Annotated in this window: 46 protein-coding genes and 1 rRNA gene; 29 read left to right on the plus strand and 18 right to left on the minus strand. The window is 35.8% G+C overall.

Annotation, left to right across the window (positions count from 1 at the left end; translation table 11 throughout):
- Window position 1: 1 nt before the first annotated feature.
- The 3 genes from rrf (at window position 2) to VB248_RS13710 (ending at window position 5463) form a co-directional block, all read left to right on the plus strand.
- Window positions 2–113 (plus strand): 5S ribosomal RNA (rrf, locus tag VB248_RS13700).
- A gap of 164 nt (window positions 114–277) precedes the next feature.
- Window positions 278–3184, plus strand: coding sequence for a response regulator (locus VB248_RS13705; protein WP_323297355.1), 2907 nt, complete (start codon window positions 278–280; stop codon window positions 3182–3184).
- 92 nt (window positions 3185–3276) lie between these two features.
- Complete coding sequence (locus tag VB248_RS13710; protein WP_323297356.1) at window positions 3277–5463, plus strand: TonB-dependent receptor family protein; 2187 nt, start codon at window positions 3277–3279, stop codon at window positions 5461–5463.
- Between the two features lie 63 nt (window positions 5464–5526).
- On the opposite strand, the gene namA is transcribed toward VB248_RS13710, so the two are convergent.
- Entirely contained in the window at window positions 5527–6597 is a 1071-nt protein-coding gene (gene namA, locus VB248_RS13715; RefSeq protein ID WP_323297357.1) for an NADPH dehydrogenase NamA, read from the minus strand.
- Between the two features lie 456 nt (window positions 6598–7053).
- Here namA and VB248_RS13720 point away from each other — a divergent pair, with 456 nt between their 5' ends.
- Window positions 7054–8442 carry a PAS domain-containing protein gene (locus VB248_RS13720; RefSeq protein WP_323297358.1) on the plus strand — a complete coding sequence of 463 codons (1389 nt, stop codon included), beginning with the start codon at window positions 7054–7056 and terminating at the stop codon, window positions 8440–8442.
- 6 nt (window positions 8443–8448) lie between these two features.
- Here VB248_RS13720 and VB248_RS13725 read toward each other — a convergent pair whose 3' ends face one another.
- Both VB248_RS13725 and VB248_RS13730 read right to left on the minus strand, forming a co-directional pair.
- Window positions 8449–9333: a DMT family transporter gene (locus VB248_RS13725; RefSeq protein WP_323297359.1), complete on the minus strand. Its 885-nt coding sequence runs from the start codon at window positions 9331–9333 to the stop codon at window positions 8449–8451.
- Window positions 9334–9492: 159 nt separating this feature from the next.
- On the minus strand, window positions 9493–10218 hold the full coding sequence (locus tag VB248_RS13730) for a GIN domain-containing protein (protein ID WP_323297360.1): 726 nt from the start codon (window positions 10216–10218) through the stop codon (window positions 9493–9495).
- 212 nt (window positions 10219–10430) lie between these two features.
- On the opposite strand from VB248_RS13730, the gene VB248_RS13735 reads away from it, so the two are divergent.
- Window positions 10431–11927, plus strand: a complete 1497-nt coding sequence (locus VB248_RS13735) for a sigma-54 interaction domain-containing protein (protein ID WP_323297361.1) — start codon at window positions 10431–10433, stop codon at window positions 11925–11927.
- 61 nt (window positions 11928–11988) lie between these two features.
- Window positions 11989–12330 (plus strand): hypothetical protein, encoded by a 342-nt coding sequence (locus tag VB248_RS13740; RefSeq protein ID WP_323297362.1) that lies wholly within the window; start codon window positions 11989–11991, stop codon window positions 12328–12330.
- A 144-nt stretch (window positions 12331–12474) separates the two neighbouring features.
- Here VB248_RS13740 and typA read toward each other — a convergent pair whose 3' ends face one another.
- From typA to VB248_RS13765, 5 genes are all read right to left on the minus strand, one after another.
- A complete protein-coding gene (typA, locus tag VB248_RS13745; protein WP_323297363.1) occupies window positions 12475–14283 on the minus strand; it encodes a translational GTPase TypA in 1809 nt (602 codons plus the stop codon).
- Between the two features lie 336 nt (window positions 14284–14619).
- Window positions 14620–16464: a sensor histidine kinase gene (locus VB248_RS13750; protein WP_323297364.1), complete on the minus strand. Its 1845-nt coding sequence runs from the start codon at window positions 16462–16464 to the stop codon at window positions 14620–14622.
- 212 nt (window positions 16465–16676) lie between these two features.
- The gene (locus tag VB248_RS13755) at window positions 16677–17519 is read right to left on the minus strand and encodes a phytoene/squalene synthase family protein (protein ID WP_323297365.1); all 843 of its coding nucleotides are present in this window, start codon (window positions 17517–17519) and stop codon (window positions 16677–16679) included.
- Between the two features lie 36 nt (window positions 17520–17555).
- Window positions 17556–19028: a phytoene desaturase family protein gene (locus VB248_RS13760; RefSeq protein WP_407652910.1), complete on the minus strand. Its 1473-nt coding sequence runs from the start codon at window positions 19026–19028 to the stop codon at window positions 17556–17558.
- 318 nt (window positions 19029–19346) lie between these two features.
- On the minus strand, window positions 19347–19853 hold the full coding sequence (locus VB248_RS13765; RefSeq protein ID WP_323297367.1) for an RNA polymerase sigma factor: 507 nt from the start codon (window positions 19851–19853) through the stop codon (window positions 19347–19349).
- A 360-nt stretch (window positions 19854–20213) separates the two neighbouring features.
- On the opposite strand from VB248_RS13765, the gene VB248_RS13770 reads away from it, so the two are divergent.
- From VB248_RS13770 to VB248_RS13790, 5 genes are all read left to right on the plus strand, one after another.
- On the plus strand, window positions 20214–22538 hold the full coding sequence (locus tag VB248_RS13770; protein WP_323297368.1) for a TonB-dependent receptor: 2325 nt from the start codon (window positions 20214–20216) through the stop codon (window positions 22536–22538).
- 45 nt (window positions 22539–22583) lie between these two features.
- On the plus strand, window positions 22584–22751 hold the full coding sequence (locus tag VB248_RS13775) for a hypothetical protein (RefSeq protein ID WP_323297369.1): 168 nt from the start codon (window positions 22584–22586) through the stop codon (window positions 22749–22751).
- 158 nt (window positions 22752–22909) lie between these two features.
- Window positions 22910–25039: an AAA family ATPase gene (locus VB248_RS13780; protein WP_323297370.1), complete on the plus strand. Its 2130-nt coding sequence runs from the start codon at window positions 22910–22912 to the stop codon at window positions 25037–25039.
- Window positions 25036–25851 carry a DUF3226 domain-containing protein gene (locus VB248_RS13785; RefSeq protein WP_323297371.1) on the plus strand — a complete coding sequence of 272 codons (816 nt, stop codon included), beginning with the start codon at window positions 25036–25038 and terminating at the stop codon, window positions 25849–25851. The genes VB248_RS13780 and VB248_RS13785 overlap by 4 nt, the downstream gene beginning before the upstream one ends.
- Before the next feature lie 258 nt (window positions 25852–26109).
- The gene (locus tag VB248_RS13790) at window positions 26110–27060 is read left to right on the plus strand and encodes a c-type cytochrome (RefSeq protein ID WP_323297372.1); all 951 of its coding nucleotides are present in this window, start codon (window positions 26110–26112) and stop codon (window positions 27058–27060) included.
- 163 nt (window positions 27061–27223) lie between these two features.
- On the opposite strand, the gene VB248_RS13795 is transcribed toward VB248_RS13790, so the two are convergent.
- A complete protein-coding gene (locus tag VB248_RS13795) occupies window positions 27224–27358 on the minus strand; it encodes a DUF2256 domain-containing protein (protein WP_323297373.1) in 135 nt (44 codons plus the stop codon).
- 168 nt (window positions 27359–27526) lie between these two features.
- On the opposite strand from VB248_RS13795, the gene VB248_RS13800 reads away from it, so the two are divergent.
- The 3 genes from VB248_RS13800 (at window position 27527) to VB248_RS13810 (ending at window position 29477) form a co-directional block, all read left to right on the plus strand.
- The gene (locus tag VB248_RS13800) at window positions 27527–28105 is read left to right on the plus strand and encodes a YdeI/OmpD-associated family protein (RefSeq protein WP_323297478.1); all 579 of its coding nucleotides are present in this window, start codon (window positions 27527–27529) and stop codon (window positions 28103–28105) included.
- A gap of 67 nt (window positions 28106–28172) precedes the next feature.
- Complete coding sequence (locus VB248_RS13805) at window positions 28173–28904, plus strand: phytanoyl-CoA dioxygenase family protein (protein WP_323297374.1); 732 nt, start codon at window positions 28173–28175, stop codon at window positions 28902–28904.
- 33 nt (window positions 28905–28937) lie between these two features.
- Window positions 28938–29477 carry an NADPH-dependent FMN reductase gene (locus VB248_RS13810; RefSeq protein WP_323297375.1) on the plus strand — a complete coding sequence of 180 codons (540 nt, stop codon included), beginning with the start codon at window positions 28938–28940 and terminating at the stop codon, window positions 29475–29477.
- A 94-nt stretch (window positions 29478–29571) separates the two neighbouring features.
- Here the strand turns inward: VB248_RS13810 and VB248_RS13815 are convergent, their stop codons facing one another.
- Window positions 29572–31863, minus strand: coding sequence for a PAS domain-containing sensor histidine kinase (locus VB248_RS13815; protein WP_323297376.1), 2292 nt, complete (start codon window positions 31861–31863; stop codon window positions 29572–29574).
- A 429-nt stretch (window positions 31864–32292) separates the two neighbouring features.
- Window positions 32293–34179 carry a CocE/NonD family hydrolase gene (locus VB248_RS13820; RefSeq protein ID WP_323297377.1) on the minus strand — a complete coding sequence of 629 codons (1887 nt, stop codon included), beginning with the start codon at window positions 34177–34179 and terminating at the stop codon, window positions 32293–32295.
- 411 nt (window positions 34180–34590) lie between these two features.
- On the opposite strand from VB248_RS13820, the gene VB248_RS13825 reads away from it, so the two are divergent.
- From VB248_RS13825 to VB248_RS13870, 10 genes are all read left to right on the plus strand, one after another.
- Window positions 34591–35415, plus strand: a complete 825-nt coding sequence (locus tag VB248_RS13825; RefSeq protein ID WP_323297378.1) for an alpha/beta fold hydrolase — start codon at window positions 34591–34593, stop codon at window positions 35413–35415.
- A 178-nt stretch (window positions 35416–35593) separates the two neighbouring features.
- Window positions 35594–36283, plus strand: coding sequence for a hydrolase (locus VB248_RS13830; RefSeq protein ID WP_323297379.1), 690 nt, complete (start codon window positions 35594–35596; stop codon window positions 36281–36283).
- Window positions 36284–36513: 230 nt separating this feature from the next.
- Window positions 36514–38289, plus strand: coding sequence for an amidohydrolase (locus tag VB248_RS13835; protein ID WP_323297380.1), 1776 nt, complete (start codon window positions 36514–36516; stop codon window positions 38287–38289).
- A gap of 2 nt (window positions 38290–38291) precedes the next feature.
- Complete coding sequence (locus VB248_RS13840) at window positions 38292–39665, plus strand: alginate export family protein (protein ID WP_323297381.1); 1374 nt, start codon at window positions 38292–38294, stop codon at window positions 39663–39665.
- Between the two features lie 39 nt (window positions 39666–39704).
- Window positions 39705–40064, plus strand: coding sequence for a hypothetical protein (locus tag VB248_RS13845; RefSeq protein WP_323297382.1), 360 nt, complete (start codon window positions 39705–39707; stop codon window positions 40062–40064).
- 73 nt (window positions 40065–40137) lie between these two features.
- Window positions 40138–41076, plus strand: coding sequence for a ring-cleaving dioxygenase (locus tag VB248_RS13850; protein ID WP_323297383.1), 939 nt, complete (start codon window positions 40138–40140; stop codon window positions 41074–41076).
- Window positions 41077–41126: 50 nt separating this feature from the next.
- Complete coding sequence (locus tag VB248_RS13855) at window positions 41127–41570, plus strand: DMT family transporter (protein WP_323297384.1); 444 nt, start codon at window positions 41127–41129, stop codon at window positions 41568–41570.
- A 33-nt stretch (window positions 41571–41603) separates the two neighbouring features.
- On the plus strand, window positions 41604–42077 hold the full coding sequence (locus tag VB248_RS13860; protein ID WP_323297385.1) for a Dps family protein: 474 nt from the start codon (window positions 41604–41606) through the stop codon (window positions 42075–42077).
- Window positions 42078–42118: 41 nt separating this feature from the next.
- Complete coding sequence (locus VB248_RS13865; protein ID WP_323297386.1) at window positions 42119–44389, plus strand: tetratricopeptide repeat-containing sensor histidine kinase; 2271 nt, start codon at window positions 42119–42121, stop codon at window positions 44387–44389.
- Window positions 44390–44404: 15 nt separating this feature from the next.
- On the plus strand, window positions 44405–45781 hold the full coding sequence (locus tag VB248_RS13870; RefSeq protein ID WP_323297387.1) for a sigma-54-dependent transcriptional regulator: 1377 nt from the start codon (window positions 44405–44407) through the stop codon (window positions 45779–45781).
- 98 nt (window positions 45782–45879) lie between these two features.
- Here VB248_RS13870 and VB248_RS13875 read toward each other — a convergent pair whose 3' ends face one another.
- From VB248_RS13875 to VB248_RS13885, 3 genes are all read right to left on the minus strand, one after another.
- A complete protein-coding gene (locus VB248_RS13875) occupies window positions 45880–46347 on the minus strand; it encodes an NADH-quinone oxidoreductase subunit A (RefSeq protein ID WP_323297388.1) in 468 nt (155 codons plus the stop codon).
- 16 nt (window positions 46348–46363) lie between these two features.
- Window positions 46364–46978, minus strand: a complete 615-nt coding sequence (locus VB248_RS13880) for a DedA family protein (protein WP_323297389.1) — start codon at window positions 46976–46978, stop codon at window positions 46364–46366.
- Window positions 46979–47637: 659 nt separating this feature from the next.
- Window positions 47638–48189, minus strand: coding sequence for a hypothetical protein (locus tag VB248_RS13885; RefSeq protein ID WP_323297390.1), 552 nt, complete (start codon window positions 48187–48189; stop codon window positions 47638–47640).
- A 125-nt stretch (window positions 48190–48314) separates the two neighbouring features.
- Here VB248_RS13885 and VB248_RS13890 point away from each other — a divergent pair, with 125 nt between their 5' ends.
- The 3 genes from VB248_RS13890 (at window position 48315) to VB248_RS13900 (ending at window position 50698) form a co-directional block, all read left to right on the plus strand.
- A complete protein-coding gene (locus tag VB248_RS13890; protein WP_323297391.1) occupies window positions 48315–48695 on the plus strand; it encodes a MerC domain-containing protein in 381 nt (126 codons plus the stop codon).
- Window positions 48683–49888 carry a GTP-binding protein gene (locus VB248_RS13895; RefSeq protein WP_323297392.1) on the plus strand — a complete coding sequence of 402 codons (1206 nt, stop codon included), beginning with the start codon at window positions 48683–48685 and terminating at the stop codon, window positions 49886–49888. Before VB248_RS13890 ends, VB248_RS13895 begins: the two co-directional genes overlap by 13 nt.
- A gap of 399 nt (window positions 49889–50287) precedes the next feature.
- Window positions 50288–50698, plus strand: a complete 411-nt coding sequence (locus VB248_RS13900) for an RrF2 family transcriptional regulator (protein ID WP_323297393.1) — start codon at window positions 50288–50290, stop codon at window positions 50696–50698.
- Between the two features lie 81 nt (window positions 50699–50779).
- Here the strand turns inward: VB248_RS13900 and VB248_RS13905 are convergent, their stop codons facing one another.
- The 3 genes from VB248_RS13905 to VB248_RS13915 all read right to left on the minus strand — a co-directional run bounded on the left by VB248_RS13905 (window position 50780) and on the right by VB248_RS13915 (window position 55097).
- Window positions 50780–51394: a 2OG-Fe(II) oxygenase gene (locus VB248_RS13905; protein WP_323297394.1), complete on the minus strand. Its 615-nt coding sequence runs from the start codon at window positions 51392–51394 to the stop codon at window positions 50780–50782.
- Between the two features lie 75 nt (window positions 51395–51469).
- The gene (locus tag VB248_RS13910) at window positions 51470–53626 is read right to left on the minus strand and encodes a 3-hydroxyacyl-CoA dehydrogenase NAD-binding domain-containing protein (RefSeq protein ID WP_323297395.1); all 2157 of its coding nucleotides are present in this window, start codon (window positions 53624–53626) and stop codon (window positions 51470–51472) included.
- Window positions 53627–53891: 265 nt separating this feature from the next.
- Window positions 53892–55097: an acetyl-CoA C-acetyltransferase gene (locus VB248_RS13915; protein WP_323297396.1), complete on the minus strand. Its 1206-nt coding sequence runs from the start codon at window positions 55095–55097 to the stop codon at window positions 53892–53894.
- A 170-nt stretch (window positions 55098–55267) separates the two neighbouring features.
- Here VB248_RS13915 and VB248_RS13920 point away from each other — a divergent pair, with 170 nt between their 5' ends.
- Complete coding sequence (locus VB248_RS13920) at window positions 55268–55642, plus strand: hypothetical protein (protein WP_323297397.1); 375 nt, start codon at window positions 55268–55270, stop codon at window positions 55640–55642.
- 390 nt (window positions 55643–56032) lie between these two features.
- On the opposite strand, the gene VB248_RS13925 is transcribed toward VB248_RS13920, so the two are convergent.
- Window positions 56033–56596: an RNA polymerase sigma factor gene (locus VB248_RS13925; RefSeq protein WP_323297398.1), complete on the minus strand. Its 564-nt coding sequence runs from the start codon at window positions 56594–56596 to the stop codon at window positions 56033–56035.
- Window positions 56597–56750: 154 nt separating this feature from the next.
- Between VB248_RS13925 and VB248_RS13930 the strand changes: the two genes are divergently transcribed.
- Complete coding sequence (locus VB248_RS13930) at window positions 56751–57617, plus strand: AraC family transcriptional regulator (protein ID WP_323297399.1); 867 nt, start codon at window positions 56751–56753, stop codon at window positions 57615–57617.
- Window positions 57618–57671 lie beyond the last annotated feature (54 nt).

Here is a 57671-nt window from a genome sequence, read left to right on the forward strand (position 1 = left end):
TTATGGGGTTGATAGGACTGGTGTTCACCTCTTCCCATCTCGAACAGAGAAGTTAAGCCCAGTGCCGTTGATGATACTGCAATCACATGCGGGAAAGTAGATAAACCCCAAAAATATTTTAGCCCTCGGATTACTAACAATAGTAATTCGAGGGCTTTTTAATTTAATCTGTTAAGAAAACTGTTGGCTTTTGTTGATTATCAAGAAAACTTTGTGTTACTTGGTGCTGCATAATGGCTGGTTGCAATGGATACAATGGAGTTTGACTGAAGACCTGATGAACGAATCTTTTTTATATACAGAAAATTTACATGGTAGAGGTAAACATATTATTCATAATGTTTACGGCTGTATAAAAAGTAATTTCTGGGGTTATTTAAAGACTTCTCTTTTTACAATTACTTTTTTATGTTCGTTTAATTCACTATTTGCTAATAAGATTCCTCGCAATGAAAAAATATTAGATTTAAGAAATCACGATTTTGTAAATGCTGGAAGTGTTGATTTAAAGGAAAATTGGGCTTTTTATTGGAATCAGTTGATTCAACCAAATGAGTTTTCGGAGACTCTAAAACCCAATTATTACACTGAGTTGACAAAAGTATGGAACAATCACGAGCAGTTAAATATTCCATATAAGGCTTTTGGATGTGCTACTTACCAATTGAAAGTTCTTATTAATTCAAAAAAAGACCCTACGCTCACCTTTTTTATTCCTGCTACTTATTGTAGTTATTACTTCTGGATTAATGGAAAATTATTCTCAAAAAATGGTGTTGTTGCTAAGGAAATTGAAGCCAATAAACCTCAATGGTTGCCAATTCTAAGGGATTATTACGCTACTTCTGATACCTTAAATCTTGTTCTTCAAATTTCAAATTATGAACATTATAAAGGTGGTATTGCATACCCAATTGTTTTGGGCGATTCGGCTTTGATGAAAGAGCAAAGAGAAAGAGAAGTAGCTTCGGATATGCTGTTGACAGGTGTGTTATTGATGGGTTCTCTGTTTTTCTTGGGGCTTTACTTCATGGGAGAAAGAGACAAAGAGATTCTTTATTTTTCTCTTTTTTGTTTGTTCTTTATTTATCGTATTATTGGTGTGGATAAATTATATTATTTGCATCATATTTTCCCGAATTTGAATTGGTACTTAACAATTTATTTAGAATACTTTGCCATCTTTTTTTGCATCTTCATTTTCACGCTTTTTCTCAGGGATTTATATCCAGACGAAACTCGTGACTGGATGATAAAAGGCGTTAGAATTGTCAGTTTGTTTTATATCGGTATTTTGATTCTTACGCCTATCTCATTTTTTACCCTTGCTTCTTCTTTCTTTTTATATGTTGTCTTGCTTTTCATCATCTACAATATTTATGTAGGGATAAAAGCGTATATGAATAAGCGTATTGGTTCTGGATATGCACTTATGAGTATTTTGTCGCTTGGGGTGGCATTGTCTCTGACTATCCTTAGCTATATGAAGATATTAGATGCTTCGCCTTTTTACTTTATTTTTGGCTTTTTTGGCTTTATTTTCTTTCAAAATCTAATCCTATCTTATCGTTTCGCACATTCTTTACGGAAAGCTAAAGTACAAGCGGAGCAAAGTGGACAAGCAAAATCTGAATTTTTGGCAAATATGAGTCACGAAATTCGTACTCCTTTGAATGGAGTGATTGGTTTTGTGGATTTGTTGATGAAAACAAAACTTGATGATACTCAAAAGCAGTATATGTCCACTGTGCTTCAATCTGCAAATTCTTTGTTAGACATTATTAACGATATTCTTGATTTTTCTAAAATTGAGGCTGGAAAATTAGAATTGTCGATTGAAAAATATGATTTGTATCAACTCGCTGAACAAGGAATTGATATAATTACTTATCAGGCAAACGAAAAAGGGCTTGAAATTTTACTTAATATTCAACCGAATACTCCTCGATTTATTTGGACTGATTCAGTGCGATTAAGACAAGTATTGGTCAATCTTTTAGGAAATGCTGTGAAATTCACCCAAAAAGGCGAAATTGAATTAAGAATTTCAGTATTAGAACATATTTCAGACGAAAAGAAAAGAATGAGATTTTCTGTCAGAGATACTGGTGTGGGGATTGATACGAAAAATCAAGAAAAAATATTTCATGCTTTCTCGCAGGAAGATGCTTCTATTTCACGAAAATTTGGAGGTACAGGTTTGGGTTTGACGATTTCAAACCGACTTTTAGGCTTGATGGGAAGTGAATTGAAAGTAGAAAGCGAATTAGGAACGGGAAGTACTTTTTACTTTGATGTAATTTTGAAAGCTGTCGAAGGCGAAGCCATAGTATGGGAGGAGTCGATGCAAAAGCTAAAGAAAATACTTATTGTAGATGATAATGCCAATAATAGATTGATTTTGAAAGATATGTTAGCCTTGGAAGGGGTTGTTTCAGAACAAGTAACGAATGGGTTAGAGGCATTGGAAAAAATGAATTTGGGGAATAGATATGATGTCATTTTGGTAGATTACAAAATGCCAGAAATGGACGGCATCACGATGATACGAAATATCAGAGAAAAGCTTCAACTATCGCCCGAAGAGCAGCCAATTATGTTGTTGTATAGTTCGCCAGATGATTTTACAATCAGCAAGGCTTGCGAGGAGTTGGGCGTTAAACAAAGATTGGTAAAACCAATCAAGATTCAGCAATTGTATCATGCCCTTGAAGCTTTATTGAATCAGCGTAATCTCGAAATTTCGGGTTCAGTAAAAGCGACTGAAAATGTAGTAATAGAACAAAAAATAGAACCAGCAATTGAAGAATTTAAAGTACTGATTGCCGAAGACAACCCAATTAATATGTTGTTGGCACGTACTATTTTGAAAAAACTTTTTCCTCAAGTACAGATTTTTGAGGCTGAAAATGGTAGAATTGCCATTGATTTATTTAAAAGTAATCAGCCAGATATTATCTTTATGGATGTGCAAATGCCTGAAATTGGTGGATACGAAGCCTCGAAGATTATTAGAGCTTTAGAACAAGGGCATAATGTACCAATTATTGCCTTGACTGCCGAGACTATCAAAGGGGAAAGAGAAAGATGTCTGGAAGCTGGAATGGACGATTATATTACCAAACCAGTGGTAAAAGCAACCATAGAAGCTACGGTATTAAAGTGGCTTTCACAGAAAAAATAGCTTGCTTTTGTTCGATTAATTGGAGATATTGTTAATAATTCCGTAAATTTGGAATAATTAATAATTATAGTAGAAAAAACCACTTCAATCGAATGAAATACTTATCCTTAATTTTATTTTTTATCTCTTTTGTGGCTTCAGGACAAAAAAATGAAGCTGATACTACAAGTTCAAAACAATTGGAGGAAGTAGAAGTAAAAGCTTTTAAAAAGCAAAATGAAACACTACAACCTTTAAACGATGTTCATAATAATTTTATTTTTTCTGGAAAAAAACATGAAGTAATTGATGTACAGAATCTGAATGCGAATATTTCTGAAAAAACAGGGAGACAAATTTTTGCCAAAGTAGCAGGAGCATTTGTGTATGATATGGACGGTTCTGGAAATCAAATGAATATTTCTACTCGTGGACTCGACCCACACCGCAGTTGGGAATACAATGTTCGACAGAATGGAATAATGACCAACAGTGATATTTATGGCTACCCAGCCAGTCATTATAGCCCACCGATGGAATCTATCCAAAAAATTGAATTAGTGCGTGGTACGGCTTCATTACAATACGGAGCTCAGTTTGGCGGAATGATAAATTATATCACCAAAAAGGCTGATTCTACCAAAAAGGTGTCTTTTGAAAGTATTAGTTCGATGGGTTCTTATGGGCTTTTTAGTACTTATAATGCAATTGGTGGAAAAATTGGGAAGCTCAAGTACTATGGTTATATTCAAAAAAGAGTTTCTGACGGCTATCGAAAAAATGCCAATTCAGATGCTGAAGCTCAGTTTTTAACTTTGGAATATGATTTTTCGCCCAAGTTACGTGTTAAAGCCGAAATCGGTCGGAGTACTTATGTGTATCAAATGCCAGGGCCTTTAACAGACGCTATGTTTTATCAAGACCCACGTCAATCGACCAGAAGCAGAAATTACTTTAGTCCTGATATTACTGTGCCTTCACTTTCTTTTGATTGGAAAATTAATGAATCAACACAGTTGAATTGGACAACTTCGGCGGTTTTGGGTACAAGAAGTAGCGTACAAATTGTAGCTTTGGCAAATGTCCCAGATGTGATTGACCCAGCTACCAATCAGTATAAAAACCGTCAGGTGGACATTGATAATTTTAATAGCTACGCTTCGGAATTGCGTTTGACGAAGTATTATGCTATCGGAAACTTTAAAAATACTTTGGTTAGCGGACTTCGCTACATTAATAATGATTTGCATCGCCAGCAATTAGGCAAAGGAACAACAGGTTCTGACTTTGATTTAACTTTAGTTGACCCAGCTTGGGGAAGAGATTTACACTATAAAACACAAAATGTGGCGTTTTTTGTGGAGAACATTTTTTATGTAACCCCCCAATTTAATATTTCGCCAGCATTGCGTATAGAAAATGGCGTTACCAAAATGTCGGGTTATATCAAGTACTTAGTGCCAGAGAAAGTACCTAATGAAATCAAACACGCTTTTCCGCTTTTTGGGGTGAATACTCAGTATAAATTCAGTAATCATCTTAAAATTTATGGAGGTTGGTCGCAGGCGTATCGACCAGTGATTTTCTCAGATATTATTCCGGCTACGGCTTTGGATGTCACTGACCAAAATCTTAAAGATGCTTCTGGATATAATGCTGAAATTGGCATTAGAGGAAATTATCAACAAAAAATCTATTTTGATATTACTTATTTTCAGATTGGCTATCATAATAGAATCGGAAGTTTGATTTTGCCCAATGCCAATGGAAGTAACTATGTGTATAAAACCAATGTAGGAAGTAGTTTAACAAAAGGTTTAGAAGTATTTGTTGAAACAAAAGCGGTTCAAACTAAGAATAGTAGCGTGTCTATTTTTACGGCTACTTCATATTTTGATGCCAGTTATGTAAAAGGCTCAGTGACCTTGAATGGTGAAAATAAAAGTATTGTAGGCAATCGTTTAGAAACTGTTCCGAGGTGGATAAGTAGAAATGGGATAACACTTTCGCATAAAACCCTAAGTGCCACTTTACAGTATAGCTATGTAGCGGATAGTTATTCGGATGCCTTGAATACAGAAACGCCAAGTGCGGACGGAGCGAAAGGTTTAGTACCAGCGTATAGTCTTTTTGATTTTAATGCTTCTTTGAAGATTGCACAGAATTATACTTTTAAATTGGGCGTGAATAATTTCACGAATACACAGTATTTTACTAAACGCCCTACGGGTTATCCGGGAGTTGGTGTGTGGAGTTCGGATGGAAGGAGTATTGTGGCTACTTTGCAGTTTAAGATTTAAGTAAGTAGAACGAGTTTCCAACTCGTTATTTGTTTATTTAAACGAGTTGGAAACTCGTTCTACTTATCTGAATTTTCCTCTTTCATATTGTACTGGCCATTGTACATCTTTTTGCCCCAATTCAGCGGCTGCTCTTAATGGAAAGTAAGGGTCACGGAGTAATTCACGGGCTAAAAAGATTAAATCAGCTTGTCCAGTTACCAGAATTGACTCCATTTGTGTTGACGTTGTGATTAAACCAACAGCACCCGTTAAAATACCTGTTTCTCTTTTGATATTCTGAGCAAAAGGAACTTGATAAGATGGACCAATTGGTATTTTAGCATTGTAAATATTTCCACCAGTTGAAGAATCAATTAAATCAATGCCTACATTTTTTAAAATATGGACTAATCTGATAGAATCTGCTTCGTTCCAACCGCCTTCTGCCCATTCTGTGGCTGAAATTCGCACAAATAAAGGGAGATTTTTTGGCCAAACGCTTTTAATTCCTGCAATAATCTCAAGTAATAAACGAATTCTATTATCAAAACTACCGCCATACTCGTCTGTACGTTGATTGCTGAGAGGCGATAAAAACTGATGCACCAAATAACCATGTGCCGCATGAATTTCTATGACGCTAAAACCTGCTTCCAAAGCTCTTGCTGCTGCCATTTTGAAATCATTCACTACTTTTTCGATACCTGCTTTGGTCAATGCTTCTGGAATGCCATAAGTATCATTAAAAGGAATTGTACTGGGTGCTACCACTTGCCAGCCACCTTCGGCTTCGCTAACTAATTGTCCGCCTTTCCATTGCGAAGAAACACTTGCTTTCCTGCCTGCGTGAGCCAACTGAATACCTGCTTCTGCTCCATTGGCTTTGATGAAAGTGGTGATTTTTTGTAAACCTTCGATGTGTTCATCTTTCCAAATTCCTAAATCATCTGGTGAAATTCTGGCTTCTGGTGAAACGGCTGCGGCTTCAGTAATTACCAATCCAGCTCCGCCCACGGCTCTACTGCCCAAATGTACAAAATGCCAATCGTTGGCAAAGCCATCAATTGATGAGTATTGGCACATCGGCGAAACTACGATACGGTTTTTGAGAACTATATCTTTTATTTTTATGGAGCTAAATAATTGTGACATCGTAAATGAAGAAATTTTATATTGATGAAATTGTTACTTTTTGCTAAACCTTAGTACTTTACTCTTTTATTCATAATGCGACAGTCATTATCTTAGTTCATTTTAATGATTTGAAATAGCGTAAATATTGTAGCTTCATAAGCATACAATAGGCTAAAAAAATGAAGAGCTGAAAGCGAAATTTTGAAGAATTTACTTTTAAAAAATTGAATTAGGCTTTACTCAAGTGACTGATAATGAAGCACAGTAGAGATACAGGAAAGTATTTTTAGAGGTTTTTTTTTGAATAAAAAAAAGATTTTTATACTTTTTCTGCATTAATCACTGAAATATAATCTAAACACGGATAGTTTTTTGAAAAAAAATCTTTTGATTTGTATTGTAATTGAATAAAATATTCAACAGTTATGGAGCTTAATCGCATGTATCTAAATTACTCAAACCTAAATAAAGAGAATGGATAAAAGTGAACAGATAATAGATAGCCATGTGATTTTGAGAGCACTCTTGGAGAGTTCGACAGAAAATATGGTGATACTTTCTCCAAAACATGAAGTTTTAGTACTTAGTAAAACGATGTATGGATTTGTGAAAACAAATTTTGGAGTAGATATAATCGAAGGAGATAATATACTTGATTTTTTGCCTTCAAGTAATTGTGACATATTCCTTTCTGCTTTCCAGAGAACTTTGGAAGGGGAAACTACCAGTGTTGAAAGAAATGTAAAAGGATTGAAGAATACTTCTTTACAATTAGAGTATAGAATGAGTCCTGTTTATGGATTCAACAATGTTTTACAAGCGGTTTTGTTAAAGATTAATCATACAGAAAGTGAGCCAAGTACTTTACTTTCTGAATTACAACATAGAACAGAAGTATTAGAAGCGATTTTTGACAATACTGGCGAAGCCATCGTACTGGTAGATAAAGATTATAAGGTTTTAGAATTTAACAGTATTGCCAAAAACAGATTGCTGAAAAATATCCAAAAGGAAATTTTCGTCGGGGCAGATTTTAGAGATTTTCTGTATGCCAAACCTAAAGACCTTTTTTACAAAATGTTTGCGGATGCTTTGGCAGGTAAAAGTTCCGAAGTTGAAGTACCTTCTAAAAACATTCATGACGAAGAGTATTGGTTTCAGGCAAATATGTTTCCTTCATACAATCGAAATGGCGTGTTGATTGGCGTTGCGATTTATACACACAGTATTGATGTACGGAAAAAAGCAGAATTGGCTTTGCAGGAAAGTGAGGAGAAATTCAGAAAAATTGTAGATGTTGCTCCCGTTCCCATTATCATTGCTAATAAGGATATGCAAATTGTGTTGGCAAATACAGAAACGGAAAGAGTTTTTGGCTATAAATCATCGGAATTGACTCGTAAAAATATAGAAGATTTGATTCCAGAGCGTTTTAATTCTACTCATATCGAGCATCAAAATGATTGTATGAAAAATTCTGGTGCTTGTAGAATGGGAATGCACAAATTAGCTTCTGCTTTGAAAAAAGACGGTAAAGAAATTATAATTGAAGCCAGTTTGAATACTTTCCAACTTAATAATGAGCAGTATATTTTGGCGATTATTCAAGATGTTACACAAAGAGTAAAATCTGAAAAGCAAATTGCCAATCAGTTGGAACGCCTAAAGGCTATTTCTTGGCAACAGTCGCATGAAGTACGCAAGCCAGTAGCTAATATTATGTGTGTAAATAATATTTTGAAAGTAAACGATGATATTACTTTTGAAGAAAGAGAAAATCTACTAAAATTACTGTACGAAGCTACCGAAGAATTAGACGTGATTATCCATAAAATTGTTTCTTACGCAAACAGTTCTGAGTAAATGAGTTTATTCAGAACTGTTTTTTGTTTTACTGTTTATATTCTCTTTTTTACCCAAATACAAGCCTACAATTACGAGTAAAGTACCGATTATGGTATAAATAGTAATGGGTTCGTCGGTGAGAATTGACGCATACAAAAATCCAAAAATCGGGCATAAAAATAGCCAAAGAGATGCTTTCGTCGGTTCAGCTTTCAGCAGATACAACCAAACTTGAATGGCTAAAATAGATACAGGAATAACCAACCAAAGAGCCGAAAACCAAAATTTTGTATTAAAATGATTGAGGCTTTCATCATAAAAATATGCTGTAAAAGGCAAGAGTACCAAACCTCCAAACAATACTTGCCAGCCATTAATGCTAAGGCGAGGTAAAGCCCAATTGATACTCTGATAATAAACAGTTCCGACTGAATAACAAAGCATACTAAAACTCAGTAAAATTACCCCAAAAGGCGTTGCGTAAGCTTTGAGTAAAAGCGGATAAATGGCAATGGCTACGCCAGCAAGTCCAATGAAAAGTCCTGCCCAAATGTTCCATGTGATTTTTTGGCGTAACCAAACGGCATTCAATACGCTAATGATAAGCGGGCAAGCCGCACTGCCAAGCGTGCCAATGCCAGCTGTAACGTGTTTCATCGCAAAAACGAAAGCACTTGGATATATAGCCATACTCAGAACCCCACAAATGATTAAAGGAAGCCATTCTTGGCGTTTGGGGATTCTGTCTTTATTAATCAATAAGGAAATAGACAGCATGATGAGTGCCGCCAAGAAAAATCTTGTGCTTATTAGTAAAAGTGGTTGTGCCACTTTTATTCCTATTTTGGTAGCTACCGAACCCGAACCCCAAAGTGCAGCAAAAAGTAAACCTGCTAAAATCTTTTTCATAAATCGCTCGAAACAACTGTATTTTTAGTTGAATCTGTAATTTAGGATTTTATCAGGAAAAATAGGAGAGTAATGGCTATTTTGTTTAAAAAGCTTTAAAATAAAAATGGTTGCCCAGTTTTAAGGCAACCATTTTTTAATGAAAAATTGAAAGTATGTTTAGTTAGAGTGAACCTCGCCACCCAAATTTGCTTTTACATTTCTTTGGCTTGGGTTGCCTTTGTAGGTAATTGTTCCGCCTGTTCCTGCAAAAGCATCTAAACTTTTACTGGCACTTACTTCTGCCACACCGCCAGTGTTGGCTTTTATTTCTACTTCATCGCTCTTTAACTGATAGGCGAAAAGCTCGCCGCCTGTGTTTACTTTTGTTTGTTGGAAAATGGCTTTTCCTTCTAAAGTAACAATTGCTCCTTGTGTGCTTGATAATTCTAAGTTATTCACATTCAAGTTTAATTTAGCAATTGCTCCCGAAGTAGCATCAATCGCCAAACGGTTGCCAGTGAGTGCTTCTTCTGCACTTAGTTCTGCTCCACGACCAACATTGATACCCGACAATTCGCTGGCGTATTCAATTCTTACTTTGAATAATTTCTGATTATCAGACTTCTTTTTGTTGTTTTTGGTATCGGTCAGTTGTTTGAAAATTTTTGTCTTTACCGCCAATTCACCGCCAGAAACCGCCACTGTAAGGTCTTCAAGGTTAGCTCCGTTCAAGGCTTCTGTACTTATTTTGTTACTTTTTCCTTTTACTAATTCTACTTGCATGATGCCTTGAATATCAATTTTATTGAACGACTGCAAGGTAACTTCTTGATTTTGTTGTCCGTAAATAAATGAGGATACCGTCAAGAGGGCTAAAACGAATACACTTTTTACTGTTTTCATATTTGTATTTGCTAAATGTTTATTAAATCATTGCTTATTAGATGCGATAAACAACGTCATAGTTGCATAGCTTAGTACTTTAAAATTATTTAGTAGCTGTAAAATTTATCATCAAAGTATCTAATCGAGTATTCGCTGAACTCAAAACTTTCTGAAAAGGTTAGTGTAAGCATAAATAGAAATGAGGAATTCTATTTTAAGCAATGAATAATATGAAAAACCAAGCAAGTGATTTGTCGATATTAACAGATTTGTGTACAGCTCTTGCCAAGGCTGAAAGGGTAGAAGTATTGGTCGATGTTTTTGAAAAATGTATTCATCAATTATGGCATGGCGTATTTTTCAGCTTGTACTTTTCAGAGGAAAATGCCTATCAGTTTGTATTAAGCAATACCGATCGAATGTATCAATTGAAAGAAGATGATGCTTGGGAGATGTTTAAAAATATTGAACAACGATTAGTCGCAGACCTTAAAACAGATAATTTTCGACAAAATGTATTTTATAAAGACGCTGAACTTTGGCAAAAATTTGAAATAACAGAAACCTTGATACTAAAATTATTGGAGGTAAAAGCCGTTTTGTTGGTACATACAACTGAATTGAGAATTTTTGATATTCAACAATTAAATGTATTAAGAGTTGCGACAAACTTGCTTGTAAAAAGTATCAATGAACATTGTTATTTACAAAAAATAGCTCAATTAGGCACAGAGCTTCAAAGTTATCCACAAAAATTGTGGATAAGTACTGAGCCTGAGCAGGGTTTTACACAAATTGCCCCAAATGTGATTGGTACTTCGCCAGCGATACAAGAAGTTTATCAACAGATTAATCAAGTAGCTAAAACAGATTCTACGATACTTTTGCTCGGTGAATCGGGAACAGGGAAAGAAGTAATTGCTAAAACTATTCACGAGTCGTCAGAGCGAAAAAATAAGGCTATGATAAAAGTAAATTGTGCTACAATTCCGACACATTTGCTTGAGTCTGAATTTTTCGGACATGAAAAGGGGAGTTTTACAGGAGCAAGCCAAAGGCGAATCGGGAAATTTGAACAAGCAAATGGCAGTACTATTTTTTTGGATGAAATCGGTGAATTACCCATCGAGCTTCAAATGAAATTACTGAGAGTATTGCAAGAAAGAGAATTTGAAAGAATTGGCGGGTACAGTACCATCAAAGTAAATGTACGAATCATTGCGGCAACTAATAAAAATTTAGCTAAAGAAGTAAACGAAGGGCGTTTTCGTTTGGATTTGTATTATCGCCTAAACGTTTTTCCGATTGAACTACCCGCACTACGTGAACGCAAAGAAGACATTCCTTTATTGGTCGATTTTTTTATTCAGAAATATGCTAAAGGAAAAAATATCAAAACGATTAGTAACAAAGCCTTAGAACAATTGATGCTTCATTCTTGGCCGGGAAATATCCGTGAACTTGAGCATTTGATTGAACGTAGCGTACTGACGGCTAAAGGCGATACAATAAAAGAAGTAAAAATCAGTACTCTATACACACAAGACCATGAAGACTTTGCCCTACAAACGTTGGCAGACATTGAGCGAGAACATATTTTAAAAGTATTGAAAATCTGTAATGGCAAAATTTTCGGACAACATGGGGCAGCCATCAGGCTTGGATTGCCACCAACTACGCTGATTTCAAAAATGCAGAAATTAGGTATTACGAAAAAAATAGCATAGCCTCAGCAAGACAATTTTCTTTTTTGAAGGCTTTTAGAGAAATATTTAAACAGGTTTTTCATTGGAAAAGTATCAGCCCAAAAACGACTGGATTATCATTTGTCCATTTCTACACGTAGAAGGAATGGCGATTTTTCCATTTATTCTGCTTAGAAAAGAAAAACCATCGGCTGTATTACTCAATCACGAGCGTATTCACTTGCGGCAACAAATAGAATTACTGATACTCCCTTTTTATATTTTATACTTGTTGGCTTACCTAAGCAACAGAATCTGCGGACAAGCCCATCAGCAAGCTTACCGAAACATAATTTTTGAAAAAGAAGCTTATCAGAACGAAAAACAATTGGATTATCTAAGAAAAAGAAGGGCTTGGACTTACTGGAGAAAGCGTGTAGAATAATTTTTTATAAATTTTTACTTTTTTTTCGATTATCAAACAACCTTTATGAAAAGTACTCTGTCTATATAAGTACAAATAATAAAGCAATTAGTGATAACATAGACAACCCCTCCGACTTGAATCAGAGGGGTTTGTTTTTTATGCTTAGTCAACTTTTTGTTCCATACGTTTACGCATACTTGGATCCAAGTAAATTTTACGCATACGAATTGACTTTGGAGTAACTTCTAAGTATTCATCTTTTTGGATGTATTCCATAGATTCCTCTAAAGAGAATTGGATTTTCGGAGCGATTTTAACGTTTGTGTCAGTACCAGAAGCACGCATGTTCGTTAATTGTTTCGCATTCTGAAGGTTTACTTCAATATCGTTCTGACGGTTGTGTTCGCCAACTACCATTCCAGCATAAACCTCTTCAGAAGGGTCAATGAAGAAAACACCTCTATCTTGTAATTTATCTACTGCATAAGGCGTAACAACACCTGAGTTCATAGAAATCAAAGAACCGTTGATACGTCCCGGGATTGGGCCTTTGTAAGGTTCATAAGCTTTGAAACGGTGTGCCATAATAGCTTCACCGAAAGTAGCTGTCAATACTTTAGAACGCATACCAATCAAACCACGTGAAGGAATGTTAAATTCTAAGTGTTGTAAATCACCTTTAGGTTCCATGATTAACAATTCACCTTTTCCTTGTGTTGCTAATTCAATTACTTTACCTGCCGATTCGTCTGGAACGTCAACTACTAAAGTTTCGATTGGTTCTAAACGCTCGCCATTAGGCCCTTCTTTGAAAATTACTTGTGGCTGACCAACTTGTAATTCATAACCTTCACGACGCATCGTTTCGATTAATACAGACAAGTGAAGAATACCACGACCAAATACTAAGAATTTATCTTCAGAATCAGTAGTAACTACTTTCAAAGCTAAGTTTTTCTCAGTTTCTTTGAACAAACGATCACGTAAGTGACGAGAAGTAACAAATTTACCTTCTTTACCAAAGAATGGAGAGTTGTTGATGGTGAACAACATATTCATCGTTGGTTCATCAATCGAAATTCTTGGTAATGCTTCTGGCGTTTCGTAGTCAGTAACAGTATCACCAATTTCAAAATCTTCGATACCCATCATAGCACAAATTTCACCAGCACTTACTTCTGAAACTTTTACTCTTCCAAGTCCTTCAAATACTTGAAGTTCTTTGATTTTCATTCTTTTTACAGAACCATCAGCTTTCATCAAAGCTACTTGCATACCTTCTTTGAAAGTACCACGGTGAACACGACCAATAGCAATACGACCTACGAATGAAGAGTAATCTAAAGAGGTAATCTGCATTTGAGGAATACCTTCGTTTTCTGGTGCTGGAGGAATCGTATCAATGATTACATCTAATAATTCAGTAATATCTTCCGTTTTACGTTTCCAGTCAGTACTCATCCAACCTTGTTTAGACGAACCGTACAAAGTAGGGAAATCTAATTGGTCTTCAGTAGCATCTAAGTTGAACATCAAATCGAACACTTGCTCGTGTACTTCGTCTGGGCGACAGTTTTCTTTGTCAACTTTATTAATAATTACGATTGGTTTCAATCCTAATTGAATCGCTTTTGATAATACGAAACGAGTTTGAGGCATTGGACCTTCAAAAGCATCCACCAAAAGGCAAACACCATCAGCCAATTTCAATACTCTTTCTACTTCTCCTCCAAAGTCCGAGTGACCCGGAGTATCAATGATATTAATTTTTACGCCTTTGTAGCGAACAGATACGTTTTTAGAAACGATAGTGATACCACGTTCACGCTCCAAGTCGTTGTTGTCAAGAATTAATTCTCCAAACTCTTGGTTATCACGAAATAACTTTGAAGCATGGATAATTTTATCAACGAGGGTAGTTTTACCGTGGTCAACGTGAGCAATGATGGCAATGTTACGAATACTTTGCATGATTTCAATTTGAAAATTTGAAACGGGCTCGCCCGTGCGATGAATTAATTTGAAAATGAAATTGTAAGAATTATAATCTTCAAACTATCTGATTTCCAAATTTACATTTTAGGGTGCAAAGGTAAGGATATTATCTTAGAAAAATGCTATTCACTTGAAAAAATAACAAAGAAATAAATCAGAGGTCGCTTTTAGCCTACAATTGGCTAAACAATTGTAAATCAACCATTAGAAGTGTATTTTAGATTTGAAAAATGAAGAATTTAATATAAATTAAGTAAGAAAAAATATAAAAAATGCAATTTTATAAAATGTATTCCCTATTGAAATCCTATTTTACTTGGTCGGTACTTTCAATTCAATTCTTGTTCCATTTTGTGGTTTTGTGTAGATTTTGATAGAACCATTCATCGAAGAAGCCCTCTGTGTCATGTTATTCAAGCCATTTCCTTGCTTTACTCGTACTTCATCAAAGCCAATTCCGTTGTCTTTAATCATGATATTAAAAACGTCGTTGGCACAAGTAATGGCAATTTCTACTTCACTCGCTTGGGCATATTTTACGCAGTTATTAACGGCTTCTTTAAAAATTAAATAAATACTGTACTGTTTCAAAGGCGAAAAACTGATAGACGATACATCCGAAACATGGAAAGTATAATCTATATTTTTGGGTTCGAGCATCTCGGCAGTAAATTCTTTCATTTTTACAATTACGCTATCAAGACTTTCTTCGATTTGCTTGGTCGTCCAAACAATATCACTTAGCGAGCGTTGTACTTTTTCAGAACTTTCACTGATTCTTCGCACTAATCCTTTTACAGATTCTGGATTTTTTTCTATTTGATTTTCAACTACTTGACTTAAAATGCCGATACTGCTTAGGGTAGAGCCGATGTCGTCGTGGAGGTCTCTGGCAATGCGATTTCGCATTTGTTCGTTGGCTTTCAACTGGCGAATTACTTCCCCTTGGTACTGGTCTTTTTCTTTTCGGTCTCTATTAATTCTATAAGCCAAAGCAAAAGAAAGTAAAACCACTTCTAAGGCAGAACCAACTTGTAGGGCGTTTCGGGTAAAATTGTCGCTCGGTAAAATATTCGATAATTGCATGATGAATATTAAGGCACTTACCAAAAGAATCGACCACGCTCCCAAAAAAAACAAAGCCTCTTCTGAGCCTTGCATCCAAATATAAGTAGCCATTACTAAAACATACATGACAATAATGAAGGCAACCAAATTCAGAAAAGTAATGCTTATCGGCCCGAAACCAATCCAGTGAAAAAGCAAGAAAATAACCACAAGGCTAATAAGTACTTTTGAGATTTTTTCAGAAATGGGCAAATACTTATCGGCATTCAGAAAACTATTGGCAAATAAAAGTCCAAACGAAATACCCATCGAAATAAAAATGGGCGTAAAACGGTTGAACCATATCGCATTTGGCCACAAAAATTCATGAGAAATTCCTTTGTTGTAGGCAAAAAATCCAGCAAACGACAATACATAAATCACATAATAAAGATATACTTTGGTACGAACCGTGAAGAAAATAAAGAAATTGAAAATAGCCATTACCAACATAATGCCTAAGTAAATGCCTTGTAGTAAATCTTTTGGATGGTTTTCTTCAAAATATACTTTTAAAGGAGCAATTCGCATCGGGAATAGCAAGGGAAGCGAATTTTGAAAACGGAAATAATAAGTGGCTTTTTCGCCTGCTTTGAGATTGAGGTTGTATAAATAGAAATTACTTTTTAAATCTCGCTCGCCGAAAGGCACATAAACCCCCGATTTTTTCTTACTTACTTGATTGTTTGCACCAATTTTATAAAAAGTAATACTGTCGATAGTGGCTTCGGCAATTTCGAGAAAAAGGTTTTCGGTAGTTTTGTTTTGTAGTGTGATTCTTGCCCAGATGACAGATGAAGTAATGCCAAAACTTGGCGTAGTTTGTAAACTTCGTACAAAATAGGCATCAATATCGCTTCGTTTACTGATGTCTTTGAAAGGAATTATCTTGGTCTTGTCTTCAAAAATTTCAATTTCCCGCCCGATGTTGTAGGCTTCATTCGGGTTTGTAATCACTACATTTCTTTGTGAATATGTCTGAAAAGACAAGACAAACATCCATACAAAAGCCAAAATCACATCTTTCATTTCCTTCATGTAATGATACATATTCAACAAATTGGAACGATGAATACAAATGAGTACTATACGAATAGTTTCAATAGCTGAAATTTTTACATTTCTTCGTACAGCTCTAAATATTGGTAAACAATATAAGTTAGCGTCAAAAATACAAATAATGTAAACTTTATCAAAGAAAAATACAAAAGCCACTGAAAGCAATAGCTCTTCAGTGGCTTTGATAATATAATATGTGTTTGCTAAATTGTATTAAGCCTGATTTGGAAATAAGTACTTGCCAACAAAGCGATTTTCTGGAAATCTGGAACTCTGATTCTTTCGTTCTGAATTTTAGAAGCTGGGCAACCTTTTATTTTATCGAAAAGTCTTAAATAATATCTGTAAGCTAAATAAACTCCTGCTTTTGCTCCTTGTGGTAGCCCTATGATACCACGCAAAGCGGCATCAAAATCAGCTTGAATATCGTCTTCGATAGTTTTTTTGTCTTCTAATGTAAAATTCTTAAAATCCACATTAGGGAAATAAGTACGTCCTCTTTCTTGAAAGTCAGATTTGATGTCTCTCAAGAAATTTACTTTCTGAAAAGCTGCACCCAAACGGCGGGCATCGTCTTTTAATCTATCATACATTTCGGCATCGCCTTCGCAGAAAACTCTGAGGCACATCAAACCCACCACTTCTGCCGAACCATAGATATACTCTTCGTAGCCTACTTGGTTGTAGTCGGCGAAGTACAAATCCATTTCCATTGAATGCAAAAAGGCTTCAATCAGTTCATGCTCGATGTTGTACTGATTAACAATCAATTGAAATGAATTCAAAACAGGATTTAAGCTAATCCCTTCTTCGATTGCTAAATAAGTATCTGCCTTGAAGCGACTCAATAAAGATTTTTTATCAAAACCATGAAAAGTATCTACAATTTCATCTGCATAGCGAACAAAACCATAAATCGCATAAATCGGCAGATGAAAGCGTTTGTCCAAGGTTTTAATACCTAATGTAAAAGATGTGCTGTAATGTTCAGTAATGACCTTACTACATTCAAGGGTTGTTTTTGTATATAAATCCAAATGATTCATCACAGATAGCTTTTTAGTTTGAGGGTTAATATAAGTTTATGGTTTCCTGAACTCTTTGTTTACTTCATTGGCTACTACCATTCCTGAAATTAAGGATGGCGGAACGCCCGGCCCCGGTACTGTTAATTGTCCGGTATAATAGAGATTTTTTACTTTTTTGCTTTTCAACGTGGGCTTCAATAAAGCTGTTTGCATTAAAGTATTTGCCAAACCGTAGGCATTTCCTTTGAAGGCATTATAGTCTGCTTTGAAGTCGCTATGAGCATAACTTCTTTTGAAAACTACGGCATCACGGATAGAAACGCCACAGTATTTTTCTAATCTTTCCATGATGATATGGTAATACTTCTCACGGATTTCTTCGCTATCTTCCAAATCTGGTGCTACTGGAATGAGTAAAAAGACATTCTCACAACCTTCTGGAGCAATACTGGCATCTGTTTTTGATGGAGCAGAAGCATAAAACAATGGTTTTGATGGCCACTGTGGCTCTGTGTAAATTTCATGTGCATGCACCTTGAAATCTTCATCAAAAAACAAATTATGATGTAATAATTTAGGAATACGTTTGTTGATACCCAAATAAAACAAAAGTGACGAAGGTGCCATTACTCGTTTGTTCCAATAAGCTTCGTCGTAGTTTCGGTATTTATCTCCCAACAATTTATCTTCAACATGATGATAGTCGGCACTGGCAACAACTACCTCTGCTTGGAACTCGCCTTTATCTGTTATTACTTTTTTGGCTTCGCCTTTGTCGATTTCTATTTTAGTAACGTTTTGTTCGAGCAGAATTTTTACACCTTTTTCCTTTGCCAAAGCTACCATTCCTTCAATAATCTTGAACATTCCGCCCATTGGATACCAAGTACCCAATTTCATTTCTGCATAATTCATCAAACTATACATGGCTGGTGTATTTTCGGGTGTAGCTCCTAAAAACAAAATGGGAAATTCCATCAGTTTCAAGATTTTCTCGTCTTTAAAAAACTTACGAATGTGCGAAGAGAAAGATTGAAACACATCAAGCCGAACAACATCATATAATAATTTAAGACTCAAAAATTCTGTAATACTGGTCGAAGGTTTCCAAACAAATTGATTAATACCCACATCGTACTTGTACTCTGCCTGACGCAAGAACTCTTGAAATTTGGCTTTACTTCCTGCTTCCATGCTTTCAAACAAATCCCCTAATTTATCAATACTGGCTGGTAAATTAATGGTTTCGTTATTGGCTAAAATTACCGCATAAGAAGGGTCTAAACGTACTAAATCGTAATAGTCAGAAGGTTTTTTACCAAAAGCGGCAAAGTAATTTTCAAAAATATCAGGCATCCAATACCAGCTTGGCCCCATATCAAAGGTGAATCCTTCTGTATGAAAAACCCTCGCTCTACCTCCTGCTACACTATTTTTTTCTAAAACTGTAACGTCATAACCTTTATCCGCTAAACTTGTTGCTGCTGCTAATCCCGAAAACCCAGAACCAATTACAATTACTTTCATATTCAATCTCTGCCTACGAGGGTTTATTAATTTAAGTATTTAACTAATTTACTCTTGCATTGTTTAAAGACTTTTCCCTAAACTACTATTCAAATAAGAAAATACCTACTACTATTGAATAACTTTATTGATGATTGAATAGAAAAATAGGGTTCAACAAAAAAGTCGAACAATCGCTCGACCTTTTGTAACATTCTTCTGTTAACCAAAAAACTAATCTATTGCATATCTCAGCAATTGAAATCCGCAAATTGATTTAGTCGATTAGAGTTTCTTTGTGTTGATGAAGTGTAACGCTGAAACAAATCAACTAAATAACTAACACGCATACATGTGTAATCTATCTTTCAACTCTTTACGAGCTATATGTATTCTGTTTTTCACTGTACCGATTGGAATATCCAATTTCTCGGCAATTTCATGGTATTTAAACCCTCTGAAATACATCATAAAAGGCGTTTTGTAGGCATCTTCCAAAGCCGAAACCGCATTATTGATGTCGTTCATAGCGAAAGTGCTGATAGCTAAATTATCAGTGCTACTTTCTGTTGAGTTAATGAAGTGTAAATTATCTGAAGTATCAATAAAAGTATTCTTTCTCACCATTTTTTGATAATTGGTGATGAAAGTATTTTTCATAATGGTATATAACCAAGCTTTTAGGTTTGTTCCTTCAGTATATTTCTCTCTATTAGTAAAAGCTTTTAATAGCGTATCTTGAAGTAAGTCATTGGCTTCTTCGTAGTCTCTTGTTAGCTTCATGGCGAAAGGCTTTAAAGACTTAGATACTTTTCCGATATGATAGGTAAATTCTAAAGCTGTCATTGTTTAGTTTTTCTTGATGTTTGTTTAACAAATATACATAATAGTTAAACAAAAAAACAAACTAAAAGTGCATAAATTTTTTAAATGATTTAGATTAAACTTATTTATTATCAATATATAAGCCCAAAAATGCCCTTTTTGTAGCTTTTAAGCCTGTTTTTGAAAATAGTGCCTCAAAAAATAATTGTTTAATATAATGTATTATATGTTAAACAAAGTTGAACAAAGTACAGACTTATATTTAAAATTGAAGCATTTGTAATACTTGAGCTATTTCGCTAATTTTGCAACAGCATTGCATAAAATACAAAGTCGGTAGATTCTTCCCATATTTCAAGCCGATGTACAAAATACTTCATCATGAAAAAATCCTTCCTTATCTTTTGTTTAATCCTTCTTTTTACCTTTTCGGTTGATGCACAAAAGCAAACTTGCAATTGCACACTTCAAGGCGTAGTACATGAAAAGGATATTCACCAAGTAGTAGCTGGGGCGGTTATTTATATCAAAGGCACAAACATTGCTACTTTTGCCGATGCCAAAGGCAAGTATTCGTTCAAAAATTTATGCAAAGGAAATTATATACTGGTTTGTCAAGCCGTAGGATTTCAGAAAGTAGAAGTACCTGTAAGCCTTAGTAATGAACATCAAGAAGACTTTTCATTGGAAGATAAAGACGAACACTTACAAGAAGTAGTAGTAAGTGGAAAGAAAATGGAAAATGTTACGCAGGCTAAAGGCATATTAGAAGGAGAAGCCCTCGACCAAACCAGAGGACAAAGCTTGGGCGAATCGCTAAAAAGTATTACAGGTGTAACCACGCTACAAACGGGAAGTTCTATTTCAAAACCGATTATTCATGGAATGCACTCCAACCGTGTACTGATTCTTAATAATGGTATTCGTCAAGAAGGACAACAGTGGGGAAGCGAACACGCCCCAGAGATTGACCCTTTTGTGGCGAAGAAGCTTACAGTTATTAAAGGTGCGGCAGGTGTGCGATATGGTTCGGATGCTATTGCGGGCGTAATCATGGTTGAGCCTGCTCCCTTGCCTGATTCTGTAAAAATTCACGGTGAAATCAATTCCGCCGCTTTTACCAATGGAAGAATGGGCGTTATTTCGGGTATTGCAGAAGGAGGAGTATCTGCCATAAAAGGTTTAGCTTGGCGAGTACAGGGAACTTATAAACGTGGAGGCGATATTAAAACCGCCAACTATTATATGGCAAACACTGGCGTACAAGAAAGAAACTTTTCGGTAGCTCTCGGTTATAATAAAATACATTATGGAACAGAAATGTTCTTTAGTTATTTCGATACGCAACTGGGTATTTTTGCAGGCTCGCATATTGGTAACACAACAGACTTACAAAACGCTATCAACAGCTCGAAACCCAACGAAGCTTATACCCCTGCTGAACCAAGTTATAATATTAATAGACCCAACCAAGATTTAGCACATCATTTGATAAAGCTTAAAAGCTTTGCGATTGTAGATAAACTCGGAAAGATTACGCTTACACTGGCTCGTCAGTATGATTGGCGTTTAGAGTATGACGTTCCGAGAGGAAATCGTAATTTAAACACCCTTAATTTTAAACTTACTACCTACACGGGCGAGCTTTTATTAGAACACAAACCGCTTTTTAATATCTTCTCAGGCTCAGTAGGCATTAGCGGAATGTATCAAGAAAACCTTTCTTCTTCTTATGAACTTACGAAGCCTTTAGTGAATACAGTACTCATTCCCAATTACCAAGTAAGTACGGGTGGATTGTTTGTGATAGAACGTTATTTAAAAAAGCGATGGGAGTTTGAAACAGGGCTACGCTATGATTTCAGAAATGCACAGGCTTATGGACTTACGTTTACTAATCAAGCCTACAACAATTCTTTTACTTTCAATAACTTCTCGGCTACTGCTGGAACTACCTATACTTTAAATGACCACATCGACTTTAAATTCAATGCGGCATTGGCTTGGCGAGCCCCCAATATGAATGAATTGTTTTCAGACGGGATTCACCACGGAGCGGCAGCTTATGAGAAAGGAAATATCAACCTTCAACCAGAAGTAGCTCATAATCTAAACTTTACGGCAAATTATAGTAGCGAAAAGCTCAATATAGAACTAAGTCCTTACTTGAATTTTATAGATGACTTTATCTATTTAAAACCCCGTTCGGTTGATGGCGTACTACAAAGCGTGCTTACCGTGCGTGGAGCTTTCCCTGCTTTCGATTACACCCAAGTAAATGCCCGATTTGCAGGGCTTGATGTTTCTGCTACCTATCAAATCACCGAAAAGATAAGTCTTTCAGAAAAGTATTCGATGGTAAGAGCAAAAGACATCTTGAATAATCAGTACATGGTAAACATTCCGAGCGACCGTTTAGAGAGTAGCTTAAAATACGACTTCAAAAAACAAGGGGCATTTATCAGTATTGGCAACGCTTTAGTAGCTCGACAAACAAGGGTAGAAGCCAATAGCGATTTCCTTGCACCACCGCCCGCATACAGTCTTTGGAAAGCAGACGCAGGCATCAATATCAGCAAAGTCAGTCTTGGACTTAGCGTCAGCAACGCCTTTAATGTGGCATACAGAGAATATTTAAACAGATTCAGATACTTCACCGATGATATGGGCAGAAACATCTCCGTTCGGGTAAAGTACTTATTCTAATACATCGGATACTTTAGCTTTGCGATAGGTCATATTTACTTTGCGATGGCTTATATGTATCGTGCGATTGGTCATATTTGCTTTGCGATGGCTTATATGTACCGTGCGATAGGTCATATTTGCTTTGCGATAGCTTATATGTATCGTGCGATGGGTCATATTTGCTTTGCGATAGCTTATATGTATCGTGCGATAGGTCATAGTGTAAAATGAATATAAAAAAGGAATATTAGCTTTACAAGTGAGCCTGTTAGACCCTGTTACTAAAACTGTACACATAATAATAATGAAATACCATAGAAACTTTATATAGTATTTATCAGCAAGAGTTTAGTGTTATTTTTTTGTAGATTTGCGTAAAATGCTTGAACATGGATAAATACATTCAAATAAACATCGATGAGCTAATACTCGATGCCAATAACTATCGATTTATAGATCATAAAGATTATACAAAGGTTGATGAGTTCCAAGTAAGCGATAAACGTATTCAAGAACGTACTTATCGTTTATTATTGGGAAAGAATGAAGAGAATATAACAGACTTGATACTTAGTTTCAAAACGAATGGTATTCTAAAACTTGACCCTATTCAAGTCAGAAAAATATCAGAAGCTAAGTATTTAGTGATTGAAGGAAATCGTAGAACGGCAGCATTAAAGTTCCTACAAGAACAGTATAAAAAGAACTTTGATATTGGAAAACTCAAAGAAGAAGACTTTAGAGCAATAGAGGTTGTTTTAATCTCTGATGAGAGTCCTGTTCAACACCTAATTACAATGGGCTTACATCATCTTAATGGGAAAAAGAAATGGAGTTTAATGAATCAATCACAACTTATTCAAGATTTATTGAATATTCATCATTTATCCGAGGACGAGATTTCTAACTCTCTGGGGTTTGGTAAAACCATAATTAGGAGAAGTATAAGAACCTTTTCACTTATAAATCTATACAAAAAGAGTGATTATGGTGACCAATTTAAAAGTGAGATGTATCCTATTTTTCAAGAAATAGTAACAAATCTTGAATTAAGAGCTTGGTTAGAATGGGATGAGTCGTTAATGAAACCCTTAGCCATAATTAATCAAGAGCGTTTATTTTCATGGCTTTCGACTATTCCCGAGACCAATGAAGAAGATGATGAAGAAAGTGATAGAAAATTACATCCGATTATCTCTAAACGTGACGAGATAAGGTCTTTAGCCGAATTTATTAATGACTCGGAAGCTGTAAAGGCTATGGAAAGTAAGCGTAGCATTACAGCCGGATATGTACTTAGTGATGGTGTAGGAACTTCTCGCTTTAAGAATTCTCTTGAAAATCTTGAAAAAGAAGTTCAAAGTGCATTTCAATTTAGTCAGTATATGACTGATGATGACGCTAATAAATTAAATAAGATACAAGATAAACTTTCTCGTTTACTATTACTACCTGTCAATAAAAGTCAAGTAAACCTAACTGAAAGAAGGGGAAGCCAATATTTCTCATCTATAGATAGGCACTTTAGCACAATAAAGGTTCATAAGTATCGAAAACTTGTAGATATAGATATTAACAAATTAAGCAAAGTTAATTTATTTGCTGGTGGCAATAATACAGGTAAAACTTCAGTGCTGGAATTAGTCTATCTGTTTACTAAATTAAATACAATTCAATCCTTGATTGAGCTTGAAAAATTTAGAGGTCGTTTTTATCAAGATTTTAGTGCTAAATGGTTTGATACCTTTTTTATTGATAAAATTCATCTTGAAGGTTGTTTCAACCGTAAAGAATGTTCTCTTTTTTTACAGAAAATTGAAACTACTGAAAACATTGATAAAAGCTATTACCTTGATAGCATTGAATCAGAGGCTAATGTAAATGGAGATACTTTTACAAGTACACTTCATTTATTCTCTAACAGAGAGCCTCAGCTTTATTTTGATAAAAGTCAAGTTTTGTGCGAAGCTGCTTTTAGCAGCCCTTACAGGTATAATGGTGATTTGCTTAAAAAAGCTCATGCAAAAGCCATTCAAGAACGATACTTTGAAAAAATTGTCAAGTTCATTCAAGATAAAATGGACAACAGTATTGAGGAAATAGAAATGGTAAACATTGATAATACTTCTCGTTTTATGGTTACTTCATCTAAGTTAAACCATGCCATAGATTTAACAAAGTACGGAGAAGGGCTACAAAGAGTTTTTGAAATAGCATTATTCATGGGGTACTGTCAGAATGGAGTACTCTGTATTGATGAGCTTGACAGTGCTATTCACAAAAGTTTACTTGTTGATTTTACGGGATTTATTCAAGAATTAGCAGATGATTTTAATGTTCAGTTATTTTTAACTACTCATAGTAAGGAATGTATCGATGCGTTTGTCGAAAATGAATATCCTGATACAAATCTAACAGCATTCGCCTTACAAGAAGACGATGGAAAAATATCGTGTAAGTTTTTAGAAGGGAATAAACTTAAAGCTTTGGTCGAATCATTTAATATAGATATCCGATGATTACTCAGATTATAGCCGTTTTGTGCGAAGGTCCTCACGATGTTGCTTTTTTAGTAAAAATATTGAAAACAGAAGGTTTTAAAACTATTGATTTTACCAAGTTTTCTGACCTCCCATCTCCAATGGGTGACTTATTAAAAGAAGAGGTACGAAAAACCAATCTTGAAGAACTTCGTTTGACTCAACTAAGACAAGCCTTACTTCCTACAAACATTCTTAAGAAAGATAATATTTACCTATTTTTTTATGCACTTGGTGGAGAAAAAAGAGTGGACTTAAGGAATTCTATTTTAGAAAAATTTAAGTTATTAATTCCACAAGCAGGAGAATTAAGCATGCTACCTAAAGATACACAATTAAAAGTAGCTTATGTTTTTGATGCTGATAATAAAGGGGTAGAGGCACGTATTAAAGAGCTAAATCAAGAATTAAGAAAGGTTTTTCCCAATTGTAATTTTCAGAATAACTCCGACATAGTTGTAGATGAAATCACGTTAGGATGCTATATTTTTAGTAAAGCAGGTACTAATACGGGAAAATTGGAAAATCTTATATTACCTCTGATGAAATCAGGGAATGAAGCTATTTTCGATGATGCAGAGAGCTTTTTAAATGCTCATACAAACATAAAGTGGAAGAAAGATTATGACCAAGAAAAAGCTATTATTGGGGTAGCAGGACAGTTACAAAAATCGGGAAGTACTAATACTGTCATTATTGCTCAAACAGATTTTATAAATGAGATAAAGATACAACGAGACTCTAAATGCCAAGAAATAATAGATTTTTTCAATTTACTAACTAGGTCTTAGGCTATCTGTGCGATGATATTTACTTTGCAGTTGCTTATATTATGTATAATAATAAGCTTGTTTGTTACTAATAAAGTCTTCTGGAAAGTTGATATGCGCATTTTAGTTTAGCGAGACTATACTCCTAATTCATGAGAGATTAACTATTTATTAATGAGTTATTTAAAAGAAAATCCACTTGTATAAATTAAGATTGTTATTTATTTTTATATGAATTAATAGTCACTTTAATTTTTTATTAATAAATACTCCTTAATCATGAAAAAATTCATTAAAATCCCCCTGATCGTCTTAGGAACGATTGTTCTAATTGCTGCAATAGGTTTAACCTACTTTAATGTTAGAGGAATTCCTAAATATGAAGTTAATATTCCAGCAGAAATTCAAACTACCAAAGTTGAAGTTACAGCTCAAAGAGTTGCTCGTGGTGAAAAAATTGCTACTGTTCTATGCAATGGTTGTCATGCTAATTCAAACAATCGCTTAGTTGGTAAACATATTGGAGATTTACCCAAAGAATTTGGAAAAGCTTATTCATTAAATATTACTCAAGACAAAGAAGATGGAATAGGTAATTGGACAGATGGAGAATTAATATATTTTTTGAAAACAGGTATCAAAAGAGATGGACATTTTTCACCCATTATGCCTAAGTTTCCAAGAATGGCTGATGAAGATGTAAAGTCAATTGTGGCTTACTTACACTCAGACCGATACCCTGTTTTGGCAACCAAAGGAAAGCAACCAGCGCAAGAGCCGAGTTTGCTGTTGAAAGTACTAACAAATACAGTGATAAAGCCTATTGAAATAGTTAAAGAACCTATCTATATACCTGATTCAACAAACTTAGTAGCTTTTGGTAAATATGTTGCCAATGACATGATTGCTTGTTATGCTTGTCACTCCAAAGATTTTTCTAAGCAAGACCCTCTTTTCCCTGAAAAATCTTTAGGATTTTATGGAGGAGGTAATGGAATGCCTGACCTTAAAGGAAATATTATCTACACTTCTAATTTGACCTTTGACGAAGAAACAGGTATTGCTAAATATACTGAGCAACAATTTATAGATGCTGTGAAACTTTGTAAAAAGCGTGATGGAACTATATTAAGATACCCAATGATTCCTCATGTTACCTTAACAGACTATGAAGTAAAAGCAATTTATGCTTATCTCAAAACGATTCCAAAAATTAATAATAAAATTTAAACCTTAGTTTTAGCAAATAAGTAAACGTTTTGAGTCTTTAAAATGATTTTCAATTATTATGCAAAGGCTCAAAACGTTTTATATGAACACTATCCCTTATTTAGAAAAACTGAATCTATAAAAAAATAGATTTTACACTATTATAAAGTATGATGAATGATAGCTACGCCCTCCTGCATCGTTCTGAACAGTATTTTACTTCTTCCCAAACTCTTTCCCATTTCTTTCTCCAAGTAAATGGTTTTCCACAGGTGACACAGATTTTTGTGGGTAAGTCGGATTTCTTTATCATTTTCATGGCTAAAAAATTTATTTCTAAGGAAACAGGCTTTTCTATAAAATGTTTTCGATGAGCTATTGGGTTTTATGTTTCAGAGAAATACTCTTAATGAAAGTGCAATTCAAATAAGGAAAATATCAAAAGACAAAGTAATTTTAAACAACGAACTATTTGACATGAAATATGATGAATCCTAAAGTTGACTTTTATTTTGAAAAAGCTGAAAAATGGCAAGAGGCATTGGAGCAATTAAGAAAAATTGTCCTTGAATGTGAACTGACCGAAGAGTTGAAATGGGGTGTTCCTTGTTACACTTTTCAAAAGAGTAATATTGTATTAATCCACGACTTTAAAGAGTATTGTGCTTTGTTGTTTATGAAGGGTGCTTTATTGGATAATTCCAAAGGACTGTTGATTCAACAAACTGAAAATGTGCAGGCTGCCAGACAAATTCGCTTTACCAATCTTCGGGAAATAGTGGATAATAAAGCCATTTTAAAAGCTTATATTTATGAAGCCCTTGAAGTAGAAAAAGCAGGATTGAAAGTAGAGCTAAAAAAGACAACAGAGTACAGTATTCCAGAAGAATTTCAACAGAAATTAGATGAGTCCACAAACTTAAAAACAGCCTTTGAAGCCTTAACTCCCGGACGACAAAGAGCATACTTATTACATTTCGCTCAACCCAAACAAGCTAAAACACGAGAAGCAAGAGTAGAAAAATGTATTCCCCAAATTATGGATGGGAAGGGGTTGAATGATTGAGGTCATTGTTTAGAAAAAGCACCAAAGTATCGTAGAGAAAAGTATTTTATGTTTAGATATATTGCAAATGGACAACATCTTTAATCTTCACCAAGAAGAACTTTCAGAACAAGGATTTACTATTGTTGAAAACATCTACACCAAAGATGAAGTAACACAAATATTAAAAGTAATTGATAACATAGATAATTCAAAAGCCACTTTTAGGAAATCGGCGGATTTATTTGCTATTAGGCAGTTTTTAAAAGAAGTTCCTGCTACACATTCACTTATCTTTAATAAAAATCTAACACAGTTAATCAGTCAACTTTTTGGGCAGGATTTCTTTGTGGTGAAAAGTATTTATTTTGATAAGCCCGAAACATCAAATTGGTATGTTCCTTATCATCAAGATTTAACGATTTCGGTAGATAAGAAAGTAGAAATAGAAAATTTTGGTCCTTGGACGGTAAAGCAAAATCAATTTGCCGTTCAGCCTCCCATAGAAATCTTGGAGAATATCGTAACAATAAGAATTCATTTGGACGATACAAACGAAAACAATGGTGCATTAAGAGTAATCCCGAAATCGCATAGTCAGCAAATTTATAGACCTGAACACATTGATTGGACGAAAGAAACTGAAACCACTTGTTGTGTAAAGCAAGGTGGTGCAATGATTATGAAGCCATTAATTCTTCATAGTTCAAGTAGAACAACCAATCATCAGAAAAGAAGAGTAATCCACATAGAGTTTTCAAACATTGCTTTGCCAGCAGCATTACAATGGGCAGAATGGATGAAAGTGAATACTAATTAAGATGTAATTTCAACTCATTAATAAAACCTAACAATGAAAATACTCGCTTTCGCAGGAAGTAACAGCAGAGCTTCCATCAATAAAAAATTAGTTACGCACGTTGCTTCTTTTTTCAATGGACACGACATTGAAATCTTAGATTTGAATGACTACGAAATGCCTTTGTTTAGTGTGGACAAATTGGCAAAAGATGGTATTCCGTCACTGGCAACAGATTTTGCTAAAAAAATAGACAACAGTGATTTTCTGTTGATTTCATTTGCTGAAAATAACGGAGCATATACTACTGCGTTCAAAAATATATTTGATTGGGTTTCTATGATTCAAGGTCGCCCTGTATTTGGCAATAAACCTATGTTTTTGTTATCTACTTCGCCCGGGCCAAGAGGTGGGGCAAGTGTGATGGAAATTGCCAAAAACAGAATGCCTTTTAGCGGAGGCAGAGTATTGGATACTTTTTCTTTGCCCAGTTATAACAAGAATTTTGTAGAAGGCGAAGGCATTACCAACGGCGAATTTGCAGCGGAGGTAGCGACAAAAATTGCTAAAATAAAGATGGAGTTGTCGATGTGACGGCTTTTTAGCAATAAAACAATCTTAATAGAAGTGAATTTATGTTACTTCTATTGAGATTATTTTTATAGAACGAGGAAAAACACGAAGGTTGTTAGCTGTGGTACTGCATCGGAAATACTAAAGTAAATTCAGTGCCTTTTCCTTCTTCGCTTTTGAATGTGATTGTACCACCGAGTTTATGAGTAAATTCTCTGGTAATGTTGAGTCCCAAGCCTGTGCCGTCGATATTCAATACATTGGTAGCTCTAAAAAATATATCGAATAGGTTTTCTTGGTCTTCTTTGGGAATTCCTATACCATAATCCTTGATTTTGATGCTAAAGCTTTGTTCTTCAAAGGATAAACTTAGGCATGGATTGGGTTTGTTTGTTGAATATTTGAAAGCATTATCCAGCAGATTGTTGATGATATGATGTAGCAAAGAGGCATCAGAATAAACGCTTTTACCTACTTCTGGCAAGATAAGCTCTAATGTTCGAGCATCCTTTCTTTCATGATAATACTGAAGATTGATTTCTTTAATTAAGTTAATGATGTCTAAGTGTTCTAATTGCAGCGTAATTTTATCATTCGCTGATTTTTCTAACAATAGCACATCAGAAAGCATTTCTGTAAGGCGTTTCGCTTGCGACGTCACTCTGTCGAGATGATGTTGTAGCTTACTTTTTATATCGGCGTTTTCCAACATACTGGTATAAATTCCCAGAATGTCGATACTCGTAACGATTGTCGCTAATGGCGTTCTGAACTCGTGTGAGGCAAAAGAGATAAATCTTGATTTCAGAAGGTTGATTTCTTTTTCTTTTTCCAATGAAAGCTCCAACTGACGAACGTGCTTTTTGGCTTCTTCGCTGTTTTTTCTTTCGGTTATGTCTAATAAAATTCCGTTGAAATAGGTTTTGTCACCAATTACTGTTGGGCTTGAAATACCCTGAAACCATTTTATTTCACCATTATCAGACTGTAACCTTCCTTCATAATTCCAATTGATTTTATTCGTAGTTACCTTAGAGAAAGAATCTAAGTAGGTTTGTTTATCTTCTTGATAAATGTATTTTGAAATATTCCTTTCTTTATGGTCAAAATTTATCCCGAAGATTTCTTCCATTTTAGAACTTAGAAATAGAAAATGTGATTTTCCATCAGCATCTACACATAATTGATACACCACTCCCGGTACATTTTCCGCCAAATTCTTAAACATCAACTCGCTGGCACTTAGCTGTTCTTGTACCAGTTTTTGCTGGGTGATGTCCACACTGATACCTATCAAACCTTCAACTATGCCATTTTCATTTACAAGCGGAATTTTAGATAATAAGTACCATACTCGGCGTTTGCTTGGGTCTTCAATAAGGGTTTCTTTGTTGATAATCGCCTTCCCAGTTTTGAATACACTTTGGTCTTCTTCAACAAATGTTTTGGCAAATTCTTCTCCGAAAGTCTCAAAATCACTTTTTCCCAAACCTTCTTTTTCATCTTTAAAGCCCAGATATTCAAGTTCGGCTTTGTTGATGAGTGTTTTTCTCGACTCTAAATCTTTTACATATACATTCAGAGGCAAGTTGTCTATAATACTTCGTAATAAGTTTTGTTCGTTTTTGAGTAATTGCTCCGTCTTTTTCTGCTCGGTGATGTCTCTTACATTCATCACAATGCCCTTGATAGACGGGTCTGCCAATTTGTTATTAAAATTGGTTTCTATCCAAATTATTTCTCCATTGGGTTTTATACAACGAAACCGCACAGTAGGAGTATAGTCGGGATTGGTATATACTTGTTTAAATGCTGAACTTAAATTGGCGAAATCGTCGGGATGAACTGTGTTGTTGCCGTATTCCGCTACCGTTTCAATGCCGAATATCTTTTTACCGCTATTGCTCATTTCAATCAGTCGGTTTTCGGCATTTACGATAACAATACCTTCTGTACTTTTTTCAATGAGTTTGGTGAATATACTTTCATTTTCAAAAAAAGTACCGTCTTTTACTTTGTGTTGGGTAATGTTTTTGAAATAGCCATGCCAAGTAATAGTGCCGTCTGCTTCGTCTTCTGGATTGGCAAATACTTCTATCCAACGGATTTCATCATTGTGCTGAATCCTGAATTCATAAAGCCAATCTGTTGAGTTTTGTTGTGCTTTTTGCAGAGAAGAAATAAAGCCCTGATAGTCTTCTTTGAGAATGGCATCTAAATAAACGGAAGTCTGCTGCTGGAAAGTAAACTGTTCAGCCTTGAAAAAGATATACTTTATCGCCTTACTAACGTAGGGGAAATTGATAAGTCCTTCCTCGGATAATTTTAGCTGAAACATTACTACCTGAGAATAACCAACAGTATTTTGAAGAAAATAATCAGTTTTTAATTCGTTCTCCACTTTCATTTAAATAGTTTTAATTGCAAGGAAACCAAAATGTTCCAATTAAAGAAGCCTTTTATTGAGATTGTATCATTTAATTAAATAGGAGGGATTTTTTCACAACTTAGTACAAAAATTAATATGTGCGAAATGGTTTTGTAAAAATTCGGCAATATTTTGTATTTTTTTGTTAAATGTCTAAAAAAACACATTGAATGTCTAATCTTTATTTTTTAATTACTCGCTGTGTTTAATTTCTGTTAAACAAAAAACTTCATTAAGATTCTTTTTTATTCTTTAAACATAACTCACCCCGAATTTTATCATCTATTTAAACTAAACGTTCTTTAATGACAAAATTCGGGGTGAAATATATCAATCACTTAACTGATATTATGGAATACTTGTTTAATAAAAAGAAAATCCATAGCCAGTATTATGTGTTTTCCTTTATTATTTCAATACTTCTACCGAAATTTTGCTGTTGCCATATACTCGGTGCGTAGCTTTTTGGAAATCACTTTCTTGGGCTTTGTAAATGTTATCCACATATTTTTGTGGATTAATATCAAACAGTGGAAAAGCCGTTGATTGTACTTGAATCATGATTTTGTGTCCTTTTTTGAAAGTATGCAAAACGTCTTGCAAGCGGAAATCAATTTTAGTGATTTTATTTGCCACCAAAGGCTCTGGTTTACTAAAAGAATTTCTAAATCTCGAACGCATAATTTCACTTCTAACCATTTGCTGATAACCGCCCAAAGTAATGTGTTTGGGTGTGTAAGGCGTGTTTTTCTCGTCGCCCGGATATACATCTACTAATTTCACAAACCAGTCGGCATCAGTTCCAGTGGTTGAAATGTTTAGATTTGCCATAATTTCGCCACCCAAAGTAATGTCTTCTGTCAGTACATCGCTTTCAAAAGTCAGTACATCCGTTCTTCTTCCTGCAAAACGTTGGTCTTCACTCATATAATTTCGTGGACTAAAACCTAAAATTTGCTTTGGGTCTTCGGTATAAGGTACTGGTTTTGAAGGGTCTGAAATAAATTCTGAAAAGCCATTCGCCGATTTTCCTTCAACAATTTTTCCGTTTGGACTCAAGTAAAAATCTATTTTCTGTGCATTCTTTACAGGATATTCGGCAAACTCACGCCATTCTTTTTTACCAGTATCAAAAAGCGTAGCTTCGGCTAAATTAGTTTTTCCGTCGCCAGACTCTTTAAGGAAGTGTTTGAAAAATTTCAGTTCAATATTTTTCTGATAATAAGTAGAGATACTATCGCCGAAGTAAATATTTGAATGGAAGTGATGCCCACGCTCACGAGCCCAATCGCCATGCCCAAAGGGCCCCATCACAATTGAATTATAAATATTCGGGTTGTTTTTTTCTACGGTTTTGTAAACCGTAAGTGGGCCGTACAAATCTTCAGCATCGAACCAACCGCCAACAACCATAATAGCAGGAGCATTTTTAATGTTTTTTAAATGTGGAACGATACTTCTTTTTTGCCAGAAATCATCATAATTTGGATGTTCTACGTGTTCTTGCCAAAAGAAGTTTTTGCTATAATTTTTTCCTAAATTTTTGAGTGGCGACATCGTTTTGTACCATTCAAAACCATCATAAGTTTTAATCGTCGGGAATTCGTCATCGTACCAAGAGGTTGGCGTTGGTTTGGGATGTTGTAACCCAAAAACAGGGAAAGTAAGTCCATAACCAATGGTAAATGCTCCATTATGGTGAAAATCATCAAAGAAAAAATCTGAAACTGGAGCTTGTGGCGAAGAAGCCTTCAAGGCTGGATGCCCGCACAAAGCACCAGCAATGGTATAAAAACCGGGATATGAAATACCGTATTGTCCAACTCGCCCATTGTTGTAAGGTAAATTTTTCACCAACCAATCAATCGTATCATAAGTATCAGAAGCTTCATCTACATCGCTATTGGTTTTTTTGTTTGGAATGTGCGGTGTCATGTTTGTCCAAGTACCTTCCGACATCCATCTACCACGCACATCTTGATTCACAAAAATAAATTTCTCTCTCATCAAGTACCTCGAATACGACAAAAGCGTAGCGTACTCGTCTTTTCCGTAAGGAGCAACGTCGTAGCAAGTTCTTTGCATCAAAATCGGGTATTTATTATCTGGCGAAGCGTCTTTGGGTGTATAAACATTGGTAAAAAGTTTTACGCCATCTCGCATTACAATTTCGTACTGCGTTTTGATAAAGTTTTCACGCACAAAGGCAGAATCCATTTGAGCAACCGTCATTTTTTGTGCTTGACTCAAAAGCGAAAAGCTACAAATAGCAAGTATCAAGAATAGTTTTTTCATGTTTTGTTTAAAATTTGTTGAGTAAAGTGCAATTTAAGTGCTTCTTGAATCAAAAGAAAATATTTCACGAAAGCAATTCTGTCTTCTAAGATATAGTCGTCTTCAAGTGTTGGTAAATCCACAAAATAGCTTCTGAATTCCTTCTGTATCGTCCCTTCTTTTCATCATTATTTAGTAAGTACTTATCATAATTACGAAATATCGTAGATTTTTGTAAATTCTTATTTGTGTAAAACATTGATTTTCAAATGATTGTGTATTTGGCATTTCTCTTGACTATTTAATAGTCGAACTTAATAACATACAATCATGAAAACACTTTCTAAACTTTTTATTCTTCATTATCAACCCAGCTTGAGATTGAAAAACTTCCTCTCAGCTATTGTTTCATTTCTAATCTTAACAAATACAATGACCGCACAAACCAAAAGAGTACCCGCTTCTCTTGGAAGAGAAGAGTACGTAGAAGTTGAAAAAAATGTAAAACTTCATGTAAGCGACCTCGGCGAAGGCACACCTGTCGTGTTGATTCATGGCTGGCCTTTGAGCGATGCCATGTACGAGTATCAGTATCAATACTTGATTCAGGAAGGTTATCGAGTAATTGGTATTACTTTACGAGGTTTCGGTAAATCCGACAAACCTTATGGCAAGTACGACTATGATGTGTATGCTGATGACATAAAGGTAGTTTTGGACAAACTTAATATTCAGAACGCTACTTTAGGAGGTTTTTCCATGGGTGGAGCAATCTCAATTCATTATACAGCCAAGTACGGAGCTGCACACATCAATAAATTGGTACTTTTTGGAGCAGCCGCACCAATTTGGTCAAAAAAGGAAGACGTAGATGAGCTTATCGCACAGAGTAGAATCAACAGACCTCAATTATTAGAAAATTTCGGTAAAATTTTCGCTGCTACCGAAACAGCCATTTCGCCAGCTTTGGGTGCTTGGTTGGGAGCAATCAATTTAGAAGCTTCACCTTATGCCACTACGCAAAGTTTGATAGCCTTGCGAGATGGTGATTTGCGTACAGATTTAGGAAAAATCAAGATTCCTACGGCTATTTTTCACGGAACGAAAGACAAAATCTGTCCTTTTAATTTAGCAGAAGAAATGCACGCAGGTATCAAAGGTTCATACATTGTAAAATTTGAAAATAGCGGACATGGCTTATTTGTAGAAGAACTTCAAAAATTCAACAGCGAATTATTATCGTTTTTGAAGAAGTAAAAATGCAAAACCGTAATTTTTACAAGTCAAGCCTCAGTTTTGCCATTTTCTGGCCTTTAAACCTATTCTAACTTTGTATCATTCAATCAGCTGAAAGATTTCCTTAAAAATTCAAACAAAGAACTCCAAAAAATAACATTGGAGTGGTTAAAATTCACATACAAAAATTTTAATAATCATGAAAAAGACCCTTCTTACATTCGCATTTGCAGTAGCATCATTTGTTGGATTTGCTCAAAAACCTTCTCCGATGTTGCTCAACCCAACCAACCACGCTTTAGTACTTATCGACCATGAATCACAAATGGGATTTGCTACAAAAAGTATCGAAATGACTGATTTACGTAACAATACAGCCATTGTAGCAGGTGCTTCAAAAATCTTTAAAGTACCAACGGTGGTGACTACGGTAGCTGAAAAATCATTCAGTGGACCAGTTTTCCCTGAAGTTTCAGAGTTTTATCCAGCCGCTACTTCAAATTACATCGACCGTACAACCATGAATACTTGGGAAGACATAAATGCACACAAAGCAATTGTGGATAAAGGCAAGAAAAAAATCGTTTTTGCAGGTTTGTGGACAAGTGTTTGTATTGTAGGCCCAGTATTATCGGCTATCACCGATGGATATGACGTATATGTAATAACGGACGCAAGTGGAGACGTTTCAAAAGAAGCCCACGACCAAGCCGTAACTCGTATGGTTCAAGCTGGAGCACACCCAATTACAGCTATCCAGTACTTATTAGAATTACAACGTGACTGGGCTCGTAGCGAAACGTATGTACCTGTAACCAACCTTGTGAAAAAATACGGAGGTTCTTACGGTATCGGTATCCAATACGCTCATGAAATGTTGAAACACTAAGATTAGCGAGACTATCTAAAAAGTTTATAACGCCAAAGATTATTCTGCGAAAGACCTCACCCCCAACCCCTCTCCTGTTGAGAGGGGAGCTTGGGGAGCTAAAAAGTCCCCTCTCAACAGGAGAGGGGGTTGGGGGTGAGGTTGAATACCAAAGAATATTTGGTTGTTACTATCTTTTTTGGACAGCTTCTTCCAAAATTCTTTCCTCAATACCCTTTCTTCTTACGAATATGAAAACTTTATCCACACTCGCAATCATACTTTTTGTATTGGCTGGCAATACTTTTGCCCAACAAAAAGCTGATATGATTCTTTTCAACGGAAAAGTAAATACGCTCGACGATACGCATCAAAAAGCCGAAGCGGTGGCGATACTTGGTAATAAAATCTTGGCGGTGGGTACAAACAAAGAGATTTTAAAACTGAAAAATGCCAAAACAAAATTGGTAGATGCTCAACAAAAAACCATTGTGCCGGGTTTGTTCGATAGCCATTTGCACGTGATTCGTGGGGGACGTTTTTACAATACAGAATTGCGTTGGGACGGTGTAAAAAGCCTAAAACGTGCTTTGGAGATGTTGAAAGAACAAGCCCAAAGAACACCCGAAGGGCAGTGGGTAAGAGTAGTAGGTGGCTGGAATGAATATCAATTTGAAGAAAAACGCCTTCCTACTATCCAAGAAATCAACGATGCCACTGGCAATACGCCTACTTTTATTTTATACTTATATGGCAAAGCATGGCTGAATCAGGCAGGTATCAAAAAATTGAATATCACTGGCGAAACGCCGAATCCTATCGCTGGATTAATCGAAAAAGATAGCAACGGAAACCCAACAGGCTTGTTGGTAGCTGAACCGAATGCCTTTATTTTATACTCTACTTTGGCAAAACTTCCTGAATTGAATACCGAAGAGAAAATCAATTCTACGCTACAATACATGAGCGAACTTAATCGCTTGGGTGTAACGGCTGTGATGGATGCAGGAGGGGGCTTTCAGAATTTTCCTGATGACTACAATATTACTGACTCGCTCAACAAGGCAGGCAAAATTACAGTCAGACTTCCCTATTATCTTTTTGCCCAGAAAAAAGGTACAGAGCTAAAAGATTATACTCGCTGGACTGGAATGGTTGACCTTGAGCTTCAGCACGGAAATGGCATCAACGAAATAGATTATCATGTAGAAGGTGGTGGCGAAAACTTGGTTGCCGATGCCGCAGATTTTGAAAATTTCCTTTTCCCTCGTCCAGAATTGCCTAATTCGATGGAAAGTTCTTTGAAACCCGTTTTACAATTATTGGTTAAAAATCGCTGGCCCTTCCGTTTGCACGCCACTTACAACGAAAGTATTTTAAGAGATTTGGCTGTCATTGAAGAAGTAAACAAAGAAACGCCTCTGAACGGTTTAGTTTGGTTTTTTGACCACGCCGAAACCATCAGCGAAGAAAATATGCAGCGTATCAAGGCTTTGGGTGGCGGTATTGCTATCCAACACAGAATGGCTTTTCAAGGCGAAAGTTTTATTCATCGTTATGGAAAAAATGCTGCTTTGGCGAGCCCGCCAGTAAAAAGAATGCTTGAATTGGGTATTCCAGTAGGTTTGGGTACAGACGGTACTCGTGTGGCTTCTTACAATCCTTGGGTTTCGCTGTACTGGATTACTTCTGGAAAAACGGTCGGTGGTACACAAGTAATGGCAAAAGAAAATACAGTGGACAGAAATACAGCCTTGAAATTGATTACGGTAGGTGGTTATAGCCTTATCAAAGAACAAAATAAAGGTAAAATTCAAGCAGGATATTTTGCTGATTTGATTGTTTTGAGCGACGATTATTTTGAAGTAGCCGAAGAGAAAATCAAAGATATTACTTCTGAATTAACCATTGTTGACGGTAAAGTAGTGTTTGGTACAAGTACTTTCCAAAGCGTAGCACCGCAAGCTTTACCCGTTATTCCAAGTTGGAGTCCTGTGAAATATTATGGTGGTTATCAAACCAAATAGATATGAAAAAACTGTTGTGGCTAATAGGAATTTTAAGTTGGAATACCTTAGCATTTGCCCAAAATAGTCCAGTTTTTAAAATGTTGAGATACGATGAAAATTGGACTTTTCTAAAAAAAGACACAAGTAATCATTGGTATAATCGTTTGAAATATAATCAAGTAGGTACTTCTGGCAAAAGTTATATTTCGGTTGGTGGCGAAGTGAGGTATCAGTACTTCGCCATCAAAAACGAAGATTGGGGCGATATACCAACCGATAAAGACGGTTATGTATTGACACGCTATTTGGCTCATATCGACTATCACATTAATCCTACTTTCAGAGCATTTTTTCAGTTGCAAAGTAGCCTTGCCAATAGCCGAATCAATCCGAGTCCAGTAGAAGAAAATACTTTGGATATTCACCAAGCTTTTGCAGATGCTTTTTTATGGCAACAAAAAGGTAAATCAGTTCTGTTTAGGGTAGGTCGCCAAGAAATGACTTATGGTTCACAAAGATTGATTGCTGTGCGTGAAGCCCCCAACAATCGTTTGGCTTTTGATGGACTAAAATTTATTTTTCAACAAAAAAATTTTAAATCTGATGTCTTTTATACGCATCCAATCGCCAACAAAGCAGGCATTTTTGACGACGCTTTTAATAAAAACACTCAACTTTGGGGCTTTTATTCGGTCATTAATCATGCTTCTTTTTTAAATAATATCGACTTGTATTATTTGGGCATTCGCAAAAAACAAGCCACTTACGACGCTGGCAAAGGTGAAGAAATAAGACATTCGATAGGCACAAGAATCTGGAAAAACAAAGGCGATTGGCAGTATGATTTTGAAGGGGTTTTTCAGTTTGGCACATTTGCACAGCAACAAATTTCAGCTTGGACACTCTCGTCAAACACTACTTATCAGTTTAGTCAACTGGCATTAAAACCCAAATTGGGCTTGAAAACAGAAGCCATTTCGGGCGATAGAAATTTGAGTGATAATCGTTTACAAACTTTCAATCCACTGTATCCCAAAGGAGCGTACTTTGGCTTGGCAGCACTGATTGGTCCAGCCAATTTATTCGATTTTCACCCTTCGCTTGATTTGGAATTGAATGAACGATTAGAGTTTGGAATTGATTACGATATTTTCTGGCGACTCAGCAGAAAAGATGGCATTTATGCCCCCAATATGTCGCTGATTTATTCAGGAAAAAATACCAACGACCAGTTTATCGGTACACAATTGTCGGCAGAATTTAATTATCAACTCAATCCATTTTTATTCTTTCGGCTCGAAGGTACTTGGTTTGAAACAGGCGATTATTTGGATGAAGTAAGTACTGGAAAAGACATTTTGTTTACTGCTTTTACCACACAATTTAAGTTTTAGATACAATCAGGAATGCTTCTAAATTTACTCAATAACGTCATGGATACTTTGCTTACTCTTGAATATCAGGTTGTTGTTTCAACTATAAAAACGTATCATAAAAGATTACAAGCGGATGTTGAGCAAATGCAATCAGGACTATCTTTCTTGAACCAGTATTGTTGGGAGGTAAGCGATGTCAAGGTTTTAGAGGAACTGCAAAAGATAAAACAAGAGTTGTTACGCTTACTGGAAATGTATTATCAGAACATCAGTATTTGCGAAAAAATCTACCGAATCTTTGAAGCTGAAAATGTAGTCCATTCTCAGCAAATAGCTCGTGAGATAGCCCTGATTGAACAATGTTTTATTTGTGCTGAGTGCCAATATAGCCGCCTGACCGAATATCTAAATAACTAAGTATTGCTTGATTATCAATATATCATTTCTATGAAACTCACATAAAATCAACCCTCTTAAATAAACTATAAACATGGAAGAAACAATCTTAGGCATTCACCACATTACAGCCATTGCTGGCGATGCCAAACGTAATTTTGATTTTTATACGAAAGTATTAGGATTGAGATTTATCAAGAAAACCGTCAATTTCGACGACCCTTATACTTATCATTTTTATTTCGGAGACGAGTTTGGTAATGCAGGCACAATCCTCACTTTTTTCCCTTGGGGAAAAAGTGTTGGAAGGGGCTTGAGAGGAGCAGGCATTGCTACTGAAATTGGCTATTCTGTACCAAAAGGCAGTCTTGATTTTTGGATAGAGCGTTTTGAAAAACATGGCGTAATTTACAATAAACCTGCCGTGAAGTTTGGCGAAAAGTACCTAACATTCATCGACCCAGATGGATTGAAACTTCAGTTAATTGAGACTGAAAAACCCGATAATCGCATCGCTTGGGAAACCGACGAAATCAAGCAAGCAGTGGCTTTGAAAGGTTTTCATAGTGTAACACTTACACTGAATGAATATGCACCCACAGCCCAAATCTTAACAGCCATATTTGGCTATGAACTTATCCAGAAAGATGGCGTAAATTACCGCTATGCCACAAACGCCATTGATACCGCTGCCATTATTGATATTGTAGAATACCCCGAAGAACCTCGTGGTTGGGTAGCGGGTGGCATTGTACATCATGTGGCGTTCAGAGTGAAAAATGATGAAGTATTGATGCAATTCAGAGAGAAAATTAAAAATATGGGCTTGGATATTACGCATCAAATTGATAGAAATTATTTCCACTCTTTATATTTCAGAGAACCGGGCGGAATACTCTTTGAAATTGCTACCGAAAATCCGGGCTTTACAGTAGATGAACCTTTGGCAGAATTGGGCAAAAATCTAAAACTACCAGCCCAGTACGAATCTATTCGGGAAGAGATAGAACAACAGTTAGATGTACTGGATTAATGATTTTCAGCACGATAAATTTATTTTGAAAATGTAACATTACTAAAAATATGTCTAAATTTATATGGATTATCATGGTAGCTTTAGCGGGAGCTTTGTTACCCATTCAAGCAGGCTTGAATACCAAGATGGGAAAAGCCATCGAAAGCCCAGTTTGGGCTTCACTTATCTCTTTCGCCGTCGGAACGGTAGCAATGTTGGCTTATGCAGGCGTAAGCAAGCAAGGGTTCAATTTTTCTGAATTACGCAATGTGCCAGCCTATACTTGGCTTGCAGGTATTTTAGGAGCATTTTATGTTACAACCATTGTATTAGCTTTCCCTCGGTTGGGGCCAGCACTTACTTTCGGTTTGGTAGTAGCAGGGCAATTATTTATTTCGCTTGTACTCGACCATTTCAATATCCTTGTTCATGCCCAACACAGTATCAACATCTTTAGAATTATAGGAATGCTTTTGATTATTGCAGGCGTAGTTATTATCCGTTCTTTTTAAAAATTATCTCTTAAAACCTTAACATTTCACTACATGGAAGCAAAAATTGGCATTAGTCAAGAAAATCAAGCAGGCGTAGCCCTTGAACTATCAAAATTATTAGCGGATGAATTTGTACTTTATACCAAAACCAGAAATGCTCATTGGAACGTAGAAGGTCCAGATTTCTATTCAATCCATAAATTTTTTGAAAGTCAGTACGAGCAATTAGATGAAATCATGGACGATGTAGCCGAAAGAATTCGTGCTATCGGACATTACGCCCCTGCTACTTTAAAAACCTATTTGGCACTTACACACCTAAGTGAAGAAGCTCCAACCAGCAATAATAGCACGGGGTACATCAAAGAACTTTTGGCAGACCACCAAACCGTAATTATTCATCTCCGAGAAAACATCAATAGATTCGCTAACGAGTACAACGATTTAGGCTCAAGTGATTTTATTACGGGCTTGATGGAAACACACGAAAAAATGGCTTGGATGCTACGGGCTCATTTGAAGTAAAAATGATTTTGTTCAAGTAGAAAATTTTAAATAGCAACAATATGAACAAGCATATACACTTGCGGATGAAGCAAATTTTTAACATAATCTTTTTGGCTTGTACCATTGTGTGTATATGCTTTGTACAAAATGGCTATGGCAAAACCCAAGAGGAAATCAATAGCCTTGGTGAAAGATTAGATAAAGCTCCCGAAAACAGTACGCTGAAAGTAGATATATTGTTAGAATACGGGCAGTACTGTCTGGAAAAAGTAGGTGAACTAAAAGTGGATATGGATAGTGCTATGACTTTCCAAAATCAGGCTTTTGTACTTGGGCAAAAGCTTGGCTACATAAAGGGCATAGCCAATGCCATGATACTGAAAGGGCGGATTTATACTGAAATGCAGCTTAAAAATCAGGCAATTATTCAGCTAAAACGAGCTTTTCTTTTTGCTAAGAAACATCAATTGTACAAACAACAAGGTGATTTTTTTATCCATTTTTCCCAATTCCAAAACAACGAAATTGATGGTATTGAAATTAAAATTGGGTATTATATCAAGGCTATTCAATTATACCATAAAGCCAATGCCCACGAAGACGAAGCTACTTCTCGGAAAATGCTGGGCGACTATTACAGTATTTTGGGTAAATCAAACGAAGCCATTGAGCAGTTGGATTTGGCTTTGAAAATTTATCAAGACATTCGTTTCAAAGACTTGCAAGGCGTATATAATATTATGTCGGGGGTGTACTCGCAGATGGGTAATTACGAACTGGCTATAAAATATGGTTTATTGGCTGTTAGAACAGCCGAAGCACTCGGCGATGAAAGCTTACAACTGAGTTCTATTTATAACAAATTAGGTATCAGTTATCTTTATTTAGGTCAATATCAAAGAGCTTTGGAAAGCTGGCAAAAAGCGGCAACTATTGCCGAAAAATATCAAGATGCCGATTATCTCAGAATTATTTATGACAATATTGTTAATGCGTATTCAGGATTAAAAAAATTCAAGCTTGCCCTAAAACAACTCATATATATTGAGAAAAACTATCCTCCTAATGATTATCATACTCGCCTTATGCTTCAGTATCGCTATGTAATGCTATACTTAGACTTAAAACAGTACGATAAAGCAAAACCACACTTTCAAGAGCTAATAGAGTTGAACAAGGATACCTCTAAGGATATTATAAACCAAATGTACATCAATCACGTAGCCATTCGGTATTATATAGAAACCAAGCAGTCGGATAAAGCATACTCTTTTTTGATTGATCAAGATAAAATTTCTCGAAGTGTTGCCAATAAAAAGATGCTTTATGAAAACTATTTGACTTGGTTTAAGGCCGACTCCGCCTTAGGGAATCTTTCCGAAGCAATCAAGCATTACAAATTATACAAGGTTTACTCCGATTCGGTAATGAATGCCCAAAAAGCTAAACAGATTTCTAACCTACAAATTCAATTTGATACTGAACAAAAAGACAAAAATATTCTATTATTAACCCAAAAAAGTGAACTACAAAACGCCACTATCCGCAACGATAGAATCATCAAAATTATTTCTATTAGTGGTGCTTTTGTATTAATTGTACTACTTTTATTGGGTTACAATCGTTATCAACTCAAACAAAAAACGAATCTTCAATTAGAGCAGAAACAGAAGGAAATCAACCTACAAAACGAGTTACTCAAGCGGTTGTTGAACGAAAAAGAATGGCTTATCCGAGAAATACATCACCGAGTAAAGAATAACTTACAAATTGTGATTAGTCTGCTCAATACGCAGTCGGCACATTTAAAAAATCAAGATGCCCTCGAAGCTATACAGAATAGTCAGCACAGGATGCACAGTATTTCTTTGATTCACCAAAAACTGTATCAAACCGAAAACTTGGCTTCAATTGATATGAAATGGTATATCGAAGAACTGGTTGCTTACATAAAAGAGAGTTTCAATGTGGATAAAAAGCTTAGTTTTAAATTATCAACCGATGATATACACCTCGACGTTGGTCAGGCAGTTCCCGTCGGTCTAATCATGAACGAAGCCATCAGTAATGCTATTAAGTACGCTTTTCCGAACCAAAAAGGAGAAATAACGATAGAACTAAAGAAAGAATCTGAAAAACTCTGCAAGCTACTGATTGCTGATAATGGCATCGGTTTGCCCGAAGGTTTTGATGTTGAAGAGAGCGATTCTTTCGGAATGAGTTTAATGAAAGGATTATGTGAACAACTGGAAGGTAGCTTTGAGATTCAGCATCAGCATGGACTAACACTCAAAGTGATTTTCCCAATTAATTTTGAATTAACCCGTTAATCAATTCTTCATCTAATGATTAAAAAAGATAAAATATTGATTGTAGAAGATGAATTTATAGTAGCTTATGATTTAAAAATAATGCTCACTAAAAATGGTTTTTTGGTAGCAGGCATAGCATCTACCACAGAGCGTGCCAGACAATTAATAGAGCAAAAAAAGCCCGATTGGGTTTTATTGGATATTATTTTGAAAGGAACTGAAACAGGCATCGACTTGGCTCAGGAGCTACACCAAAAAAGAATTCCTTTTTTATTTATTTCTGCCAATACCAATCATACTACTTTAGAAGCCGCCAAAGCTACACAGCCTTATGGTTTTTTGGTGAAACCTTTTCGTGAAAGAGACTTATTTGTGATGCTCGACATCGCCCGTTATCGCTATGCTGTTGAAAGAGGACATATCATCAATTTTGCGGAGGAATCGCCCAAATCAGACATCAGTATAGAGGGTATCGTTGGCAAAAGTGCCTCTTTGATGAATGTACTTGAAAAAGTAATGATTGTAGCCCCAACCAATACTTCGGTGATTATTATGGGCGAAAGTGGAACGGGAAAAGAAAGAATTGCTCAAGCTATTCACCAACATTCTGCCAGAAAAGATAAAGCTTTTGTTACAATCAATTGTGCAGCACTTCCCTTGAATTTGATTGAATCCGAACTTTTTGGGCATGAAAAAGGAAGCTTTACGGGAGCGAACCAAAAACGAATTGGAAAATTTGAACAAGCCAATGGCGGAACAGTTTTTCTGGACGAAATAGGGGAGTTGCCTCTGGAAGCACAAGTAAAACTTTTAAGAGTATTACAAGAAAAAGAAATTGAGCGTATCGGAAGCGAAAATGCTATCAAAATAGATGTGCGTATTATAGCGGCAACCAACAGAAATTTAGAAAAAGAAGTAGCCGAAAGACGCTTCCGTTTGGATTTGTATTATCGCTTAAATGTTTTTCCGATTGAGCTACCAGCACTTCGTGAACGCAAAGAGGATATTGAGATTTTGGCTAATTATTTTCTGAAAAAATTCAGTAATAATGTCGGAAAAAAAATGAACGGCATCAGCGAAAATGCACTACAAAAATTGCGTACTTATCATTGGCCGGGCAATGTCCGTGAGCTTGAACACTTGATTGAGCGTAGCGTTTTGTTGACCAGCGGTCATGAAATTACAGATATTTCGTTGCCGAATGCGATACAAACAAACGAAGTTGTAAACACAATGTCGGGAGCGATAAATAAAATGGAAGAAGTAGAGCGTGACCATATTCTGAAAGCTCTAAAAACCAGTAATGGCAAAGTAGCAGGCGTAGGCGGTGCTGCTGAAATTTTAGGAATGCCAGCTCAAACACTGTACGCAAAAATCAAAAAATTAGGGATTAAAATAAGCTATTATTGAGCAGTCGGATGGTAGATTTCTGGTTTCGGATTTACAAAAAATGCTTGAATCTTATTTCCGAAATCAGAAATCCGAAATCCCCAATCCACAGCCTTAATCTATTTGCTATATTTCTGATTGATTTTATCGTATAAAGCATTAGGTACTTTTGATTTGTATGCTGTAATTTTTGCTTCAGGACGCACCCAGTCTAAATGACCTTTAATCCAAGCATATCCTAAGCCAATCACGAGTACGCCAACAAAAATAAACATTTCAGCCAGCGAGAACCAGCCCCACAAACCGTCGGTTTCGGCAATTAATCGTTTGTTTCCGAAAACCGTAGCCCAAGGAAAAAGGAAAATTAATTCAACATCAAAAAGAATAAAAATAAGGGCAATTACATAAAAACGAATATTGAAACGCACATTGGCATTGCCATCTGGTTCTTCGCCCGACTCATAAGTAGTGAGTTTTTCAACATTGGGGCGATTGGGGCGAATCAGCTTTGCAATGAATAATATCACAATTACAAAGGCAATAGCGGCGATAATAAAAAGAAGTATGTAACCAAAGTCTGTAAGCATATCGTTGTTGAGGAGGTTATTTTCTAAAATTCATATAACCTCTAATCACAGTGAAAGTAGTGATAACTAAAAAGAATAAGATTACGTATTGAACGTAATTGATAATCCAAGGGAATTCGACCCCAAAATAATAGCCGCCACCTACCAAAGAACCAATCCATAATGCACCACCCACCAAATTGAAAAACAAAAATTTTGGATAGCTCATACGGCTGATGCCCGCTAAAATCGGTGCAAAAGTACGAATATAAGGCAAGAAACGACTGATAATAAGGGCTTGGCTACCGTATTTTTCAAAAAAATCACGGGTTGAATCCAAGTGCTTTTGTTTGAAGTACCAAGTATCGGCTTTGTTTTGCAGGTTACTCCCAAAAAATCGACCAAATAAAAAGCCCGTTAATGAACCCAGCACCGAAGCCACAAAAAGATACAACAATACCGTTCCGATGGCATATTTCAAAAAGCCAGTTCCTACAAAAACACCTGTAAGAAATAAAAGATAGTCGCCGGGAAGAAAAAAGGCAAAGAAAAGACCATTTTCAGCATATACAACAAATGTAATGGCAAAGAGACCCGCACTAATGATTTCTTTAGAATCTGATAAGTATTTGATGATTTCGGATATGTCCATTTTAAAGTAGATGAAATACCTTTTGGCATAAAAGTATAAAAATACTTATATCTGTAAAGAGGCTTTTATCAATTTTGTTTTAGAATAAACAGTTTTGAACTCACTTTTAGTTTTTCTAACTATCTATTTTAGTGATTGTTTTTGCAAATGAAACTCAATTCTGGCGAATTCAAGTAAAGTAAAAAAACGCTTTCATCAAATATCAATCTACGACGAGTAAAATTACTTAAATTTCGTTCAAATTATCTAATCCTAAAATCATAAATTAATCTAACATTACTCAACTTAATACTTGCTTGACATAGCCAAGTAAGTATATCCATATCATAATTGCTAAATAGCAGAGTGAAGACCTTTGGAATTTGAACTTTTGATTTCAGAACTTAGGTGCTTTTGCAAGCATACTTAAAAACAAACGCAGGATTCAGAATTTGAAATAGCATAAATCAAAACCATTCCAAAAATTCCAAATCCTGCGTCCCAAAAATATAAAAGAGATTAGTCCTCAAGTCCAATAAAGTCTAAAAGAAAAAAGAATTTTTCTTGTCTCTTGCCTCTAAAAATCTAAAAACCTCCTAAATCCTCAAATCCAATAAAATCCAAAAAAAATTCTTTTTTCTTGTCTCTTGTGTCTAAAATCTTCAAGTCCTAAAGTCTTCCTATTTCACTTCCACCTCAAACGTTCCATCAAAATCAATGCTACCCACCGAGAAAGAACCATTTTTTATAGGCGTTCCATTTACAGGCGGTTGATGATGAAGCACTACTTGCAATTTTCCAGTACTTGCTCCAGAAGTTTTAACCGTAGCAGTCAAACCAACATCATAGCCTCTTGAATCTTTATCCTTATTTGAAAAAACAAGTACCGACGAAGGCGTAGGCACATACTCAAATAAATGCTCGTCCTTTTGTTCTTTAATTTCTTCGGTAACATCCACTACGGGCGATTTCGTTTCGTCCAAAAGTTCAACGGAGAAAGCGTATGTTTTATTAGCCTCCAAAGAAACTTTCTCAATCGTCGGAGCATTCCCACCGTCGCCATCAAGGTCTTTGAATGAAAAAGTTTTCGTAACTCCATTTTCTGTAAATTTCAATTTTACAGTGGTTAAATTCTCGTTGTCTTCCTGCGGAACAGGCTCATCTTTTTTACAAGCAGTCATCAAAGTACTTGCAAACAATAAAGTTAGGAATGTGTTTTTAGTCAATTTCATATTTGTTGAATTTATATAATTGCAATGATGTTGCAAATCTAATGATATTCTGAATATTATTTGCAATAATGTTGCGAAAATAAAAGCAAGTCGCCATATTTGCAACAATGTTGCAAATATGAAATATGAAAAAGGTTAAATATTACTACGATTACTTAGGCATAGCCAGCTCGGGCATCTGTTTGGTGCATTGCTTGGCAACGCCAATACTTATGCTTGTGCAGGCATTTTACAAAACTGACCTCAGTGTTTCCGACCAAGAGGGACTTCGGTACTTAGATTATCTTTTTGTAGCGATTTGCTTCGTAGCGGTTTATTACACAACGCAAGACGTGATTTCATCACCCATAAGTACGGCTTTTTGGCTGTTTTTTGGAGCTTTTGCCATTTCCATTCTGTTTGAAGACGATTTTAAATACCTCAATCTTGTAGGGTATTTTTCATCTGTTGCTTTAATTATCACTCATTTAATCAATATTAGAAACTGCAAAAAATGTCAGAAATGAAACTTCCAGTTACAGTCCTAAGCGGTTTTTTAGGAGCTGGTAAAACCTCATTGCTCAACCATATTTTACACAATAAACAAAACCTAAAAGTGGCGGTAATTGTGAATGATATGAGCGAAATCAATGTTGATGCCCAATTGGTAAAACAAGAAAATACACTTTCGAGAACGGAAGAGCGATTGGTAGAGATGTCTAACGGCTGTATTTGCTGTACCCTTCGTGAAGATTTAATGATAGAAGTAGAGCGTTTGGCAAAAGAAAAACGCTTTGATTACTTATTGATTGAATCGACGGGAATTTCAGAACCTTTGCCCGTAGCCCAAACTTTTAGCTATGTAGATGAAGAAAACGGCATCGACCTTACGAAGTTTTCAAGATTAGATACGATGGTGACGGTGGTAGATTGCTTTAATTTTGCCAAAGACTTTGGCTCAATTGATACCGTGTGGACTCGTAAAATGAACGAAGATGACCCGAACGACAACAGAACAATCGTTAATTTATTAACCGACCAAATAGAATTTGCCAACGTAATTATTCTTAATAAAACCGATTTACTCAGTCCCATACAAGTAGGAGAGTTGAAGGCAATTATTCAAAAACTCAATCCAAAAGCAAAAATATTGCAGTCCACTTTTGGCAAAGTAAATCCCAACGAAATTTTAAATACTGGGCTTTTTGATTTTGACGAAGCCTCAAACGGCACTAATTGGCTTGAAGAATTAGCCAAAGCAAAGCACACACCCGAAACCGAAGAGTACGGCATTAGTTCATTTGTGTTTCGGGATGCTCGTCCTTTTCATCCAGAAAGATTTTGGCATTATATCAACAACTATTGGCATGCTGGCATTATACGCTCGAAAGGTTTATTCTGGATAGCTTCACGCCCGAAAGATGCTTTAAATTGGGGACAAGCGGGCGGTTCAGTTCGGGCAGATTCGGCAGGTACTTGGTGGGCAGGAGTACCCGCTTGGGAAAGAAATTTTTATCCTGCTTGGAGAGAAAGCAAAGACCTCATTATGCAACGCTGGGATGAACGCTTTGGAGATAGAATCAACGAATTGGTGATTATCGGGCAAGATTTAGACCAAGAAGCCATCGTTGAAGAACTTCAAGAATGTTTGTGTACAGAAGAAGAAATACGCTTGATGGAAAAAAAGGGAAAGTTTAATGACCCATTTCCTGCTTTTTAAGGGCAATCTATTGTAGGCAAGTACAATTTTAAATTCACCACACACCAATTTTCACTTATCCAAAGCCTTGTAAACCAACGAGTTTATGAGGCTTATTTTCTTTAAGCCCAACAAAATATTCAGGTTTGCAAAGTAGCAAATAGAAATGCTGTTAATATTTTTAGAAAATCTATATTTTTTTTGTGATATTCGTCAAAATGATAATACTAAATCAAACATTTATCATATTATTAATTCTGATATTTTATGTACTTTTGTCTATAAAACAAATGGAATTACTGAACTTAGTAGAACAGCAACGAGTTAAGTAATACAAAAAATAAAGGTTTTTGAGGTATTTCAGCTCCGGACAACCATTATTTACAATTGGCGAAGAAACAACATTAAAACTTCATCATTATGATTTCAAAAAAAGCTAAATACGCTTTGAAAGCCCTAAAAGTACTTGCTCGTGAATATGAAAAAGGGCCATTACTTATTTCAAATATTGCAGAATCAGAAAATATTCCAAAGAAATTTTTAGAAGCTATCCTGCTTGAATTACGTAATCATGGACTGTTGCAGAGCCAAAAAGGAAAAGGAGGAGGCTATTATTTAAGAATTCCACCAGACCAAGTTTCTTTTGCTAAAATTATCCGTATCATCGACGGCCCAATCTCACCAACACTTTGTGTTTCTTTACATTTTTATGGTAAATGCGACGACTGTGGCGACGAAGAAAGCTGTTCGTTAAGAAACGTAATGGAAAAATGGAGAGATGCCAACTTGGCGGTATTAGAAGCCAATACTTTGATGGATTTGATTAAATAATTCGATAAGTCATCTTGAATTATTATAAGATTAAAGCGGTCAGAATTTCGAATTCTGACCGCTTTTGTATTTAATAAAATCTCAAACATTCAACAACCACCCCGTAATACTCAATCGCTCTCTAAAAGTTTCGCTTACTTCATGGTCGAGTTTTTCGCTTTGGAAACAGACTAATCTTCCTGCCAATGGGGCGATGCTGATTGTTTTTTCAATATTGTTTTCTTGGGTATAAATCAATAAGTTACCGCCATTTTCGGTTTGCCAATGGTTGTTTAAATAATAAATTACGGAAAGAATTCTGCCTTTTTGGGCTTGGAAAGTATCTCGATGTCGGCGGTAAAATTTACCAATGTCATATTTGGCAAAATGTATTTCTGCATCAACGATGCCCAAATAACAAGTTTGATTGAGATAATTAATAAATGCTTGATTTTTATCCAAAAGTATTCTTTCGGCAATGTTTGTTGTGCCATTTTCCAACCAAAGTATTTTATCGCCTCTGATTTCTTTGGCTTGATGTACTTCACTTTGTTTGCCAATTCCTGCTTCTTTGAAATTGCCATCATCAAACCTTTCGGTAAATCTTGCATTGAGCATCGTTACTTCTTCGCTACTTAAAAAATCATCACAAACCCCGTAGCCATTGGCGACAATGCCTTCAATAAGGCTCTCAAACTTTTCTTCTTGACTTTGCATGAAAACAGAAAAACCCTTGTAAATCTTGCAGACTTACAAGGGTTTTGGGGTTTATGTAAAGGTACGTAATTATTTTTATTCGTAAAAACCTCTGCCAGCTTCTGCCATAGCTCTGAGTTTTTCGGTCGGTCTGAATCTTTCTCCATAAGTATCAGCCAGACGGTCGGCTTCGGTAACAAAAGTTTTGATGCCCACAGTATCTACAAAGGAAAGCGTTCCACCCAAATAAGCAGGAAAACCCCAAGCGAAGATAGAACCCAAATCGGCATCCAAATACTTGCGTATTACGCCTTCTTCCACACATTTTACGGTTTCTAAAGCTTGTCGGTACAATAATCTTTTTTTGATTTCCTCTACCGCTAACTGTTCATCTTTCAAAGGAAAAATATTAGCTAAACCTTCCCACAAATACTTTTTGCCATTTTCTGGATAAGTATAAAAGCCAGCTTTGGCTTTTTTGCCCAAACGTCCCATTTCGGTAAACTGTTTGCTGACTTGATAAGTAGTGTCGTCTGGTGACAAAAGACCTTCATCAACAGCCGCTTGAGCGATTTTATAAGCCAAGTCTAGGGCTACTTCGTCCGAAACTGCCAAAGGGCCAACGGGCATTCCCATTTGTTTGGCGATGTTTTCGATAACCACAGGATTTACGCCATCTTTTAATAATTCAATGCCTTCGGAAGTATAAGTAAAGAATACTCTGGATGTATAAAAACCTTGAGAATCATTCACGACAATCGGCGTTTTACGAATCTTCTTGACAAAATCCATCGCTACGGCAAGTGCGTAGTCGGAGGTTTCTTTGCCCATGATAATTTCCACTAATTGCATTCTATCAACTGGCGAAAAGAAATGAATGCCAATAAATTTATCGGGCTGAATGGTCGCTTTGGCTAAATTTGAAATAGGTAAAGTAGAAGTATTTGAGGCAAAAACACCTGAATCTTTTTTCAAGAAAAGCTCCGCTGCTTTAGATACTTCTGCTTTTAATTGGGTATTTTCAAAAACTGCTTCGATGATTAAATCTGCTCCCTCAAGCTCGTTATAATTATCAGTAGTTTTGATAAGACCTAAAATACCATTTGCTTTTTCAGTACTCATTTTGCCTTTACTGATGGCTTTTTCGAGTAGAGTCCGAGCATAGTGTTTCCCTTTTTCGGCAGCTTCAAGCGATATATCTTTTAGTACAACCTCAATTCCTGCCATTGCCGAAACGTAAGCAATACCCGAACCCATCATGCCTGCACCCAAAATGCCCAGTTTTTTTACTTCGGTTTTTTCAATATTTTTCGGTCTGTTTGCACCTTTATTTACTTCATTCAGCCCAAAAAACATTGTTCGAATCAGGTTTTTAGCCACAGAAGAATTGGCAACTTTTACAAAATGACGAGCCTCGATGATAAGTCCACGGTCGATATTCACTAATAGTCCTTCATACACGCAAGACATAATAGCGATGGGTGAAGGATAATTACCATTGGTTTTAGTCATCGTAAGAGCCGTACCGCCCATCATTAATTGTACTCCTTTAGGGCTTAAAATATTCCCATTGGGTACTTTGTAATTTTCTTTTGCCTGAATTTTCCCAGTTTTTCGGTTGATTTCGTCCCAAGGTTGTAAAGCAACAGGATTGGCGTTAATCCATGCAAAAGCCTTTTCCATCATCGCTTCGTGCGAATCCACTAATTCGTCTATCATACCAAGCGAAAGAGCATCTTTAGGCGATACTTTTTTGCCTTCTAATAAAAGTGGAGCTGCCATTTCTAAGCCTATCATTCGGGGCAAACGTTGAGTACCGCCACCGCCGGGGAGTAAACCAATCGTTACTTCTGGCAAACCAATTAAGGCTTTGGGGTTATTAATGGCTACTCGATGATGACAAGCCAAGCATACTTCATAGCCACCGCCCAAAGCTGTGCCGTTGATGGCGGCTACAATGGGTTTGCCGTTGGTTTCCATTTTGCGAAAAATGGTATTCAATGACCTTGAAAGCTGATAGAGTTCTTCGGGAGCTTTACCATTATTATTGAGAATCATGCGTAAATCTGCACCAGCGATAAACTCTGGTCGCTCAGAAGTAATGATGATTCCTTTGGCTTCGGGGTCTGAGTATGCCTGCTCTAATGCCTTAGCAAGAGCAGGAATTGATTCGTCATTCAAGACATTCATTGCTTGATTCGCAACATTGATACTTAAAATGGCGACGTTATGTAAGAGATTGTATGAGAGCATTTTTTTAGATTTTAATAAGTAGCAAGAGTCAAGATACAAGACGCAAGATTTAAGATGCGAGATTTAAGACAAAAGATTCAAGAAGCAAGAATCAAGGTGGGAAAATATAATGTAAGACAAGACGTTGACGGCTTTTTTATTAGCAATACTTTTGAACAAGATGATTTTTATTGTTCAAATTTCTACAAGCCAAACTTTATCTCTTCAATCTTGTCTTTTCGTCTTAAATCTTGTGTCTTGAATCTTGCCTCTCTAAGTCCCAAAGCTAAACCCTTTCAATAACCGTAGAAATTCCCATTCCTCCGCCGATACATAAACTTGCTAAACCAGTGCTTTTGTCTGTTCTTTCTAATTCATCCAAAAGCGTCATTAAAATAATTGCACCCGTCGCACCAAGTGGATGACCGAGGGCAATTGCTCCACCATTGACATTTACTTTAGACGCATCAACCTTTAGAACGTCCATAAACAATAAAGGAATGGCAGCAAAAGCCTCATTGATTTCAAATAAATCAATGTCATTAATATTCATACCATTGCGTTTGAGTACTTTTTGTGTGGCAGGAATTGGCCCAGTCAGCATAATTGTTGGCTCAGAACCCGAAACACCGAAAGCGGTAATTTTAGCTCTTGGTTTCAAGCCCAGTTTTTCACCAATCGCTTTATTTCCGATTAAAATACCAGCCGCACCATCTACGATTTGAGAAGAATTCCCTGCATGATGCAAATGTTTGATTTCATTCAACTCTGGATATTTCATCAGAGCCAGATGGTCTAAGCCCATTTGTCCAATGCTTTCAAAAGCAGGTTTTAATTTTGCTAAAGATTCGAGCGAAGTATCTGGTCGCATACCTTCGTCGAAAGTCAACACATCTTGTCCGATGTCGTCCTTTACGGCAAACATAGATTTTGAAAAACGTTGATTCTGCTGTGCAGAGGCAGCTTTTTGCTGTGAAGCTACGGCATAGCTATCTAATAATTCACGAGAGTAGCCGTATTTTGTGGCTATTAAATCAGCAGAGATTCCTTGAGGTACAAACTTGTGTTCGGCAATTAATTGCGGATTCATCGTCATTGCTCCACCGTCACTACCCATAGCAACCCTCGACATCGACTCGATTCCCCCTGCAATAATCAACTCTTGTTGCCCCGACATGATGTAAGCAGATGCCATATTTACGGCTTCGAGCCCCGATGAACAAAAGCGATTAATTTGTACACCTGCTACGCTTTGGTCGTAACCAGCCGCCAAAACCGCCGTGCGAGCGATGTCTGCCCCTTGTTCGCCGATGGGCGTAACACAACCAAGAATTACATCATCAATCAGCGAAGTATCTAATTGATTTCGTTCTCGGAGTTGTTGTAATACTTGTTGTGCCAACTGAACAGGTTGAATATCATGCAATGAACCGTCTGATTTTCCTCGTCCACGAGGAGTACGAACGGCATCATAAATATAGGCTACATTCATGTTGAAGATGATTTAATAAATGTTCATAATAATCTTACGAATTTAATAAATTCATTATGCTTGCATACTATTTTGGTAAAATATTTAGATTAAATTTGAAAAATCAAACATTTACTATGTTTGAAAGTTATGGAAATAAATAATTCACTTGTTTAAACACACAAATGACTATGAAAAAGAGTTTGTTACTCGGCATGATGTTGTCGGCGTTTTGTTTTGCTGCTCAGGCAAAAACTTCTGGAAAAGAAACAGTAAAACCAGAGGTACGTATAAGTCTGGCAGATTCTCTGGAGTTTAAGGATTATTACGGAAGCTACAAAATGCTTGATAATTCTTATTTCCAAAAGCTGAGGATTTTCTTCAAAGCTGGAGTTCTTTTCGGACAAGCAAGTGATTATCCGGAATCGAAATTAACCAAGAAAAAAGACGATGAATTTGAGGAGGAAAATTATAGTGCTCAGATTATTTTTATCCGTACAGACGGTCAAGTTACAGGTGTAAAAGTATTGGTACAAGGTCAAGAAATTATCGGCACAAAAGAATAAAAAAAACTCCTGAAATTTTAAATAATAAACACAAAGCCGCCACTTTGATTTATAATTTAAAATTTACAGGAGTGTTGAAATCTTTATATAATCTACAATTAAGTTTGGTTAAAATCATTATAGACCTACTACAGTAATAATGATTAGGTATTTGTCTGACAAATATATGTGTCTATACAAGTATTATCAAAGGATAATTCAAGATAAAAAATGACAAATGTGTTATTCGTTGAAATTTTTATTTATTCGTAAAATAATGTATGTTAATTTAAAATCATTTGAAATTTAATAAAATAAAAAAAGCTAAAAAACGAGTTTTTAGCTTTTAAACAAAATAAAAAAATATTTGGGATATGTATCAAGCAATAATAAAATAATGGGAACTCTTTGCTAAGACTGTTGACTCATTGCTACTCGTAAAATTTCTACACCACGGTGAATATTGTTATTAACAGATTGATAATTAATAGACATCTTATTGGCAATTTCTTGGTTGCCTAATTTGTCAAAATAACGCATTTTGAGTGCTTGCGAAACCCTTGAAGGTAAAGTACTCAAGGCTTTTTCTAACTTAACAAAAACTTCTTCTTTCTCTTCGCTGTCATTGATAAAAGTATAGTGATACTTTTCTATTTGATAACCAAATTCAGCAAGGTTATCAAACGGAACTCCTGTGCGAGATTCGTTGATTTTTCGTACTAAATCATGGCGTAAAGACGTTTTTAAATACGGTTCAATGTGGTCTGTATCGGCTAAGTTATGTTTACGCAACCAAAGATTGACAAATAAATCTTGTACAGTGTCTCTGACTAACTCAATATCTTGAGATATTTTATTGCCATAGTTTACCAACACCTTATGATTTAATTGATAAATCAAGTTAAAAGCCTGTTGGTCTCCTTTTTTAAAACGTTGCCACAGCTCAAAATTATCGTAATGTTGACGCTTAATCATGTTAGATTCAGTTTACAAGCAAAATGTTTAGGAAAGTATTCATTACAAAGTGAACCCTTTTTTGTGAATTAAACTTTTCAATAATTAGTAGATTTTAATACTATATTAGCATTGTGTTAAAAAATTGAGGATATTCAGTAATAAATTACTTATAATGAAACCACTATTCAGAAAAGTTCAAATTATGCCTGAACAATCGTTCAGTACTAATAAAGATATTGTACCATATTTTTATAATCATTGGCATTATCACCCCGAAATCGAGATAGTGTATATCTATGAAGGAACGGGTACTTTGTTGGTAGGAAACGGTGTAAAGAATTATCGAGAAAACGATTTAATCATCATCGGTGCGAACGTTCCCCATTTTTTCAGAAGTGACCCCAAGTATTTTGAAGCGAATACTTCTTTGCTATCAAAATCGTCGGTAATTCATTTTAACCCTGCCTTTTGGGGCGATGGCTTTATGCAAATTCCTGAGACGATTCAGTTGAACGAATTATTTCAAAGAGCAAGAAGAGGTTTAATGATTGGGGGCAATAGAAAAGAAGAAATTGCAGAACTGATGAGCCAAATGCCCAATGTGCTTGGTATTGATAAAATCATTCAATTGTTGAAAATCTTGAGCTTTATTGCTCAAGCAGAAGAAGTAACTGAAATTTCAAAATCTGAATTTGACGTATCGCTCGACGAACATAATACTCGTAGAATCGACCAGATTTATTCTTTTTCACTCAATAATTTTACTCGTGAAATTACTTTAGAAGAAGTAGCCGAAGTTGCCAATATTAGTGTGAATTCATTTTGTCGCTACTTCAAAACACATACTCGAAAAACCTATTTTCAGTTTTTACAAGAACTCAGAATCGGTCATGCTTGCAAATTATTAGCAGGCGAAAAACTCAGTATTTCGCAAGTTGCCTTTGAAAGCGGTTTCAATAACCTTTCACATTTCAACCGTTCTTTCAAAACCATTATGCAAATGAAGCCACAAGCTTATCAAAAATTATATAAGCGTTAGCATTAACATTGTTTCCGAATCCTTTGTAGAATTTGCCGTTTATCATAAAAAAAT

Origin of the sequence: Arcicella rigui (assembly GCF_034929435.1) — a bacterium.
Taxonomy (GTDB): domain Bacteria; phylum Bacteroidota; class Bacteroidia; order Cytophagales; family Spirosomataceae; genus Arcicella; species Arcicella rigui.

Excerpts from the sequence above, each read along its gene's own strand:
- VB248_RS13705 (WP_323297355.1), top strand. The coding sequence starts at position 278 with ATGAACGAATCTTTTTTATATACAGAAAATTTACATGGTAGAGGTAAA.
- VB248_RS13710 (WP_323297356.1), top strand. The coding sequence starts at position 3,277 with ATGAAATACTTATCCTTAATTTTATTTTTTATCTCTTTTGTGGCTTCA.
- namA (WP_323297357.1), bottom strand. The coding sequence starts at position 6,597 with ATGTCACAATTATTTAGCTCCATAAAAATAAAAGATATAGTTCTCAAA.
- VB248_RS13720 (WP_323297358.1), top strand. The coding sequence starts at position 7,054 with ATGGATAAAAGTGAACAGATAATAGATAGCCATGTGATTTTGAGAGCA.
- VB248_RS13725 (WP_323297359.1), bottom strand. The coding sequence starts at position 9,333 with ATGAAAAAGATTTTAGCAGGTTTACTTTTTGCTGCACTTTGGGGTTCG.
- VB248_RS13730 (WP_323297360.1), bottom strand. The coding sequence starts at position 10,218 with ATGAAAACAGTAAAAAGTGTATTCGTTTTAGCCCTCTTGACGGTATCC.
- VB248_RS13735 (WP_323297361.1), top strand. The coding sequence starts at position 10,431 with ATGAAAAACCAAGCAAGTGATTTGTCGATATTAACAGATTTGTGTACA.
- typA (WP_323297363.1), bottom strand. The coding sequence starts at position 14,283 with ATGCAAAGTATTCGTAACATTGCCATCATTGCTCACGTTGACCACGGT.
- VB248_RS13750 (WP_323297364.1), bottom strand. The coding sequence starts at position 16,464 with ATGTATCATTACATGAAGGAAATGAAAGATGTGATTTTGGCTTTTGTA.
- VB248_RS13755 (WP_323297365.1), bottom strand. The coding sequence starts at position 17,519 with ATGAATCATTTGGATTTATATACAAAAACAACCCTTGAATGTAGTAAG.
- VB248_RS13760 (WP_407652910.1), bottom strand. The coding sequence starts at position 19,028 with ATGAAAGTAATTGTAATTGGTTCTGGGTTTTCGGGATTAGCAGCAGCA.
- VB248_RS13765 (WP_323297367.1), bottom strand. The coding sequence starts at position 19,853 with ATGACAGCTTTAGAATTTACCTATCATATCGGAAAAGTATCTAAGTCT.
- VB248_RS13770 (WP_323297368.1), top strand. The coding sequence starts at position 20,214 with ATGAAAAAATCCTTCCTTATCTTTTGTTTAATCCTTCTTTTTACCTTT.
- VB248_RS13775 (WP_323297369.1), top strand. The coding sequence starts at position 22,584 with ATGGCTTATATGTATCGTGCGATTGGTCATATTTGCTTTGCGATGGCT.
- VB248_RS13780 (WP_323297370.1), top strand. The coding sequence starts at position 22,910 with ATGGATAAATACATTCAAATAAACATCGATGAGCTAATACTCGATGCC.
- VB248_RS13785 (WP_323297371.1), top strand. The coding sequence starts at position 25,036 with ATGATTACTCAGATTATAGCCGTTTTGTGCGAAGGTCCTCACGATGTT.
- VB248_RS13790 (WP_323297372.1), top strand. The coding sequence starts at position 26,110 with ATGAAAAAATTCATTAAAATCCCCCTGATCGTCTTAGGAACGATTGTT.
- VB248_RS13795 (WP_323297373.1), bottom strand. The coding sequence starts at position 27,358 with ATGAAAATGATAAAGAAATCCGACTTACCCACAAAAATCTGTGTCACC.
- VB248_RS13800 (WP_323297478.1), top strand. The coding sequence starts at position 27,527 with ATGAATCCTAAAGTTGACTTTTATTTTGAAAAAGCTGAAAAATGGCAA.
- VB248_RS13805 (WP_323297374.1), top strand. The coding sequence starts at position 28,173 with ATGGACAACATCTTTAATCTTCACCAAGAAGAACTTTCAGAACAAGGA.
- VB248_RS13810 (WP_323297375.1), top strand. The coding sequence starts at position 28,938 with ATGAAAATACTCGCTTTCGCAGGAAGTAACAGCAGAGCTTCCATCAAT.
- VB248_RS13815 (WP_323297376.1), bottom strand. The coding sequence starts at position 31,863 with ATGAAAGTGGAGAACGAATTAAAAACTGATTATTTTCTTCAAAATACT.
- VB248_RS13820 (WP_323297377.1), bottom strand. The coding sequence starts at position 34,179 with ATGAAAAAACTATTCTTGATACTTGCTATTTGTAGCTTTTCGCTTTTG.
- VB248_RS13825 (WP_323297378.1), top strand. The coding sequence starts at position 34,591 with ATGACCGCACAAACCAAAAGAGTACCCGCTTCTCTTGGAAGAGAAGAG.
- VB248_RS13830 (WP_323297379.1), top strand. The coding sequence starts at position 35,594 with ATGAAAAAGACCCTTCTTACATTCGCATTTGCAGTAGCATCATTTGTT.
- VB248_RS13835 (WP_323297380.1), top strand. The coding sequence starts at position 36,514 with ATGAAAACTTTATCCACACTCGCAATCATACTTTTTGTATTGGCTGGC.
- VB248_RS13840 (WP_323297381.1), top strand. The coding sequence starts at position 38,292 with ATGAAAAAACTGTTGTGGCTAATAGGAATTTTAAGTTGGAATACCTTA.
- VB248_RS13845 (WP_323297382.1), top strand. The coding sequence starts at position 39,705 with ATGGATACTTTGCTTACTCTTGAATATCAGGTTGTTGTTTCAACTATA.
- VB248_RS13850 (WP_323297383.1), top strand. The coding sequence starts at position 40,138 with ATGGAAGAAACAATCTTAGGCATTCACCACATTACAGCCATTGCTGGC.
- VB248_RS13855 (WP_323297384.1), top strand. The coding sequence starts at position 41,127 with ATGTCTAAATTTATATGGATTATCATGGTAGCTTTAGCGGGAGCTTTG.
- VB248_RS13860 (WP_323297385.1), top strand. The coding sequence starts at position 41,604 with ATGGAAGCAAAAATTGGCATTAGTCAAGAAAATCAAGCAGGCGTAGCC.
- VB248_RS13865 (WP_323297386.1), top strand. The coding sequence starts at position 42,119 with ATGAACAAGCATATACACTTGCGGATGAAGCAAATTTTTAACATAATC.
- VB248_RS13870 (WP_323297387.1), top strand. The coding sequence starts at position 44,405 with ATGATTAAAAAAGATAAAATATTGATTGTAGAAGATGAATTTATAGTA.
- VB248_RS13875 (WP_323297388.1), bottom strand. The coding sequence starts at position 46,347 with ATGCTTACAGACTTTGGTTACATACTTCTTTTTATTATCGCCGCTATT.
- VB248_RS13880 (WP_323297389.1), bottom strand. The coding sequence starts at position 46,978 with ATGGACATATCCGAAATCATCAAATACTTATCAGATTCTAAAGAAATC.
- VB248_RS13885 (WP_323297390.1), bottom strand. The coding sequence starts at position 48,189 with ATGAAATTGACTAAAAACACATTCCTAACTTTATTGTTTGCAAGTACT.
- VB248_RS13890 (WP_323297391.1), top strand. The coding sequence starts at position 48,315 with ATGAAAAAGGTTAAATATTACTACGATTACTTAGGCATAGCCAGCTCG.
- VB248_RS13895 (WP_323297392.1), top strand. The coding sequence starts at position 48,683 with ATGTCAGAAATGAAACTTCCAGTTACAGTCCTAAGCGGTTTTTTAGGA.
- VB248_RS13900 (WP_323297393.1), top strand. The coding sequence starts at position 50,288 with ATGATTTCAAAAAAAGCTAAATACGCTTTGAAAGCCCTAAAAGTACTT.
- VB248_RS13905 (WP_323297394.1), bottom strand. The coding sequence starts at position 51,394 with ATGCAAAGTCAAGAAGAAAAGTTTGAGAGCCTTATTGAAGGCATTGTC.
- VB248_RS13910 (WP_323297395.1), bottom strand. The coding sequence starts at position 53,626 with ATGCTCTCATACAATCTCTTACATAACGTCGCCATTTTAAGTATCAAT.
- VB248_RS13915 (WP_323297396.1), bottom strand. The coding sequence starts at position 55,097 with ATGAATGTAGCCTATATTTATGATGCCGTTCGTACTCCTCGTGGACGA.
- VB248_RS13920 (WP_323297397.1), top strand. The coding sequence starts at position 55,268 with ATGAAAAAGAGTTTGTTACTCGGCATGATGTTGTCGGCGTTTTGTTTT.
- VB248_RS13925 (WP_323297398.1), bottom strand. The coding sequence starts at position 56,596 with ATGATTAAGCGTCAACATTACGATAATTTTGAGCTGTGGCAACGTTTT.
- VB248_RS13930 (WP_323297399.1), top strand. The coding sequence starts at position 56,751 with ATGAAACCACTATTCAGAAAAGTTCAAATTATGCCTGAACAATCGTTC.